A 54,009-nucleotide genomic window follows, 5' to 3' on the forward strand; every position below is an offset into this window, starting at 1 on the left:
CTGCACCTTGGGCGACAGCGCCTTGACCAGGTTCACGCCGAGTTCGGCGGTGGTGTAGCCGCGGCCGGCCGGCATCATGGTGTGGACCGCGCAGCCCAGCGCCGAGTCGAGCAGGGTGGCGAACCAGCCGCCGTGGATGGTGCCGAGCGGGTTCAGGTGCTCGGCCAGCGGCCGGCCCTGGAACACCGCGCGCCCCGGCCCGACCTCGATCAGCTGGAAGGACAGTGTCTTGGCGATCGCGGCGTAGGGGATCTCGGCCCGCAGCATGGCCTCCATCATCTCGAGCCCGGTCTTGCCGGCGATCTGCTCCGGACGCGCCACGCCGGGGCCAGGCCCCGCGTTCAGGCGTTCGGAAATCGCGTCTTCCTCGGTGATCCAGGCTGCCAGTCGATCGGTCGTTGTCATTCAAAATCTCCTTTTACAGTTGCATATGCAATGATTGTAGCTACAATCATCCGCATGACTGCCATCGCCAAACCCCAGGGTTGCACCAATTTCCGGCTCCGGCACCTGGCGCGCCAGGTCTCGCGCCACTACGACGCCGAGGTCGCCCACAGCGGCCTGAAGACCTCGCAGTACTCGCTGCTGTCGCACGTGATGCACCTCGGTCCGATCCGGCCGGGCGACCTGGCCAAGGCGATGGGGGTCGACGCCTCGACGCTGACCCGCAACCTGAAGCCGATGGTGGCGGCCGGCTGGCTCACGCAGGGCGAGGGGCCCGATGCGCGCAGCCGGCTGGTCGAGATCACCGAGGACGGCCGCCGCAAGCGCGCCGAGGCGCAGCGCCACTGGCGCACCGCGCAGGAAAAGCTCAACGCGCTGCTCGGCATCGACCGGGTGCTGGCGCTGCATGCCCTGGTCGACGAAAGCATCGCGCTGCTGAGCGGCCTGGACGAAACGACCGAGGGAGATCGCGATGAATGACCAGACCACCGCAGGCCCGGCGCCCGTCGCGCGCTACGCCGTCTGGCTGGTGCTGCTGGCCGCGGCCGGCACCTTCGCCCTGACCATGGGGGTGCGCCAGACGATGGGGCTCTTCCTGTCGTCGCTGAACACCGCCACCGGCCTGGGCATCGGCAGCATCAGCCTCGCCTTCGCCTTCGGCCAGCTCTGGTGGGGCCTCACCCAGCCTTTCGCCGGCGCGGTGGCCGACCGCATCGGCACCGGCCGCGTGATCTTCATCGGCGTGCTGCTGGTGGCGGTCGGCACCTTCCTCACGCCGCTGATGACCACCACCGGCGGGCTGATCTTCGCGATCGGCGTGCTGGCCGCGGGCGGCGCGGGCATGGCCGGTCCCTCGGTGCTGATGGCCGCAACCACGCGCCTGGTGCCGGCCCACAAGCGCGGCCTCGCGACCGGCGTGGTGAACGCGGGCGGCTCCTTCGGCCAGTTCGCGATGGCGCCGATCGCGATCGGCCTGATGGCGACCGTCGGCTGGGCCAGCGCGATGCAGTGGCTGGCGATCCTGATCCTGCTGGCGCTGCCCGCGGTGTGGGTGCTCAAGGGCAATTCACAGCTACTGGCGGCGCAATCGGCGGCCGCCAGCGGCAGCAAGCCCCTGACCGCGCGCCAGGCCATCGGCCAGGCGCTGTCGACGCCGAGCTACCGCTACCTGAGCCTGGGCTTCATGGTCTGCGGCTTCCACGTCGCCTTCCTGGCCACCCACCTGCCGGGCGTGGTCGCGGCCTGCGGCCTGCCGCCCGAGATCGGCGGCTGGGCGCTCGGCATGATCGGCCTGTTCAACATCGTCGGCAGCCTGGCGATGGGCTGGGCCGTCGGCCGCTGGCGCATGAAGTCGCTGCTGGCGCTGCTCTATGCGGTGCGCGGCCTGGCGGTGCTGGCGTTCCTGCTGGCGCCCAAGACGCCGGCCGTGATGCTGGTCTTCGCGGCCGTGATGGGCGTCACCTTCCTGTCGACCGTGCCGCCGACCGCGGGCCTGGTCGCCAAGATGTTCGGCCCGGCCAACATGGCGATGCTGTTCGGCATCGTGATGCTGGCGCACCAGGTCGGCGGCTTCCTCGGCGCCTTCCTCGGCGGCTACGTGTTCCAGGCCACCGGCAGCTACGACATCGTGTGGTACATCGACATCGCGCTGGCGGCCGGCGCGGCGCTGGTCAACCTGCCGATCCGCGAAGCGCGGCCGGTGGGGGTGGCGAAGACGGCGGCGGCATGACGGCGCTCGATCCGCGCACCCGGCGCCTGCTCGAGGCGCCAATCGTGCCGACGCTGCTGAAGCTGGCCGCGCCCAACGTGGTGGTGATGGTTGCGCAGGCTTCGGTCGGGTTGATCGAGACCTTCTTCGTCGGCAAGCTCGGCACGGACGCGCTGGCCGGCATGGCGCTGGTGTTCCCGATCGTGATGCTGATGCAGATGACTTCGGCCGGCGCGATGGGCGGCGGCATCGCCTCGGCGATCGCGCGCGCGCTCGGCGCCCGGCGGCGCGAGGATGCCGATGCGCTGGTGCTGCATGCGATCGCGATCGCGGTCGGCTTCGGGCTGCTGTTCATGATCGCGATGCTGTTCGGCGGCCGTTGGCTGTTCACGCTGATGGGCGGCACCGGCGCCTCGCTCGAGGCGGCCCTGGTCTATTCGCACGTGGCCTTCGCGGGCGCGGTGCTGGTGTGGCTGTTCAACTCGCTGGCGGCGGTGGTGCGCGGCACCGGCAACATGGCGGTGCCGGCCAACGTGACGGTGGCCGGCGTGGTGCTGCTCGTGCCGCTGTCGCCGCTGCTGGTCTTCGGCTGGGGCCCGGTGCCCGGGCTGGGCATCGCCGGCGGGGCGGTGGCGCTGCTGCTGTACTACCTGGGCGGCACGCTGGCGCTGTGGGCCTACCTGCGCTCCGGGCGCAGCCTGCTGCGGCCTTCATGGGCCGGCATGCGACTGCGCTGGCCGCTGTTTCGCGACATCCTGCGCGTCGGCCTGGTCGCGGCCGTGTCGACCGTGGCGACCAACCTGTCGATCGGCATTGCGACCGCGCTGACCGGCCATTTCGGACCCGGCGCGATCGCCGGCTACGGCACGGCCTCGCGGCTCGAGTACCTGCTGGTGCCGCTGGTGTTCGGCCTCGGCGCCCCGCTGGTGGCGATGGTCGGCACCTGCATCGGCGCCGGCCAGCGCGAGCGGGCCCTGCGCGCCACCTGGGCCGGCGCGGCGATCGCCTTCGTGCTCTCGGGCGCCATCGGGCTCGCGGCGGCCCTGTTCCCGCGCCCCTGGCTGCTGCTGTTCGGAAACGACCCCGCGATGCTCGAGGCCGGCGCCCAGTACCTGCGCGCGGTCGGCCCGTTCTATGGCTTCTTCGGCGTCGGGCTGGTGCTGTACTTCGCGTCGCAGGGAGCGGGCCGGCTGCTGTGGCCGGTGCTCGGCAACCTGGCGCGGCTGCTGGTCGCCGGCCTCGGTGGCTGGCTGGCGCTGCGCTGGGGCGGCGACCTGGTGCATGTCTTCGCGGTGCAGGGCGCCGCGCTGGTGGTCTATGGCGTGGTCATCGCCTCGGCCATCGCGGGCGGCGCCTGGTTCGGCCGGGTCGGCTGGCCGCGCACCACCCGCGGGTTGATGCGCCGGATCCAGACCTCTTAACGACCGCCCTGCGCGGGGCGCGGCGTCGGCAGCAGGCGCCGAAGGGCCTCGAAGAACAGGTCGGACTGCTCGCGCTCGCCCTGGATCTGGGCCGCGACCTGCGCCGCCAGCACCGGATCGACCGGCACCAGCGGCCGGCCGGTGGACTGCGCGATCACCTGGTGCAGGCAGGCGCGTTCGAGGTAGTACAGGTCGTCGTAGGCATGGGCGATGCGCGCGCCCGCCACCACCACGCCGTGGTTGGCGAGGAAGGCCACGTCCTTGCCGGCCATCGCGCGGGCGATCCGCTCGCCCTCGCGGTCGTCGAGCGCCAGGCCGTTGTAGTCGGCATCGACCGCGATCCGGTCCATGAAGCGCATCGCGTTCTGGCTCAGGGTCGGATCGAGCGCGCGATCGACGGTCAGCGTCAGAGCGGTCGCATACGGCATGTGGCAATGCAGCACCACCGCATGGCCCGTGAGCCGATGCACCGCGCCGTGGATGAAGAGGGCGGTCGGCTCGACCCGGTGCCGGCCGGCGAGCACCTCGCCGTGGACGTCGATCAGCACGATGTCGTCGGCGCCGATCTCGCTCCAGTGCAGGCCGCGCGGGTTGATCAGGTAGCGGTCGCCGGCGCCTGGCAGCATGACGCTGAAATGGTTGCACACGCCTTCGGACAGGCCGTGGTGCGCGGCGGCGCGCAAGGCCAGCGCGAGGTCCTGGCGCAGGGTGCGCACGGCGGGGCTGGCGTAGTCGGAGTCTGCGGTCATGGCGGCGTGGCGTTGGAGAATGTCAGGCGCGCTGCGTGCGGTTGAACGCGGCGACGAAGCGCAGGGCATCCTCGTGCACCGCGGCGGCACTCTTGCCCGGCTTGTAGAGCGCCGAACCGATGCCGAAGCCGGCCGAGCCCGCGGCGCGCCAGGCGTCCATGTTGTCGGGTGTGATGCCGCCGACCGGCATCAGCGGCGTGTCCCTGGGTAGCACGGCGAGCAGGGCCTTGACCACCGCCGGCGAGGCCAGTTCGGCCGGGAACAGCTTGAGCCCGGTGGCGCCCGCGGCCAGGGCGCCGAAGGCCTCGGTCGGGGTCATCACGCCGGGCAGGCTCACCAGGCCCAGGCGCACGGCCTCGGCGATCACCTCGGCGTTGAAGTTCGGCGCCACGATCAGTTCGCCGCCCGCGCCCTGCACCGCGCGCACCTGCTGCGGGTCGAGCACCGTCCCGGCGCCGACCAGCGCCTGCGGGAAGCGCTGGCGCAAGAGGGCGATGCTCTCGAGCGGCTGCGGCGAATTGAGCGGCACCTCGAGCAGGCGGAAGCCGGCGTCGACGATCGCGTCGCCCACCGCGGGCGCTTCGGCCGGCGTGAGCCCGCGCAGGATCGCCACCAGCGGCAGGGCCTGCATGGCGGCGGAGAATTTGGCGAGCGGAATGGTCATGGCTTTCGGTGGCTGGTGGTGTGGAGGGCGTGCAGGCCGGCCCAGGTGGCCTCGGCGCCGAGCGTGCGGGCCTGGGTGCCCGAGGCCTGCAGCGCCAGCAGATAGCGCTGGGTGAGCGCGGGGCTGCCGATCAGCACCACGTCGACCGCGGCATGGACCGACTGGGTGCGCAGCTCTTCGCCGATCAGGATGCCCGACAGGTAGCTCGCGAGCTCGCGCGTCGGCATGCGGTCGAACAGCGCCAGGGTGCGCGCGCCGAAGGCGTTGTGCAGCAGCCCCTGGCCATTGTCGGACTGGGTCACGCCTTGCAGAAAGGCGGCCTCGTCGAGCGGCGCCGAGGTGTCGAGCGTGCGCGCCAGGATCGAATGCTGGCTCAGCAGCGCATACAGCTCGCCGGTCATGAAGGTGCGAAAGCCCGTCACCATGCCGTTCTTGACGCGGGCCCATTTGTTGTGCGTGCCGGGCAGCACGAACAGGCCGTCGCGCAACCCCGTCAGGGCCATGGCGCCGAAGATCTGGACCTCCTCGCCGCGCATCACGTCGGGCACGCCGTCGTGGCTGTCGCTGAGGCCCGGCACGATCGAGATCCGCCCGGGCTCGATCTCGAGCACCTTGGCGCGCACCTCGGACAGGCCCGCGGGGCAGGGGCAGTAGGGTGCCTCGACCCAGCCCTGCTTGCTGCCGGCCATGCCCGAGATCAGGCAGCGGGTGCCCTGCGGGCGCATCCAGCCGCCGAACAGGGTCTCGAAGACCTCGGTGAAGCCGCCGGGCTTGACGCTCAGGATGCCGCGCGGATGGCTTTGCTCCTCGCGCACGCGGCCGTCGGCATCGAGCAGCGCGCCGCGCAGCGAGCTGGTGCCCCAGTCGACGGCCACCAGGGGATGGGAAGTCATCGGCGCGGGCTCCGGTTCAGCCGCGCGGCTTGTAGGCCGTGACGTCGATCTCGACCTTGGCGTCGATCATCAGCCGCGCCTCGACGGTCGAACGCGCGGGTCGGTGTTCGCCCAGGCATTCCATGTAGACCCGGTTGAAGCTGCCGAAGTCGCGGGCGTCGTCGAGCCAGACGCTGACCTTGGCGACGTCGGCCAGCGTGCAATCGGCCAGCGCCAGGGCCTGCTCGATGCGCTTAAAGACCTGGCGCGTCTGGGCCTCGATGCCGCCGGTGATGACCTGGCCCTGGTCGTCGGTGGGCACCTGGCCGGAGACGAAGACGAAGTCGCCGGCGCGGGTGGCGGGCGACAGCGGACGGGCCTGGCGATCGGAGGCGATCGGCGACTGGCCGAGCATTTCAACTTTGGACATAGCGGTGAGATGTGTAATGAAATTACAGAAAAGATACGGGTAAACCCCTGTTTGACGCGCAATTCACGGAGAAATACGATCGCCGATGTAATGTTATTACTCACGGAGCCGCGATGCAATCTTCCGCCAACACTGTAGCCACATCTGGTTTTCTCCGGTTGAAGCCAACGCGTGGATCGCCATGGCGCCATCTCGCGGGCGCGCTCGCCGCCTGCGTCGCGCTCGGCGTCGGGGCCGCCGAACTGCCCAAGGGCGGGGCCGCCAACCTCGCCATGGTCGGCGAGCCGCAGGGCCTGGACCCGATGGTCAGCACCGCCGACCTGGTCGGCACCATCATGCAGCACGTCTACGAGCCGCTCTACACCTTCGACGCCAACTGGAACGTGGCGCCGATGCTGGCCGAGGGCCTGCCGGTGGTCTCGAAGGACGGCCTGAACTACAGCTTCACGATCCGCAAGGGCGTCAAGCTGCACAACGGGCGCGAGCTCAACGCCGACGACGTGGTGGCCTCGCTGCAGCGCTGGATGGAACTGTCGCCGCGCGGCAAGTCGGTCGCCAAGGAGGTCGAATCGCTGAGCGCCAAGGGCCCGCTCGGCGTCGAGCTGAAGCTCAAGAACCCGTATGCGCCGCTCTTGGCCCAGCTCGCGCTGCCGAGCGGCATGGCCGCCATCATGGCCAAGGAGAGCATCGCGCCGCAGCTCAAGGACTTCGTCGGCACCGGCCCCTACAAGTTCAAGGAACGCCGGCCCGACCAGTTCACGGTGCTGACCCGCTTCGACGGCTACAGCGCGCGCAAGGAAGCACCGAGCGGCTATGCCGGTCGCCGCGAAGCCGTGCTCGAGGAACTTCGCTTCGTGCCGGTGCCGAACGCCAACACCCGCGTCGAAGGCTCGCTGTCGGGCCAGTTCCAGTACGCCGACCTGCTGCCGGTCGAGGCCATCGGCCGGATCGAGAAGGGCGCGCCGGCGGTGGTGCCGATCGTCACCAAGAACTTCGGCTTCCCCTACATCGTGTTCAACACCAAGGAGGGCGTGCTGACCTCGCAGCCGCTGCGCCGCGCCGTGCAGACCGCGGTCGGGCAGGGGGAGCTGATGGCGGCCGGGTTCGGCGACAACCGCTTCTTCGTGGTCGAGCCGAACTTCTTCCCCAAGGGCACGCCGTACTACGCGGCGGCCGGCAGCAACGTCTACAACACGCGCAATCCGCAGGCCGCCAAGGAGGCCGCGGCCAAGGCCGGCTACAACGGCCAGCCGATCCGCATCATGGCCAGCCGCCAGTACGAGTTCCACTACAACATGGCGCTGGTGATGTCCGAGCAGCTCAAGAAGGCCGGCTTCAAGACCGACCTGCAGGTGGTCGACTGGGCCACGCTGGTGCAGCGGCGCAACGACCCGAAGCTGTGGGATGTGTACTTCACGCATTCGGGCCTGTTCCCGGAACCGATGCTGTCGCCGCCGCAACTCGGCGACGACGCGCCGGGCTGGTGGGATTCGGCGGCCAAGAAGTCCAGCCTCAAGGCCTTCAACCAGGAAACCGACGGTGCCAAGCGCGGCGCCTTGTGGGGCACGGTGCAGCAGACGGTGTATGACGAAGTGCCGTTCATCGAAGTCGGCAAGTTCAACGGGCTGTCGGCGCGCTCGGCCAAGCTCGAGGGCTACACGCCTGCCATCTGGCCGTTCTTCTGGAACACCGGCCTGGCCAAGTAGGCCGGAACGGACACTTCATGCTGCGCTTTCTGCTGACCCGCCTGGCGGGGGCCGTGCTGGTGCTCGCCATCGTCGCGGTGCTGGTCTTCGCGCTGACCCGGCTGGCGTCGGGCGATCCGGTCGCGCTGCTGCTCGGCGACCAGGCCACGACGGCCGACATCGCCCAGGCCCGCATCCAGTACGGGCTCGACAAGCCGCTGCCGACGCAGTTCGTGCTGTGGGTCGGCGAGCTGCTGCAGGGCAACCTCGGGCAGTCGCTGTTCCTGCAGCGGCCGGTCTCGCAGGCGCTGCTCGAGCGCGCCGAGCCGACCTTGTTCCTGGCCTTGTTCGCGGTCGGCATCGCGGCCCTGATCGGCATCCCGGCCGGCATGTCGGCGGCGATCTGGCGCGGCAGCGCGGCCGACCAGGCCGTGAGCGGCGTCGCGATGCTCGGCGCCAGCATCCCGAGCTTCTGGCTCGGCCTGATCCTGATCCAGTTCTTCGCCGTCAGGCTCGGCTGGTTCCCGGCCTCGGGCTATGGCGACCCCAGCGCATCGTTCGGCGAGCGCCTGCAGCACCTGCTGCTGCCGGCGCTGGTGCTGGGCCTGCTGAATTCGGCGCTGATCATCCGCTTCACGCGGGCCTCGATGCTCGACATCCTCGGCGAGGACTATGTGCGCACGGCCCGCGCCAAGGGGCTGCCCGAGCGGGTGATCATGGTCAAGCACGTGCTGCGCAACGCGCTGGTGCCGATCGTCACGGTGCTCGGCCTCACGCTGGCGCTGATGATCGGCGGCACGGTCGTGACCGAGACGGTCTTCAACCTGCCCGGCGTCGGCAACCTGGTGGTGCGCGCGGTGCTCAGGCGCGACTACCCGGTGATCCAGGGCACGCTGCTGGTCATCGCCGCCATCTACGTCTTCATCAACCTCGGTGTCGACTTCATCTACACGCTGGTCGATCCGCGCATCCGGCTGGAGGGCAAATGAGAGCCTCGCTTCTTTCCCGCTGGCGCGCTGCGATGCCGGTGGCACGGCGCCTGTTCGGGCGCAAGATCGTGCTGGCGGCGGCCCTGGTGCTGCTGCTGGTGGCCGGTGTCGCGGTGCTCTACCCGCTGCTGTCCGATGCCGACCCCGGCGCCATCGAGATCGGCCAGCGCCTGCATGCGCCTTCGCTCGAACACTGGGCCGGCACCGACGAGCTGGGCCGCGACGTGATGCTGCGCATCGTGCACGGCGCGCGCTACTCGCTGCTGATCGGCGTCGTGACGGCCGCCGGCGCGGTGCTGTTCGGCACCTTGATGGGCATGCTCGCTGGCTTCTTCCGCCGGCTCGACGCGCCGCTGATGCGGGTGGTCGACGCGATGATGTCCTTCCCCGACATCCTGTTGGGCATCGCGCTGGTGTCGATCCTCGGCGTCTCGCTGTGGAACGTGATGCTGGCGCTGGTGATCGTCTACACGCCGCGCGTGGCCCGCGTGGTGCGCGCCACCACGCTGGTGCTGCGCGAGCTGCTGTTCGTCGACGCGGCGCGGGCGCTCGGCGTGCGCACGCCGAAGATCCTGTGGAAGCACATCCTGCCGAACCTGATGTCGCCGATCCTGGTGCAGGTCACGTTCATCTTCGCCTACGCGATCCTGGCCGAGGCGGGCCTGTCCTTCCTCGGCGTCGGCGTGCCGCCCGACATCCCGACCTGGGGCACGATGATCGCCGGCAGCCTCGACTATGCCGACCGCGCCTTCTGGACCATCTTCTGTCCCGGCCTGGCCATCGTGCTGACGGCGTTGTCGCTGCAGATGCTGGGCGACGGCGTGCGCGACCTGCTCGACCCGAAGCTGAGGAAGGCCGCATGAACACCACAGCTCCGCGTCTTGAAGTGCAGGGCCTGTCGACCTCCTTCGCCACCGAGGCCGGCCGCATCCAGAGCGTGGCCGATGTCTCGTTCGCGATCCGTCCCGGCGAGACGCTGGCGCTGGTCGGCGAATCGGGTTCCGGCAAATCCGTCACCAGCCTCACGCTGATGGGCCTGCATGCCAAGACCTCGCACGCGCGGGTCGAGGGCCAGGCCTGGTTCGTGCGGCGCGACGGCCGGCGCGTCAACCTGCTCGACCTGCCCGAGTCCGAAAAGCGGGCCCTGCGCGGCAACGAGCTCGGCATGATCTTCCAGGAGCCGATGACCAGCCTGAACCCGGTGCTGACCATCGGCGAGCAGATCGCCGAATCGGTCCGCCTGCACCTGAAGCTCGACCGCAAGGCGGCGCACGCGCATGCGCAGCGCATGCTCGAACTGGTCGAGATCCCGGCCGCGGCGCAGCGGGTCAACGAGTACCCGCACCAGCTCTCGGGCGGCATGCGCCAGCGCGTGATGATCGCGCTGGCGATGGCCTGCAACCCGACCCTGCTGATCGCCGACGAGCCGACCACCGCGCTCGACGTCACGATCCAGGCGCAGATCCTGGCCCTGATGGGCCGGCTGCAGAAGGAGACCGGCATGAGCATGCTGTTCGTCACCCACAACCTGGGCGTGGTCGCGCAGTACGCCGATGCGGTGGCCGTGATGTATGCCGGGCGCATCGTCGAGTCGGCGCCGGTGCACGACCTGTTCGCCCGGCCCGCGCATCCGTACACGCGCGGCCTGCTGGCCTGCCTGCCGGGCGTGGCGCGGCGGCGCGGTACACCGGCAGTTGCCGGCAAACGGCCGCAGCTGGTGGCCATTCCGGGGCAGGTATCGAGCCCTTTCGCGCCGCCGCCGGGTTGCGCCTTCGCACCGCGCTGCGGCTTTCGCCGCGAGGCCTGCGATGCGCGCATGCCACCGCTGGCCACCTCGGGCGGCGAGCGCATGGTGCGCTGCATCGGATTCACCGAGGAGTTGGCCGCATGACGAGCGCGACATTGGCGAGCGAGAACCTGCTCGAGATCCGCAACCTGAAGAAATACTTCGGCAAGGGCAGCCATCCGGTGCGCGCGGTGGACGACGTGAGCTTCGACATCCGCAAGGGCGAGACGCTCGGGCTGGTCGGCGAATCGGGCTCGGGCAAGAGCACCATCGGGCGCCTGCTGACGCGGCTGGTCGATCCCACCGGCGGCGCGATGGCCTACCAGGCGCAGGGCTCGGACGCGCCGCCGCAGGACCTGGCGCAGCTGTCGCAGTCGCAGTTCCGCCCGCTGCGCTCCAAGGTGCAGATCATCTTCCAGGATCCCTACGCCAGCCTCAACCCGCGCATGCGCATCCGCGAAGTGCTGGCGGAGGCGCTCGACACCCACGGGCTGGCCAAGGGGGCGGCGCGCAAGCCGCGCATCGAGCAGCTGCTCCAGCAGGTCGGCCTGCGCCCCGAACACGCCGAGCGATTTCCGCACGAGTTCTCCGGCGGCCAGCGCCAGCGCATCGGCATCGCGCGGGCACTGGCGGTCGAGCCGCAGTTCATCGTCGCCGACGAGCCGCTGTCGGCGCTGGACGTCTCGATCCAGGCCCAGGTGGTGAACCTGCTGGGCGAACTGAAGGAGCAGCTCGGCCTCACCTTGCTCTTCATCTCGCACGATCTGGACGTGGTGGAATACCTGTGCGACCGCGTGGTGGTGCTGTACCTCGGCCGGGTCATGGAGATCGCGCCGACCGAAGCGCTCTACGCCAGCCCGCAACATCCCTACACGCGCGCGCTGCTGGCGGCGGCGCCGGTCCCCGACCCGGCCCAGCGCCGTGTCGTGCCGCTGCTGCAGGGCGACCTGCCGAGCCCGGCGAATCCGCCCTCGGGCTGCGTCTTCCGCACCCGCTGCCCGCTGGCCGAGGAGCGCTGCGCCAGCGCCGACATGCAGCTGCGCGAAGTGCAGCCCGGCCACTGGCACGCCTGCTGGCGCCACGATCTTTGAGTACGCTGGCGGCTCACCAAGCACCACCGATATCGGAAACGAACATGACAGACGCGCTGATCCTCGACCACTGCAACAAGAGCTATCCCCTGGGCGCCGCGCCGTGCCGCGCCGCCGACATCGGCCAGAAGGGCTGGAACGTGCTGGCGGACGACCTGGCCTATCCGCTGGCCGTGATCCGCCGCTCGGCGCTGGCGCACAACATCGCCTGGATGCAGGACTACGCCCGGCGCAAGGGCGTGACCCTGGCGCCGCACGGCAAGACCACCATGTCGCCCGAGTTGTTCGCGCAGCAGCTGGCCGGCGGCGCCTGGGGCCTGACCTTCGCGACCGTCTTCCAGCTCGCCGTGGGCGTCGAGGCGGGCGCGCGGCGCGCCATCATCGCCAACCAGGTGCTCGCCGATGCCGATCTCGATGGCCTCGACGTGCTGCTGGCCGGGCACGGCGACCTGCGGGTCTGGTTCCTGGTCGATTCGCTGGCGCAGCTGGCGTTGATCGAGGACTGGGCGCGGCGCCGGCAAAGCGCGCGGCGCTTCGACGTGCTGCTGGAGATCGGCATTCCCGGCCAGCGCACCGGCTGCCGCACGCTCGACGAAGCGCTGGCGCTGGCAGCCGCGATCTCGCGCTCGCCGGCCGTCCAACTCGGCGGCATCGAATGCTACGAAGGCGGCCTCGCCCGTTGCGACAGCGCGCACGACGCGCGTGAAGTCACGGCGCTGGTGCAGCGCGTGCTCGAGGTCGCGCGCTGCTGCGATGCGCAGAACCTGTTCGGCAGCGACGGCCTGATGCTCACGGCCGGCGGCTCCGCGGTGTTCGACCTGGTCGTGCCGCTGCTGCGGGCGCAGGGGCTGTCGCGCCCGGTGCTCGGCGTGCTGCGTTCGGGCTGCTATGTCACCCACGACAACGGCAACTACGCCCGCTTCCTGAAGCAGGTGGAGCAGCGCGAAGGGTTGGACGATTCGCTGCGTGCGGCGCTGGAGGTCTGGGCGATGGTGCAGTCGGTGCCCGAGCCCGGGCTGGCGCTGCTGACCTGCGGCCGCCGCGACATCTCCTACGACCTGGAACTGCCGGTGCCGGTGCGGCATGCGCCGCGCGGCGCGCGCGTGGCGTCGGATGCGCCGCACGGCTGGACCATCAGCGCGCTCAACGACCAGCACGCCTACCTGCGCTTCGATGCCGCGGGAGCGGTGCCGCAGGTCGGCGATCGCGTCGCGCTGGGCATCTCGCACCCCTGCACCACCTTCGACAAGTGGCGCTGGCTGGCGCTGGTCGACGACGACCTGGCGGTCAGCGGCGCCATCAGCACGCGCTTCTGAGGGCCGACATGCACAACCCTTCCGTCCATCTCCTGCAGCGCCTGCGCGAGCGCATGGAAGGCCTGCCGGCCGCGCAGCGCAGCGTGGTCCAGTGCGTGCTGGAAGACCCGCGCGCGGCGGTGGCCGCCACGGTCGAGCAGCTGGCGCAGCAGGCCGGTGTGTCGATGCCGACCATCGTGCGGACCTGTCGCAGCTTCGGTTTCGAGTCGGTGCGCGAGTTCATGCTGGCGCTGGCGCAGGACCTGGCCGTCACCGGCTCCTACCTGCACCGCAGCGTGCTGGCCGAGGACAGCGCGGGCGACGTGACGAGCAAGATCGTCCACGCCGCCGTGTCCTCGCTGACCGAACTGGGCCGTCGCATCGACGTCGAGGTGCTCGACCAGGTCGCGAACCGGCTGGCCGAGGCCCGGCGCATCGACTGCTACTCGGTGGGCGCGGCCTCGACCTTCATGGCGAACGAGTTGCAGAGCCGGCTGTTCAGGCTGGGCTGCACCGCCAATGCGATCTTCGACGCCCACCAGCAGCTGGTCTCGGCCAGCACGCTGGGGCCCGACGGCGTGGCCTTCGTGATCTCGCACGTGGGCCGCATGCCCTACACCCTCGAAGCCGCGCGTTTCGCGCGCTCCCAGGGCGCCACCGTGGTGGCGCTGACCCAGCCGGGCACCCCGCTGGCGGAGATCGCGGACCTGGTGCTCGCGGTCTCTGTGCCGCAGGACGCGGTGATGCGGGTCGGCACCGAAGCCTACCTGGCGCACCTGGTGGTGATCGAGATCCTAATGGTGCGGCTGGCGCAGAAGCTCGGGCCGGTCGCCACCCGCGGTCTTCAGCAGTTCAAGCAGCTGCTGCACAAGCACGGCTTCGACAGCGCCGAGTACTCGGGCGCGTCGGAGACATTCGAGGACGAACGATGACGATGCCACAAACGAGCGCCACAGGACCTGGCCACGCGACGCTGCTCCGGGGCGGCACGATCGTCGACGGCAGCGACAGCCCGGGCTGGCCGGGCGACGTGCTGCTGGCCGGCGAACGCATCGCGTCGGTGGCGGCGCCTGGCCAGACGCCTCCCGAACTGCTCGCGAGCCTGCGCGCCCGAGGCCCGATCGACGAGATCGATTGCACCGGCCGGGTGGTCGCGCCCGGCTTCATCGACGTCCATACGCACGACGACTCGGCTGCGATCGAGAAGGCGGACATGCTGCCCAAGATCTCGCAGGGCGTGACCACCGTGATCGTCGGCAACTGCGGCATCTCGCTCGCGCCGATGGTGACCGACACGCCGCCGGCTCCGTTGTCGCTGCTGGGCCGGGGCCAGTTCCGCCATGCGACGATGCGCGCCTACGCCGACGCGGTGAATGCGGCACGGCCGGCGGTCAACGTCGCTGCGCTGCTGGGGCACACGGCACTGCGGATGCGCCACATGCCGGTGCTCGACCGGGCGGCCAATGCGGCCGAGCGCGCGGCCATGGCGGCCGACATGCAGGAGGCGATGGACGCCGGTGCGCTGGGGCTGTCGTCGGGCGTGTTCTACGAAGAGGCGTTCGCCGCCGACGTCGACGAACTGGTCGCGGTCGCCAGCGTGGCGGCGCGCAACGGCGGCGTCTACGCCACCCACATCCGCGACGAACTGGCCGGCATCCTGCCGGCGCTGCAGGAGGCCGCGCTGACCGCGCGCCAGTCCGGCCTGCCGCTGGTGATCTCGCACCACAAATGCGCCGGACCCGCCAACTGGGGCCGCACGCGCGAGACCCTGCCGCTGATCGAAGCGCTGGCACGGGGCCAGGAGATCGGCATGGACGTCTACCCCTACACCGCTGGCTCGACCGTGCTGCGCGAGGACCTGGTCGACGGCATCATCGACATCCTGATCACCGGCAGCCAGCCGCACCCCGAGGTCGGCGGCCGCTACCTGGCCGACATCGCGGCGCAGTGGGGCGTCACGCAGCAGGAAGCGGCGCGGCGGCTGAAGCCCGGCAATGCCTGCTACTTCCAGATGCGCGAGGACGACGTGCAGCGCGTGCTGGCGCATCCGCTGGCGATGATCGGCTCCGACGGCCTGCCGAACGACGAGCGGCCGCATCCGCGCCTGTGGGGCGCGTTTCCGCGCGTGCTGGCCAGCTACTGGCGCGAGAAGGGCCTGCTGCGGCTCGAGGAGGCGGTGCACAAGATGACCGGCCTGTCGGCGGCGCGCTTTCGCATCGACGGGCGCGGCCTGCTGAAGGCCGGCCACATGGCCGACGTGGTGGTCTTCGACCCGCTGCGCGTGAAGGACGGCGCGACCTTCGAGCAGCCGCGCGAGTTCAGCGAAGGCATCGAGCGGGTCTGGGTCAACGGCGTGTTGAGCTACACCGCCGAAGGGCGCGCCACCGGTGCGCGTGCGGGGCGTTTCGTGCGGCGTGCAGTGGCCTGCGGCTGATCGCGGGCGATCAGGGTTTCTCCTGCCGGCCGTCGAAGTCAATCATCATATGATTTGATTCGAGGGCTCCGGGAGTGGGCTCCGCAGGAGACCATCCATGGCCCATTCATCGAACGCGGGGCGCCGGCAGTTGCTGCAGGGCCTCGGAGCCGCAGCCCTGCTGCCCTGGGTCCTGCCCGCGCAGGCCGAGGACTATCCGACCAAGCCGGTCGAGCTGGTGGTGCCGGCCTCGGCCGGCGGCGGGACCGACGCGCTGGCGCGCGCCTTCGCCGAAGCCGCGAAGAAGCATTTCCCGCAGCCGCTGGTCGTCAACGACCGGCCCGGCGCGAGCGGCGTGGTCGGCATGAGCGACGTGCTCAACGGCAAGCCCGACGGCTACAAGGTCAGCGTGGTGATCGCCGAGCTGGTGATCCTGCCGCACCTCGGCCTCTCGAAGTTCACCTACGCCGACTTCCAGCCGATCGCGCGCCTCAACGCCGACCCGGCCGCCATCACGGTGCAGTCCGACGCGCCCTGGAACACGATCGAGGAATTCCTCGCCGCCGCCAAGGCCAAGCCGGGCGAGATGAAGGTCGGCAATTCCGGCAACGGCTCGATCTGGCACCTCGCGGCCGCGGGCCTCGAAGACAAGACCGGCGTCAAGTTCAACCATGTGCCCTACCAGGGCGCGGCACCCGGCGTGGTGGCGCTGCTCGGCGGCCACATCGACGCGGTGGCCGTGAGCCCCGGCGAAGTGGCGGTCCATGTGCAGGCCGGCAAGCTCAAGATGCTCACGGTGATGGCCGACCAGCGCCTGAAGGCCTTCGACAAGGTGCCGACGCTGAAGGAGCGCAAGATCGACCTCTCGATCGGCACCTGGCGCGGGCTGGCCGTGCACAAGGCCACGCCGGCCGAGATCTCGACGGTGCTGCGCACCATGGCCCGCAAGGGCGCCGAGGAGCCGCTGCTGCGCGAGCAGCTCGACAAGCTCAACCTCGGCTTCGCCTACCTCGACGCCGAGGCCTTCGGCCAGGCGATGCAGCGCGACCACGACTATTTCAAGCAGCTGGTGCAGAAGCTGGGGATCAAGGTATGACGAGCGGGACCGACCGGCCCGAGCTGCTGCTCGTCGCGCCGCTGATGCCCTTCCTGCTCGACCAGCTGCGCCAGCACTACACCCTGCACGACCGCATCCACGTCAGCGACCCGGCCGCCTTCGCCGCCGCGGCGCCGCGCATCCGCGGCGTGGTCGCCAACGGCGAGGCCAAGGTGCCGCGCGAACTGATCGCGCAACTGCCGGCGCTGGAAGTGATCTCGGTCTTCGGCGTCGGCTACGACGGCATCGACGTGCCGGCCGCGCACGCCCGGGGCGTGCCGGTCACCAACACGCCGGCGGTCCTCAACGACGACGTGGCCGACCTCGCCATCGGCCTGCTGATCGCGACGGCGCGCCGCATCCCGCAGGCCGACCGCTTCGTGCGCGCCAACGAATGGACCCACGGCCCGATCGCGTTGAGCCGCAAGGTCACGGGCGGCCGGCTCGGCCTGGTCGGCATGGGCCGCATCGGCCAGGCGATCGCCGAGCGCGCGCTGGCCTTCAAGATGGAGGTCGCCTACACCTCGCGCTCGCCGCGTGCCGGCGTCCCCTACACCTACTACCCCGACCCGGTCGCGCTGGCCGCGGCGGTCGACTTCCTGGTCGTGATCACGCCCGGCGGCGCCGCCACCAAGGGCCTGATCGATGCCCGCGTGCTGCAGGCGCTGGGCCCCGAGGGCTACCTGGTCAACGTCGCGCGCGGCAGCGTGGTCGACGAGGCCGCCCTGATCGAGGCGCTGCGCCACGGCACCATCGCCGGTGCCGGGCTCGACGTCTTCGCCAACGAGCCGAACGTGCCCGAAGCCCTGCGCGCGCTGCCCAACGTGGTGCTGACGCCGCACATCGGCAGCGGCACCAGGCAGACCCGCGAGGCGATGGGCCAGCTCACCTTCGACAACCTGCACGCCCATTTCACGGGCCGGCCCCTGTTGACGCCGGTCGACGCCTGAGCTGCCTTCCATGGCCAAGAACACCCATGGCCGCACGCTGGACCTGCTGGGCGAGGCGATCGTCTCGCGCCGCTATGCGGTCGGCACGCCGATGCCGGCCGAGCCCCAGCTGTGCGAGGCTTTCGGCGTCAGCCGCACGGTGGTGCGCGAGGCCGTGAAGTCGCTGGTGGCCAAGGGACTGATCGTCACCGGCCCCAAGGTCGGCACCCGGGTGCTGCCCGACGAGCACTGGAACTGGTTCGACCCCGACGTGATCACCTGGCAGGCGCGTGCCGGCCTCACGCCCGAGTTCCTGCGCGACCTGCAGGACCTGCGGCGCGCGGTCGAGCCGGCCGCGGTGCGGCTGGCGGCCGAGCGCGCCACGGCCGAGGACATCGAAGAGATCGAGGCCGCCTACGCCGGCATGAAGCAGGCCGTGGAGTTCGGCGGCGACTACGTCAGCTTCGACCTGCGCTTTCACAACGGCCTGCTGCGCAGCGCCCGCAACCGGATGCTGGCGCAGATGAGCAAAGCCCTGCATGCGCTGCTGCGCACCAGCTTCGAGATCTCGACCAGCAAGAAGGACGGCCCGGCGCAGTCCTTGCCGATGCACCGCGCCGTGCTCGACGCCGTGATCGCGCGCGATCCGGTGCGGGCCGAGCGCGCCATCATCCAGCTGATCGACGGCGCGCGCGAGGACATCGACGAGGTGCTGGGCTCGCGCCGACGACTGCCCCGGTTGTCGCGTCCGCCGCCGCGCCTGCGGGCGGCGGCCTGACGCGCGGCAACGTTCTTTCTTCCCACCCCCAGGCTCGTGCATCGAGCTGTTCAGCTGCAAGAAAAAGGAGACAAGCGACATGAAATTCAAAGCACTCGTGGTCCCGACGATGATGGCCCTGGGCCTCGCCGTCGCCGGCCAGGCCTCGGCCCAGGAGAAGCTCACCGTCTGGTGGGTCAAGGGCTTCTACAAGGCCGAGGACGATGCCTTGTTCGCCGCCATCAAGAAGTTCGAGGACAAGCACAAGGGCGTCAAGGTCGAACTGTCGCAGTACCCGGTGCAGGACATGATCCCCAAGACCGTCTCGGCGCTCGACTCGGGCAGCCCGCCCGACGTCGCCTATGCCGACGTCTACGACTTCCAGGTCACGGGCAAGTGGGCCTTCGACGGCAAGCTCGAGGACATCAGCAGCGTGATCGCGCCGATGCAGGCCCGTTTCGCACCCAACACGGTCGAGACCACCTTCCTCTACAACGACCAGACGAAGTCGAAGGCCTACTACGCCTTCCCGATCAAGCAGCAGACGATGCACATCAACTACTGGCTCGACATGCTGGCCGAGGCGGGCTTCAAGGAGGCGGACATCCCGACCACCTGGAAGGACTACTGGTCGTTCTGGTGCGAGAAGGTGCAGCCGGCCAGCCGCCAGAAGAGCGGCAAGCGCACCTTCGGCATGGGCATGCCGATGGGCGTCGATTCGAGCGACTCGTTCTATTCGTTCCTGACCTTCGCCGACGCCTACAACGTCAAGATGGTCAACGACAGCGGCAAGCTGCTGGTGGATGACCCGGCCGTGCGCACCGGCCTCATCAACGCCATGACCGACTACGTGGCGCCCTACCAGAAGGGCTGCACGCCGCCGTCGTCGACGAGCTGGAAAGACCCGGACAACAACGTCGCCTTCCACAACAAGACCACCGTGATGACGCACAACGCGACCATCTCGCTGCCGGCCAAGTGGCTCGACGACTCCAACAACGCGTCGCTGACGCCGGAGCAGCGCGAGGAAGCCAAGAAGAACTACTTCGAGCGCATCCGCACCGCCGGCTTCCCGGCCAAGCCCGACGGCAGCAAGATGGTCTACCGCACCGCGGTGAAGACCGGCGTGGTCTTCAAGGACGGCAAGAACAAGCAGCGCGCCAAGGAGTTCGTGACCTTCCTCATGCAGGAAGAGAACCTCACGCCGTACGTCGAGGGTTCGCTCGGGCGCTGGTTCCCGGTCACCAAGGCGGGGCAGGCGAGCCCGTTCTGGCAGGCCGATTCGCACCGCAAGTCGGTCTTCAACCAGTACGCCGCCGGCACCGTGACCTTCGAGTTCACCAAGAACTACCGGTTCACGATCCTCAACAACGAGAACGTGTGGGCCAAGGCAATGAACCGCATCGTGAGCGACAAGGTGCCGGTGGACAAGGCGGTCGACGAGATGATCGAGCGCATCAAGACGGTCGCTCGCTGAGCTGACACGGCGGCCGACCATGAGTTCCACAGCAAGCGCCGTGACCGCGGCCGGCACCGCCGCGACACCCATCAAGCTCGGACGCTGGCAGTTCTGGGGGCGGATGATGGTCATCCCCTACCTGCTGGTGTTCGCCATCTTCGTGCTCTACCCGGTGTGCTACGGCCTCTGGCTGGCGCGCCATCCGCAGAGCTACGTGCACCTGGTCGAAGACCCGATCTTCTTCCGCTCGGTGCTCAACACCATCATCTTTCTGGTGGTCGCGATCAACGTCAAGATGCTCGTGGCACTGGTGCTGTCGGGCTTCTTCGTGCAGTCGCGCTGGTGGATCAAGATCCTCGCGGGGATCTTCATCCTGCCCTGGGCGGTGCCGTCGATCCCGACCATCCTGTCGGTGCGCTTCATGCTCAATCCCGAGTGGGGCGTGATCAACACCACCATCTTCCGCCTGACCGGTCTCGACGGGCCCAACTGGCTCAATGATCCGACGCTGGCGCTTTGCTTCGCGATGCTGATGCACATCTGGAAGTCGCTGCCCTTCTGGACCCTGATCCTGGTCGCCGGGCGGCTGGCGATCCCGGGCGAGCAGTACGAGGCGGCCTCGGTCGACGGCGCGAGCTCGTGGCAGAAGTTCCGCTTCATCAGCTGGCCGGCGCTGCGCACGCTCTACGTGACCTCGCTGATCCTGTCGATGATCTGGACGCTCGGCGACTTCAACAGCGTCTACCTGCTGACCGGTGGCGGGCCGGCCGACCTCACGCACGTGCTGGCGACGTTGGGCATACGCTACCTGCGCCTCGACCAGGTCGACCTGTCGATGGCCTCCATCGTCGTCGCCATGCCGCTGGTGCTGCCGCTGGTCTATTTCATGATGAAGAGGTTGTCGAAATGAGCCGCAAGCGCTGGACCGCCAAGGCCGTCGGCAACGAGGCCAAGCTGCTGCTGATCGGCATCCCGGTGCTGCTGTGGACGCTGATCCCGATCTACCACATGGTGCTGTTCGCGATCTCGCCGCGCGGCACCGCGACCAGCGGCCGCCTGTGGCCGACCTCGCCGACCTTCGACAACTTCGCCACCGTCTTCCATCAGAAGCACTTCTACCTCGACCATTTCTGGGTCCAGCTCGGCAACTCGCTGTTCATCGCGGTGGCGGTCGGCGTGATCACGCTGTTCGTCGCCACCACCGCGGCCTTCGCGATCAGCCGGCTGCGGGTGCGCGGCGGCCGCACGGTGATGAACATGGCGCTCTTCACCTACTTCATCCCGGCCGCGTTCCTGGCCGTGCCGATGTACAAGACCATGGGCAACTACGGCCTGCTCAACAGCCAGTGGGCGCTGATCCTCGCGATGGTCACCATCGCCTCGCCTTACTGCATCTGGGTGCTCAAGCAGGCCTCCGACAAGCTGCCCTACGAGCTCGACGAAGCGGCGCGCATGGACGGCGCCTCGCCGCTGCAGTTGTTCCGCCTGGTGTACCTGCCGCTGATGGTGCCCTCGCTGGTGGCGGTCGGCACCTATGCGCTGCTGCTGGCCTGGAACGAATACCTGTACGCCTTCCTGCTGCTGTCGAACGACCGCAGCGTGACGCTGGCCGTGGCGCTCGGCAATTTCCTCGCGGCCGACGATTCGCCCTGGGAGCTGCTGATGGCGACCGGCCTCATCTATGCGCTGCCGCCGGCGGCCATCTACTACACGTTCAAGCGCTACATGGTCGGCGGAATTACGGCTGGCGCGGTCAAGAGCTGATCCAGAAGGGAACAACACAACATGGCTTCAGTCACTTTTCGGGACGTCCAGAAGTCCTACGGCAAGACCCGGATCATCGAGCGCCTGGGCTTCGAGATCGAGGACGGGGAGTTCGTCGTGCTGGTCGGGCCCTCGGGCTGCGGCAAGTCGACGCTGCTGCGCATGCTGGCCGGCCTGGAGGACATCAGCGGCGGCCAGATCATGATCGACGGCCGGGTCGTCAACGAGCTCGAATCGAAAGATCGCGACATCGCGATGGTGTTCCAGAGCTATGCGCTGTATCCGCACATGACGGTCGGCGAGAACATGGGCTTCAGCCTGCGCCTGCGCAAGGCCGAGAAGGCGCTGACCGATCGCCGCGTGGCCGATGCCGCGAAGATCCTCAATCTCGACAAGCTGCTCGAACGCTATCCGCGCGAGCTGTCGGGCGGCCAGCGGCAGCGGGTCGCGATGGGCCGCGCGATCGTGCGCGACCCGAAGGTCTTCCTGTTCGACGAGCCGCTGTCCAACCTGGACGCCAAGCTGCGCGTCGCGATGCGGGCCGAGATCAAGGCGCTGCACCAGCGGCTCAAGACCACGACCGTCTACGTCACCCATGACCAGATCGAGGCCATGACGATGGCTGACCGCATCGTCGTCATGCACGACGGCGCGGTCGAGCAGATCGGCACGCCGCTCGAGCTCTACGACCGGCCCGACAACCTGTTCGTCGCCCAGTTCATCGGCTCGCCCTCGATGAACGTGCTGGAGGGCACGGTGCGGCGCGCCAACGGGCAGTGCAGGGTCGAGGCGCAGGGCGCCTCGTGGCCGGCACCGGCTGCCACCGTGGCGGTCGACGGGCAGGCCGTGCACTATGGCGTGCGGCCGGGCGACATCACGCTGGCGGAGCCCTCGCGCGGCGTGCCGGCGCGGGTGATCGTGGTCGAGCCGACCGGTGCCGAGACCGAATTGCTGGTCGACGTCGGGGGCGCCCAGCTGACGCTCGCGGTCCACGGCCGGGTCGACGCCCAGCCGGACCAGATGGTCGGGCTGCTGATCGGCAGCGAGAGCGTGCACCTGTTCGATCGCCAGACCGCCCAGCGGCTGGGCTGATACGGCTTTGCAGGGCGCGCGCCCCCCGCGCTTACTTTTCCGCCTTGAGGACCGTTCCGAGTTGCAGTTGCTTGACTTGGTACTTGCCTTGAACCTCGTCGATCTTGCTCACGCTGTTGCGCGCCATGATCACGCCCATCGAGGGCTCCTGCTGGATGTAGATGATGTCGCCGGGCTTGGCGCTGATCTCGGTGTCGGCCCAGTTCTCGGCCTTGGAATAGATCTTGTGCGTCCCGGGCTTGACGTTGAAATAGATGTACTGGCTCGACCGGGTGTAGCCCATCTCGGACGCGGCTTCCTGGTCGTCGACGAAGACGTTGAATCGGACCAGTCCGCCCACGCCGGATGGGCGCACGACGTAGACGATCGCCTTGCCGGACTCCGGCAGCTTGGGCAGTTGGAAGGAAGCGGTTTCGCTCTCCATGACCTCTGGCGAGGGCAGGCTCGCGCACCCGGCGAGCACGGCAAAGGCTGTTGCGAGAAAGACGGCGGAGATCGAACGGTCGAGTTTCATGGATGAAGGGAATCTTTGAGTTGGCTCAGTCGGTTATCGGCAGGCTTTGCGCAACCTGAAGGGTGGCCATCACGAAACAATGAAAAAGGGCGCCGAAGCGCCCTTTTTGGATGACTGGTCGAACTCTCAGCGACCGAAGGAGCGGCCACCGCCGCCACCGCCGTAGCCACCGCCGCTGCCGCCATAGCCGCCGCCCGAGCGGCCACCGCCACCCGAACGGCCACCGCCGCCGGAGCGGTTGCCGCCGTAGCCGCCACCGCCGGCACGACGGCCGCGGCCGCCCAGGCTGTCGACGCTGGTGCGCAACGGATCGGGCTGGCCGGCCGCGCCTGCCACCGCTTCGGCGCGCAGGTGCGCCACGGCGTCGGCTTGCGTCGGGCTGTGGCTGTTGCCGTGATGGCGCGGCTGGCGCTCTTCATGCGGCAGATGGTTCTGATGGTGCGTCGGGGCATGGTGCGGCGCGCGCGCCGGTCCCTGCGGTCCGCGTGCCGGGCCTTGGCCGCGGCCGGCCGGGCCGCGGGGGCCCTGGCCGCCACCGGCGTTGGCGCTGCGGCCGGCCGGGGCACCCTGGCCCTGGCCGTTGCCGCCGCCGCGACGCTGGCCACCGCCGTTGCCGCCGCCGCCACTGCGCTCGCCCTGGCCCGCCTTGTTGTCGCGGATGCGCTGCATCATCTCGGTGCGAGCCGCCTTGGCGGCGGCTTGCATCACCTCGCGGCTCGGCGGCCGGCCGGCGCCGCCCCAGATGGTCTGGCGGCCCATCGCGATGGGCTCGGCGCGTTCGCCGTCCTCGGGGCCGAAGCCGTCGATGACCTGGACCGGAATCGTCTGCTTGGTGAAGCGCTCGATCTCCTGCATGAAGCCTTCTTCATCCAGGCAGACGAAGCTCACGGCCTCGCCGCTCGAGCCGGCACGGCCGGTGCGGCCGATGCGGTGCACGTAGTCTTCGCTGACGTTCGGGATCTCGTAGTTGACGACGTGCGGCAGCTCGTCGATGTCGATGCCGCGGGCCGCGATGTCGGTCGCCACCAGGGCACGGATGTCGCCGCTCTTGAAGCCGGCCAGCGCCTGGGTGCGGGCGCTCTGGCTCTTGTTGCCGTGCAGCGCCATCGCCTCGATGCCGTTCTTGGTCAGGAACTCGGCCACGCTGTTGGCGCCGAACTTGGTGCGCGTGAAGACCAGCACCTGGCTCCACTTGTGCTCGTTGATGATGTGGGCGAGCAGCGCCTTCTTCTTGCCGCGGCCCACGGGGTGGATCACCTGCGTGATGCGCTGGACGGTGGTGTTGCGCGGCGTGACCTGGATGCTCTGCGGGTTCTTGAGCAGGGTGGCGGCGAGGTCGCGGATCTCGTCGCTGAAAGTGGCCGAGAACAGCAGGCTCTGCTTTTCCTTCGGCACCAGCGCGAGGATCTTCTTGACGTCGTGGATGAAGCCCATGTCGAGCATGCGGTCGGCTTCGTCGAGCACCAGCATCTGCACGGTCGACAGGTCGAGCATGCCCTGCTGCTGCAGGTCGAGCAGGCGGCCGGGCGTGGCGACCAGGATGTCGACGCCGCTCTTGAGCTTGCTGATCTGCGGGTTCATGCCGACGCCGCCGAAGATGACGGTGGAGGTCAGCTGGAGGTACTTGCCGTAGGTGCGGACCGATTCCTCGACCTGGGCCGCGAGTTCGCGCGTGGGGGTCAGCACCAGGGCACGGATGCCGGTGCCGCCGAACTTGTTGGTGGCGCTGCGGCTCATCGTGAGCTTGTGCAGCAGGGGGAGGGTGAAGGCAGCGGTCTTGCCGGTGCCGGTCTGGGCGCCGCCCAGAAGATCGTGGCCGTCGAGCACGGCCGGAATGGCCTGGGCCTGGATCGGCGTCGGCGTTTCGTAGCCCTGCTCATGCACGGCCTTCAAGATGGCCGGGGCCAGCTTCAGTTCATCAAAGTTCATTGAGTTCAACAAGCGCCCTACACGGCGCAGTGGTATCCACCCGCTCGGGCGTCTTGTTGACGTCGAGCCAGTAAGGGCAGATGAAGGTCAGAGGTGGGAGCCCGAAAGCCTGCAAAAGGCCGTCTTCGTCCCCGGCAGAGAGCCGGCGTTGCGGGCAACTGGACCCGGCAACAGGCGCTATTGTCTCATGAACCGCGTCGAAGCGCCTTTTCTCTGAAAACCGGCCATTGCCTCGGGACCGATGGACCTCAGCGACCGTCGCCGGTTCGCTGCAGATAGACGAACATGCCCTGGATCGCCTCGCGCTGGTCTTCGCGGATCGGTGCGTGGACCAACTGGACCAGATCGAAGCCGTGCCGCGCGGCCAGCCCGCGCAGGTAGCGCTCCGAGTGGGCGTAGCGCAGGCTGCTCAGCAGCTCGAAATCGACGCTCTCGGCGCCGCTGCGTTCGGCCGAGAAACAGAAGAGGCCGCCGGCCTCCAGCCGCTGCGCCAGCGCGGCGAAGACCGGCTCCAGGTCGCCCACGTAGATGAAGACGTCGGCGGCGCTGACCAGGTCGTAGCGGGCGTCGGTGCCGCGCAGGTAGGCCACGATGTCGGCATGCGCGAGATCGTCGTAGAGCCCGAGCGCCCGGGCCTTGTCCAGCATCTGGCTCGACAGGTCGACGCCCGTGAGCCGGTCCGCCATCGGCTTGAGCAGCGGCGCGCACAGGCCGGTTCCGCAGCCGAGGTCGAGGGCCGAGCGGAAGCGGCCCCGGCCCAGCGCAGCGAGGTGCCGGGCCAGGGTGCTGTGCGCCTGGTAGCCGAGCAGGCCCACCAGGTGGGCATCGAATTCGTCGGCGTAGTCGTCGAACAGGGTCTCGACGTAGTGGCCGGGCGCGGTCGCCGGCGCAGGGCCGTCGGAGACCGCAGCGAGGTAGTACCGGTGCAGCGCCGGATCGGCGCCGTGCGCCAGGGCCTGCTCGAAGGCGTGGGCGGCTTCCGGATGGCGCTTCGATTCCCGCAGGATGCTGCCGCGATTGCTCCAGGCCTGGGCGATCCCGGGATCGGCGGCCAGCGCACGGTCGTAGGAGGCGAGCGCCTCCCCGGGCCGGCCCAGCGCCTGCAGGGTCTGGCCATGGCGAAGCCACAGCTCGCCGGCGGGAAGCACGCCCAGCGACAGCAGCTTCTCGAAGGCCGCCAGGGCTTCCGGGTGCCGGTTCAGCTGCCCGAGGGCGCTGGCCTTGTGGAACCAGGCATCCGGGTCGTCGGCCTCGGCCTCCAGGGCCTGCTCGGCGGCCGCCAGGGCGGCCTGCGGGCGCGACAGCTTCAACTGCGTCGCGGCCAGATTGACCAGCGTCGAGACCCGGCCCGGCAGCAGTGCGAGCGACGACAGGAACAGCTGCTCCGCGGCCTCGAAGCGGGCTGCCTCGAGGGCCTTCAGCCCGTCGAGGAAGAACTGCCGGGCCTGGGCGAAGGCATCGGGGGCGGGGGTGGGATGCATGGGCGGGAGGGGGCAGCGGGCGGCGTCCGCAGAGCTCGGATGGGCCGGAGAATAGCAGCGGTGCGCGCGCATCTTCGGGGAATTCAAAGGGCCTGGGTTAGACTTGGCCCCAAACCCCGGTCGGAAAACGCGCTGCAGCAGCAAGCGCCTGCCACAAGGCAGATTCGCCATCGATCCTCGCGCAAGATCGTTGTCGGGTTGCCCGGCCACCCCGAACAGTCCCCATCACCGAACAGAGATAGACATGGCCCAGTACGTCTACACCATGAACAAGGTCAGCAAGACCGTGCCGCCCAAACGGCAGATCTTGAAGGACATTTCGCTCTCGTTTTTCCCCGGCGCCAAGATCGGCGTGCTCGGCCTGAACGGCTCGGGCAAATCGTCGTTGTTGAAGATCATGGCCGGCATCGACAAGGAGATCGAGGGCGAGGCGCTGCCGATGCCCGGTCTCACGATCGGCTACCTCGAGCAGGAGCCCAAGCTGAACGCCGCCCACTCGGTGCGCGAATCGGTCGAGGAAGCCATGGGCGCGGTCTACGCGGCCAAGGCGCGGCTGGAGGAGGTCTACGTGGCCTACGGCGCCGAAGACGCCGACTTCGACGCGCTGGCGGCCGAGCAGGCCGAGCTCGAAGCCATCATCGCCACCGCCGGCACCGACTCCGAGCATCAGCTCGAGATCGCCGCCGACGCCCTGCGCCTGCCGCCGTGGGACGCCAACATCGGCGTGCTGTCGGGCGGCGAGAAGCGCCGCGTCGCGCTGTGCCGCCTGCTGCTGAGCAAGCCCGACATGCTGCTGCTCGACGAACCGACCAACCACCTGGACGCCGAGTCGGTCGAGTGGCTCGAAGTGTTCCTGCAGCGCTTCCCCGGCACCGTGGTCGCCATCACCCACGATCGCTACTTCCTCGACAACGCGGCCGAGTGGATTCTCGAACTCGACCGCGGCCGTGGCATTCCCTGGAAGGGCAACTACAGCACCTGGCTCGAGCAGAAGGGCGAACGCCTGGCGCAGGAGCAGAAGAGCGAGGAAGCCCACGCCAAGGCCCTGAAGAAGGAACTCGAATGGTCGCGCCAGAACCCGAAGGCGCGCCAGGCCAAGAGCAAGTCGCGCCTGGCCCGCTTCGAGGAGCTGAGCGACTTCGAATACCAGAAGCGCAACGAGACGCAGGAAATCTTCATCCCCGTGGCCGAGCGCCTGGGCAACCAGGTGATCGAGTTCAAGAACGTCACCAAGTCCTTCGGCGACCGGGTGCTGATCGACAACCTGAGCTTCGAGATCCCGGCCGGCGCGATCGTCGGCATCATCGGCCCGAACGGCGCCGGCAAGTCGACCCTGTTCAAGCTGATCGCCGGCAAGGAAACGCCGGACTCCGGCGAGGTGGTGATCGGCCAGACGGTCAAGATGGCCTTCGTCGACCAGAACCGCGACGCGCTCGGCAACGAGAAGACGGTCTGGGAAGACATCTCCAACGGCCTCGACATCATCAACGTCGGCAAGTTCCAGATGGCCAGCCGGGCCTACGCCGGGCGCTTCAACTTCAACGGCGCCGACCAGCAGAAGAAGGTCGGCACCCTGTCGGGCGGTGAGCGCGGCCGGCTGCACCTGGCCAAGACGCTGATCGCGGGCGGCAACGTGCTGATGCTCGACGAACCGTCGAACGACCTCGACGTCGAAACCCTGCGGGCGCTGGAAGACGCGCTGCTCGAGTTCGCGGGCTCGGTGCTGGTCATCAGCCACGACCGCTGGTTCCTCGACCGGATCGCGACCCACATCCTGGCGGCCGAAGGCGACAGCCAGTGGACCTTCTTCAACGGCAACTACCAGGAGTACGAGGCCGACAAGAAGAAGCGCCTGGGCGAAGAAGGTGCCAAGCCGCACCGGATGCGCTTCAAGGCGCTGAAGTAACGACGGCAGGGCGGGGGACGAACCCGGGCGCCTCGCGGCGCCCTTTCCGAAGGAGCATGCCATGGCAGCAGCGACTCGGTATCTTCTGGCGACGGCGCTGGCCGCTGTGGCCGGTTGCGGCGGTGGCGGGGGCAGCGGCGTCGCCGTCTCCGCGTTCGGCGTCAACGCCGTGTCGACGCCGGCGGCGCCGGCCCCGGCCGGCAGCGGCGCCGCCGCACCCCCTGCGGGCACCGCACCGCCCGCGCCATCGTTCAAGGTCACCGAACTGGCGGCCGGCCTCGACAGCCCCTGGGCCCTGGCCTTCCTGCCCGACGGCCGGATGCTGATCACCCAGCGCGGCGGCCAGCTGCGGCTGCGCAATGCCGATGGCTCGGCCGTCAATGGCGGTGCCGACCAGGTCGCCGGCGTGCCCGCGGTCGCGGCGGCAGGGCAGGGCGGGCTGCTCGACGTCGCGGTGGACCCGGGCTTCGCCAGCAATCGCCGCATCTACCTCAGCTTCGCGGAGCGCGACGGCGCCGCTCCGAACCTCAACGGCACGGCGGTGGCCCGGGCCGAACTCGATGCGGCCAACCGCACGCTCGGCAACCTGACGGTGATCTACCGGCAAAGCCCCAAGGTCGACAGCACGGCGCACTTCGGTTCGCGGCTGGTGTTCGACCGCAACGGCTATCTGTTCGTGACCCTGGGCGAGCGCCTGCTCGACACCCAGCGCGGCTTCGCGCAAGACCTCTCGCGCGGCAACGGCAAGGTGGTGCGGATCACCACCGACGGCGCCCCCGCGCCCGGCAACCCGTTCGCCGCGACCGCCGGCGCGCAGCCCCACATCTGGAGTTACGGCCATCGCAATCCGCAGGGCGCGGCGCTGCATCCCGCAACCGGCGATCTCTGGACCCACGAGCATGGTCCGCAGGGCGGCGACGAGGTCAACCTGACGCTGGCGGGGCGCAACTACGGCTGGCCCGTCATCAGCTACGGGCAGGAATACGGCACGCTCACGCAGGTGGGCGAAGGCAGCGCCAAGGCGGGCCTCGAGCAGCCGCTGACCTACTGGGAAAAGATCGACGGCTCGGCCTGGACGCCGGGCACGCAGAAGTCGTCGATCGCGCCGAGCGGCATGGCCTTCTACACCGGCGATGCGCTGGCCGAATGGAAGGGCAACCTCTTCGTCGGCGCGCTGGCCGGCACCGCGCTCTGGCGGCTCAGGCTCGACGGCAACACGTTGGTCGGGCGCGAGCGATTGCTGGCCGAGCGCGGCGAGCGCATCCGCGACGTCCGGCAGGGCCCCGACGGCTGGCTCTACCTGTTGACCGACAGCAGCAACGGCAAGTTGCTGCGGGTGGAGCGCCAGTGAGTTGACGGCCAGGCTGTCGCGTCAGTGCGCCGCCTCGGCCGCGGCGAACACCTCGCGGGCCGCCCCGAGCCCGTTCAGCGCGGCCGGAAAGCCGGCGTACACCGCCATCTGCATGATGGTCTCGACGATCTCGGTCCGGCTCACGCCCACGTTCAACGCGCCCTGGATGTGCACCTTGAGCTGGGGCGCCGCATTGCCCAGGGCGGTGAGCGCGGCCACCACGGCGATCTCGCGCGAACGCAGGTCCAGGCCGGGCCGCGAATAGATGTCGCCGAATGGAAATTCGATCAGCAGCCGGGCGAAGTCGGGTGCGATGTCCGCGAGGCTCTCGACGACGCGCACGCCGCCTTCACCGTCGATCTCCTGCAGCTTGGCGAGTCCGCGCTGGTAGCGGGTGGTTTCCATGGTTTTCCTTTTCCGGGCCTGGGCCCTGTGAAAGGGAACGCTCGATGCCGGCGTAGTGCGCGATCTTCTGCGTGAGCGCATCGGCCGATTGCGCGAGCGACTGCATCTGCAGCCGCAATCCGGCCAGATGTGCTTCGAGCATCTCGCGACGCTCGCCGACGCTGGCGTTCCCCTGACTTCGAAGCCTGGCGAAGGCCTGCATGCCCTGGATGGACATGCCGGTCGTGCGCAGGCGCAGCAGGAAAGCGAGCCAGTCCATGTCGCTGTCCGCATAGCGGCGCTGGCCGCCCGGCGCGCGCGGCACGGCGGCGATCAGGCCGATGCGCTCGTAGTAGCGCAGCGTATGGGCCGTGAGGCCGGTGCGTCGCGCCACCTGGGCGATGGTCAGAAGTGGGGTCGGGCTCGTTTCCATGTCGGGCATTCTGGAAGTTCGAGCGCGCTCCAAGTCAAGCGGGTCCGGTGGAAAATTTCTGCCCGGCACCCGCTGCGGGCGGCGTACCCGCGAGCACGCGCCTGCGCACCGCCTCGATGTTGTTGCGCAGCGCATAGAGCTCGTCGGCGTAGGACAGCGGCACCGCCACCTTGTTGACCACGCGGTCGAGGTCGCCGAGCTCCTTCAGCAGCGCCTCGGGGTCGCCCGTCTGCGCCTCCAGCTTGTGCTCGACCTCGCGCAGCCTGGCATACCAGCGGAACACGCGGCGCCGCACCCGGAACTGGTAGAGCGGCGGCACGATGCGGCTCAGCGGCAGCATCAGCACCAGCAGGCCACCCAGCACCAGCCACATCCGTTCGACCAGGTTGCTGGCCCAGAACGGCAGGTAGCGCTGCCAGAACGGCGGCGTGCCGTTGATGGCGCGGTCGCCTTCGGGGCTGACCGGCAGCTCGCTGGTGCGCGTGTTCGGGAAGTCGCGCGCGCGGTTGAACCAGCCGGCGCCGCCATGCAGGCTCTGCGCGGTCTGCGCGAACAGCTGGCGCAGCGCGGGATGGGTCTCCTCGCGCGAGAGCAGCGAGGTGGTGGCGGCCAGCAGCGACACGTCGTGCGACGGCAGGTCGGCCGCCAGGTCGACCACGCCGCGCGGCAGGTCCACCGGCTGCAGGAAGGCGAAACGCCGCGAATAGGCGTCGCTCTGCTGGAAGTCCATCAACTGGATGTCGGGCGCGCGCAGCAGCCGCTGCACCAGCGGCGATTGCGGGGCCGAGGCCAGCACGATCACGTCGATCAGCCCGGCCTCCAGGGCCTCGGTCGCGGGCGACTGTTCGAGGTTCGACAGGTTCAGCGTGGCCGGGTCCATGTGGTTGGCGTGGAACATCCGCTCCATGATGTCGGGCACGCCGCTGCCCGGCTTGTCGACATTGATGCGCAGGTCCTTGAGCTGCGTCAGCGAGGTCAGGGTGCCGGCCTTGCGGTCGACCCGCTTCGCCGCATCGGTCCGGTAGAAGAACCACAAGGGCTCGAAGAACAGGCTGCCCAGCGAGGTCAGGCCGGCTTGCTCGTCCTTCACCGGGTCGGCGCTGCCGCCGCGCACGAAGGCCACGTCGGCCCCCCCGCTGCGCAGCAGCTGCAGGTTGTCGAGCGAGCCATCGGTGGGCTTGAGTTCGACCTCGATGCCGTTGGCCTTGAGCGCCGCGGCGTAGCGCTTGCCGAACTCGGCATAGGCGCTGCCGGCCGGCCCGGTGGCCAGCGTCACGCGCTTGGGCGGCTGCGGCTGCAGCCACCAGTAGGCGGCGACCAGCAGTGCGATGACGAGGAAGATGACGGGCCCGGCGGAAGCGATCAGGTCGCGGATCGACAGCAGGAACAGGCGGATGGCTTGGGGCATGCGGAAAGTTGGAACGAGGCTCGGGGACACCGCGGTCGCGGCAGCGCATTTTCTGTGCTTTCCGCCCCCGGCTGGTTACAAAGCGCGTGTCGGGTGTCCGCGCCCGCCGTGCTCAGCCCAGGTCGGCGGCGGCCGGGAAGTAGCTGTCGCCGATGCGCACCGCGCGCGCCGCGCGCACCGCGCGCACGGTCGCCAGCGCCACCACCTCGGCGGCCATGGTGCCGAGCACCGTCATGCCGGGGGCGTCGCCGTCGAGCGGCACGTGGCCGGTGGCGAGCGCGAAGAGGGTGTCGCCGTCGCTCATCGTGTGCACCGGGTTGATCGCGCGCGCCAGGCCGTCGTGGGCCACGCTGGCCAGGCGGTTGGCCTGCACCTTGGTCAGCACGGCGTCGGTCGCGACCACGCCGAGGGTGGTGTTGGTGCCGGCCAGCAGCGGTTTCGGCAGCTCGCCGCGCAGCAGCGCGCGGCGGGTGTCGAGCAGGGCGCGGCCGTCTTCGGTGCGCGCCCCCGCCACGACCTGTGCGGTATCGGGATCGATCACGTCGCCGAGCGCATTGCAGGCGATCAGCGCGCCGACGGTCACACCCTTGACCGTGATCGACGCCGTGCCGATACCGCCCTTCATGGCCCGATCGATGCCGAACAGCTTGCCCACCAATGCGCCGCTGCCGGCGCCGACATTGCCTTCGGCCGGTGCCGCCTGCGATGCGGCTTCGCAGGCCGCATAGCCTGCATCGGCATCGGGCCGGATGCGGGCGTCGCCGACCGGCAGGTCGAACAGCACGGCCGCCGGAATGATCGGCAGGGTGCCGAAACGGACGTCGAAACCGACGCCGCGCTCCTCGAGCCAGCGCATCGCGCCGTCGGCGGCGGCCAGGCCCCAGGCGCTGCCGCCGGCGAGCATCACGGCGTGGACCTGCTGCACCAGGTTGCCCGGCGCCAGCAGGTCGGTCTCGCGGGTGCCGGGCGCGGCGCCGCGCACGTCGACGCCGGCCACCGCGCCGTCGCGCACGATGATCACGGTGCAGCCGGTGGGTCGGCGGGGGTCGCTGTAGTGGCCGACTTCGATGCCCGCGACATCGGTGATGGCGCCGGCGCGGGCGGAAGGGGAGGAGGCGTGTTCAGGCATCGGCGGCGATTATCGGGCGCGCTTCAGCGCCGGCGCGCGACGGGCAGGGCGACACCCCGCTCGGCGAGCAGGTCGCGCAGGATCGCCGGGTCGTCCGTGATGATGCCGTCCACGCCCCAATCCAGCAGCCGCGCCATGTCGGCGCGCTGGTTGACGGTCCAGGGCAGCACGGCCAGGCCGAGCGCATGCGCCTCCTGCACCAGGGCCGGGCTCAGGTCGTTGTGGGCCGGCGACCAGGTCACCGGCGCCGGGCCGTCGCCTGCGGCCGCCTTCACGAGCCGCGGCGCGCTGCCGAAATCCGCGAGCTTCAGGCCCGCGGTCCAGCGGCTGTCCTGCAGCGTGCGGCTGCTCGTGAGGTAGGCGCGCGGCAGCTGCGGCGCCGATTGGCCGACCAGCGCCAGCGTGCGCCAGTCGAAGCTCTGCACCGTCACGCGTCGGGCCATGCCGGCCTTGTCGATCTCGGCCAGCAGCGCGCGCACCATCTGCTCGGGCGATGCCGTTTCATCCGGCCGGCCGGGGTCCAGCTTGGTCTCGATATTGAAGCGGACCTCGGTCGCGCCGATGTCGTTGGCCCGCGCGAACAGCGCCGCGAGCGTCGGAATGCGCTCGCCGTCGTGCCACAGCTGCTTGGGGAAGGGCTTGCCGTAGCTGCTCGCGGGATCGATCCGGCCGACATCGTAGGTCTGCAGCTGCGCCAGCGACAGCGAGCGGATCGGAGGGCCCTTGGCGATCAGGAAGTTGCCCCGGGCGTCGCGCGTGTGGTCCGGGTTGAGCACCGTGTCGTGCGAGATCACGACCACGTCGTCGGCCGTGAGGCCGATGTCGAGCTCGAGCGTGGTGACGCCGATGGCGATCGCATGGGTGAAGGCGCTGAGCGTGTTCTCGGGCGCCAGGGCGCGCCCGCCGCGATGGGCCTGCAGGTCGACGGCAGGCGGGGTCTTCGGGCCCGGGGCCGCACAGCCGGCCAGCAGCACGGCCGAGGCGAGCCAAAGGGCCGGGCGGCTCATTTCAGCGCGACGGTGATGCCGTCGTCCTGAACGGTGATGTCGCCGATCTCGTAGGTCTTGCGGCCGACCGTGAGTTCCTCCGGCTTGAAGGTGCGCAGCGGCTGGTCGCGCAGCAGCTCCTGCGCGACCACGGCGCCGATCTGCTGCAGCCGCTCGGCGTCGCGGCCGCCCAGGCCCTGGAGCTCGATCCGGTCGGCCTGTGGCCGGTCGAGCCGGACCGCACGCGCCGCGGCGTCGTACTTGAGCGCGCTGCTCACCGTCACGATGCCCTCCACCTGCGAGGGCCGCAGCAGCGGGCTGGCGATCGAGAGCACCGCGGTGATCGCCGCCCGGTTGTTGCGGGCGTCGAGGCTCAGCTGGGGATCGCGCAGGGCGACCGTGAAGATCTCGGCGTAGCGCTGCTGCACCGGGAAGCGCTTGGCGACCTGCGCCTGCAGCTCCTCGCGGCTGGCGGTGTATTCGCTGGTGAAGAAGTTGAAGCCGGCCAGCGCGGCCAGCGGCGCGGCCAGGGCGGTGGCGCCCCACAGGGCGCGCAGCAGCTGTCGACGGGAATGGTGTGGCATACCGTTCCGAGCTTGCCACAGGCCGGGGGTTCCCGGCCGCGCCCCTCGATCAATCGTGCAACGATGAAAGAAACTGTTGCAGCTCCGGCGTCTTCGGGCTGCCGAACAGCGCCGCCGGCGGCCCCATCTCGTGCACCCGGCCCTGGTGCATGAAGATCACGCGGTCGCTGACCTTGCGCGCGAAGCTCATCTCGTGCGTCACCATCAGCAGGGTCATGCCCTCGACCGCCAGCGACTCCACCACCCGCAGCACCTCGCCCACCAGCTCGGGGTCGAGCGCCGAGGTGATCTCGTCGCACAGCAGCACCGCGGGCTCCATCGCCAGCGCGCGGGCGATCGCCACGCGCTGCTGCTGGCCGCCCGAGAGCTGGTCGGGCATGGCGTCGAATTTCTCGGCCAGGCCGACCCGCGCGAGCAGCTTGCGCGCCTGCGAGGCGGCCTCGATGGCGCTGCGCTTCTTGACCAGGGTCGGCGCCAGCATCACGTTCTTGCCGACCGTCAGGTGCGGGAACAGGTTGAAGCTCTGGAAGATCATGCCGACGCGCTGGCGCAGCTCGCGCATCGCCATCGCGCTCTCGTGCAGCAGCGGCTTGCCGTCGACCGTGAGCGAGCCTTCCTGGAACACCTCGAGGCCGTTGATGCAGCGCAGGAGCGTGCTCTTGCCGGAGCCGCTCTTGCCGATGATCGCGATCACCTCGCCGCGCCGGACTTCCAGGTCGATGCCCTTGAGCACTTCGTTGCTGCCGTAGGACTTGCGCAGCGCCGTGACGCGCACGATCGGCGCGGCGGAGACCCGCGCGGCGGCAGCGGCTTCGGATGCGGGGGCTTCAGCGACGAGCGACATTGATTTTCCTCTCGAGGTTCTTGGCGTACAGGCTCACGGGAAAGCACAGCACGAAATAAAGCAGGGCGACGCAGCTGAACACCACGAAGGGCTTGAAGGTGGCGTTCGAGATCATGCTGCCGGCCTTGGTGAGCTCGATGAAGCCGATCACCGAGGCCAGCGCGGTGCCTTTGATCACCTGCACCAGGAAGCCGACCGTGGGCGCGACCGCGATGCGCGTGGCCTGCGGCAGGATCACGTGGCGCATCTGCTCGCCGAAGCCGAGCGCCAGGCTGCCCGAGGCCTCCCACTGGCCCTTCGGGATGGAGGCCACGCAGCCGCGCCAGATCTCGGTCAGGAAGGCACTGGTGTAGAGCGTGAGCGCGACCGAGGCCGCGGTCCAGGCCGAGACGTCGATGCCGAACAGGGCGATGCCGAAGTAGGCCAGGAACAGCTGCATCAGCAGCGGCGTGCCCTGGAACACCTGCACGTAGAGGCCGATGAGCCGGTCGACGACCGGACCCCCGGACAGCCGCGCGAACAGCAGCAGGCCGCCGACCACGCCGCCGCCGACGAAGGCGATCAGCGACAGCACCACCGTCCAGCGCAGCGCCAGCAGCAGGTTGCGCAGGATGTCCCAGAGGGAGAAATCGGTCATGGGCGTTTCACCTGCCGAAGAAGTACTTGGGGCCGGCCCAGTTGAGCAGGCGGCGGGCGGCGACCGACAACGCGAGGTAGATCACGGTGGCGATGATGAAGGCCTCGAAGGCGCGGAAGTTGCGGCTCTGGATCAGGTTGGCCGCGTAGCTCAGCTCCTCGGTCGAGATCTGGCTGCACACCGCCGAGCCCAGCATCACGATGATGATCTGGCTCACCATCGCCGGCCAGACCTTCTTCATCGCCGGCGGCAGCACCACGCGCAGGAACACCTGCAGCTTGTTGAGCGCCAGGCTCACGGCGGCCTCGATCTGGCCGCGCGGCGTGGCTTCGATGCCGGCGCGGATGATCTCCGTTGCATAGGCGCCGAGGTTCAGCACCATCGCGATCACCGACGCCACTTCGGGCGACAGCTTGAAGCCGGCGGCGGGCAGGCCGAAGAAGATGAAGAACAGCTGCACGATGAACGGCGTGTTGCGGATCAGCTCGACGTAGCTGCCGACCACCCAGCGCAGCCACGTCGGGCCGCTGGCGCGCGACCAGGCGCAGGCGACGCCGACCCCCATGCCGATCACGGTCGCGATGGCCGTGAGCCCCAGCGTCCAGACCACGCCCCGCACGAGCAGGGGCCATTGGCCGAGGACGGCGCCGAAGTCGAAGTCGATGCCCATGGCGGGTGGCCGATCAGACCGGCAGGTCGCCGGCGGCGCGGCCGAGCCACTTCTTCGCCATGGCGTCGAGGGTGCCGTCCTTCTTGGCGTTGGCGATGATCTCGTTGACCTTGGCCTTCAGCGGCTCCTCGCCCTTGGCGATGCCGATGAAGCAGGGGCTGTCCTTGAGCAGCAGCTTGTACTCGGCGCCGAGCTGCGGGTTCTTCTGCATCATGTCGCCGGCGACCGCGGCGCTGGTGGCCAGGGTCTGGGTCTGGCCGGCCACGAAGGCGGCGATGGTGGCGTTGTTGTCCTCGAAGCGCTTGTATGCGAGGCTGGCCGGCGCGACCTTGGCGAGCTCCTGGTCTTCCATCGCGCCGCGGGTCACGGCGACGGTCTTGCCGCCCATGTCGGCGAAGCTCTTGATGTTGAGGTTCTTGCCGGCGTAGACCGCCTGGAAGAAGGGCGCGTAGGCCGACGAGAAGTCGATCACCTTTTCGCGCTCGGCATTCTTGCCCAGCGTGGAGATCACCAGGTCGGCCTTGCGCGTCTGCAGGTAGGGGATGCGGTTGGCGCTGGTCACGGGCACCAGTTCGACCTTGACGCCCAGCTTGCCCGCGATCAGCTGCGCCATCTCGACGTCCAGGCCCTGCGGCGTCATGGTCTTGTCGACCGAGCCGTAGGGCGGGTAGTCGGTCGGCACGGCGATCTTGATGAGCTTGGCCTTTATCACGTTGTCGAGTGCGCTCTGGGCCTGCGCGAGGCCGGTGGCGAACAAGGTGACGGCGGCGAGTGCGAGCGCGAAGCTGCGCTTGGATGGCTTCATGACAGGGCTCCTAGGTAGGTCGATGAATCGTCGGGTGAAGGTTCGGCTGCGGCCGCCTTGCGTCCCCGCCTGGCGGGGGTGGTACGCAAGAGCTGTGCCTCGCCGCGGGCGTCGGCAGCGGTGCCCTGCATCGGTGCCAGCGCGTCGCGCAGCTGGGCCAGCGGGTCGGTCGGTGTCGGCACGCGCAGGGCGGACTGCACGCTGCCGATGTGTTCGCTCATCAGCGCCTCGGCGGCGGCGCTGTCGCCGCGCTCGAGCGCAGCGACGATGCGCACATGGTCATCGCAGGACTGCGCGGCGTCGTGCGAGGACTGGTAGCGCATCGCGATCAGCGTGGTGCGGGCCGTGAAGTCGCGCAGCGTGTCGGCCAGCAGCGAGTTGCCCAGGCATTCGGCCAGGCAGACGTGGAAGTCGCCCAGCAGGTAGCTGCGCTGGCCGATGTCGCTGTCCTTCAGGGCCGCCTTCTCGCGCTTGAGATGCGCCTTGAGCGCGCGCAGCGCGTCGCGGTCGATGGCGCCGGCGCTGCGGATCAGGCCGGACTCGATCACGCGCCGCGCCTCGAAGGCCTCGCGCGCCTCGTCCTGCGACGGTTCGATCACGAACCAGCCGCGGCGCGCGCTCACGGTCACGATGCCGCGTGCCGCCAGCCGGGTCAGCGCCTCGCGCACGATGGTGCGGCTGCAGTCGAACAGCATCGCGAGCTGCTGCTCGCCGAGGCGGGCGCCGGGTGCGAGCTTCTGCGCCATCACCGCTTCGATGATGCGTGCACTGATGTCGGGAGCGCTGATGGACATGCCTGCCCATCAGCAGCTTTCATGCCTGCTTGTATGCAAGAAGCTGGTGCATGCGCGGGGGACGAAAAAAAGGCCCGCACGAGGCGGGCCTAACCTTGATTGCACTTGCAGCAATGACTAACACCCCGATTTTCGCGCTGTTGGGCGCTTTTGGGTGTGAAAAATTCGACAGTCGCTGACTGTTACCTGACCCTCACTACAAGCCCATGAACTCCGAAATGCGCCGGACGACGGATTTCGGGGGCGGGGCGGCGAACAGCGTTTCCACCGGCGGTGGCGCGCGCCGGGCGGCCAGGGTTTCCAGCGCCTGGGCGACCAGGATCGACGACCCGTCGGCCCGCCGCCGCCACGCCCGGGCCACCTGGGCCAGCTCGGCCGGGGTCAGCGGCTGGGGCGGACTGTCCGCGGCGCGCGGCCGATCCGGCTTCTCGGGCGCCAGCCGGGGGCGCCGGCCGCCGAACAGGCCGTCGGGTGCGGGGTCGGGGCGGCGAGAAAAGCAAAGATGATCCATGTAAGGCATTGTGACTACATGACTGGGGCGTTTGAAGCGTCCGAAAGTTGTAGGCAGCCGCCTCCGCCCCGGCCCGGCGTCAATCCATCTTCGCGCCCGACGCCTTCACCGCCTTGTCCCAGCGCGGGGTTTCCGCGGCCAGGAACCTGGCGAAGTCCTCGCTGCCCAGGAAGGCCGGATCGGCGCCCTGGCTTACCATGCGCTCGCGCACCTCGGGGCTGGTCAGCACCTGCCTGAAGGCGTCGCTGAGCCGGGCGACGACGTCCTTGGGCGTGCCCGCGGGCGCCAGGAAGCCATAGAAGCCGACCACCTCGAAGCCCTTGATGCCGGCCTCGATCACGGTCGGCACCTCGGGCAGGGCCGGATTGCGGGCGGCGCTGGTGACGGCCAGCGCGCGCACCTTGCCCTGTCTGTGGTAGTTGGCCGCCTGCGGGATCGACTCGGCCATGAACTGCACCTGCCCGCCCATCAGGTCGGTGAAGGCGGGCGCACTGCCGCGGTAGGGGATATGGACCATGAAGATGCCGGTCGCGCTCTTGAACATCTCGGGCACCAGGTGGCTGATGCCGCCGTTGCCGGCCGAGCCGTAGTTGAGCTGGCCGGGCCGGGCGCGGGCGTAGTCGACGAACTGGCGCAGGTTCTGGACCGGCAGCTTGGGCGTCACCAGCAGCGCGAGCGGCTGCATCGCGGTGCGCGCGATCGGCGTGAAGTCGCGCAGCGTGTCGTACGGCAGCTTGGCGTAGAGGGCGCCGTTGATCACCGCGACGCCGGTGTTGGCGAGCATCAGGGTGTAGCCGTCGGGCGCGCTCTTGGCGACCGCCTCGGCGCCGACCGAGCCGCCGGCGCCGGGCTTGTAGTCGACGATCAGGGGTTGGCCCAGCACGGCTTGCAGCTTGTCGGTGAGCAGGCGAGCGTGCTGGTCGAGCGGGCCGCCGGCCGGGAAGCCGATGACGATCTTGATCGGCTTGTCGGGGAAGGCGGCCAGGGCGGCCGTCGAAACCGTCAGCCACAGCAGTGCGGCGATGCCTTTGCGGGCCATGTTCATGCGTGTCTCCTCGTTGTGAGGCGATCATAAACAGCGGCCCGCAGCGGGCGTCGACCTCAGGACTTGAGCGTCGCCTTCAGGGTGATCTCCGGCACGCTGGCCAGCGCCTTCGACAACGGGCAGCCGGCCTTGGCGCCGGCCGCCAGTTCCTGGAACTTGGCCTCGTCGATGCCCGGCACCACGGCTTCGAGTTCGAGCTGGATGCGATCGATCTTGAAGCCCGGACCGTCCTTGGCCAGCCGCACCGCCGCCTTGGTGTCGATCGAGGTGGCCGTGAGCCCGGCGCCCTCGAGCGCGAAGGCGAAGGCCATCGTCAGGCAGCCGGCGTGCGCCGCGCCCAGGATCTCTTCGGGGTTGGTGCCGCGCTTGTCGTCCTCGAAGCGGCTGGCGAAGCCGTAGGGGTAGTCCTTGAGCGCACCGGTCTCGGTGCTGATCAGGCCTTTGCCGGTCTTGCCGGCGCCTTCCCAGTGAACGCTCGCGTGCTTGTCTGCAGCCATGGAAACTCCTCGTGGAATGGGTTGAGAGGCTGCTCTTTTACGGCAGATCGGGCGCCGCGTCTGTCGGTCGATGGAGGTAGCCACGATTTTCCCTGGCGGGCGAGGGAGTCGCCCAGGTGACGTCTGTCGGGGCTTCCCCGATGCGGCGGCGCGGCCGGGCATCGTAGGCTCTCACGCTCTCTGGAGACTGTATGGATCGACCGCACTACAAGTTCTGGCCCCAGCGCCTGCCCCATTCGATCACCGTGCCCGCGACCTCGCTCTGGCACAACCTGGCGGTCAACGCCGCGCGCTATCCGCGCAAGCCCGCGCTGGTCTTTTTCGGCAGCGAGATCAGCTATGCCGAGTTCGCGGCCCAGGCCGAGCGGCTGGCCGGCACCCTGCATGCGCTGGGCGTGCGGCGCGGCGACCGCGTCATTCTGGACATGCAGAACTGTCCGCAGCTGGTGATCGCGCATTTCGCGATCCTGCGGGCCAATGCGGTGGTGGTGCCGGTCAACCCGATGAACCGGGCCGAGGAGCTCAAGCACTACATCACCGACCCGGACGCCAAGTTCGCCATCACCACCGGCGACCTGGCACCCGAGCTGGCCAAGGCCAGCAATGCGCTCGACGCCAAGGACCGGCTGGCGCACATGATCGTCACCCAGTTCACCGACACCTTCGACCCCGAAGTGACCGGCGACGAGGCCCCGGCACCGGCCTGGCGCGACTGGCTGCTGACGCAGCATCCGCTGCCGGCGCTCGAAGGCGGCGCCGTGATGCATTGGACCGAGGCGCTCGCCGCCGGCCATGCGCCGCCCGAGCACGTGGTGGGTGCCGACGACATGGCGCTGCTGCCCTACACCAGCGGCACCACCGGCCTGCCCAAGGGCTGCGTCCACCACCATTCGAGCCTGATGCACAACGCCTGCGCCGGCCAGATCTGGGGCCTGGGATCGCCCGAGATGGTGGTGCTGGCCGTGGTGCCGATGTTCCACATCACCGGCGTGGTCAGCATGATGCACACGACGGTGCTGATCGGCGGCACGCTGGTCATCATGCCGCGTTGGGACCGCGACGTCGCCGGCCGCCTGATCTCGCGCCGCAAGGTCACGAGCTGGACCAACATCCCGACCATGGTCATCGACCTGATGGCCAGCCCGAATTTCGCCAGCTACGACCTGAGCAGCATGGTCTACATCGGCGGCGGCGGCGCCGCCATGCCGCAGGCCGTGGCCCAGCGCCTGTTCGAGCAGTTCGGCCTCAAGTACCAGGAAGGCTACGGCCTCACCGAGACCGCCGCGCCCTCGCATGCCAACCCGTTCGAGAACCCGAAGCAGCAGTGCCTGGGCATCCCCTACATGGGCACCGACGCGCGGGTCGTCGACCCCGACACCCTGGTCGAGATGCCGGTCGGCGAATCGGGCGAGATCATCATGCGCGGCCCGGGCGTGTTCGAGGGCTACTGGAAGCGGCCCGACGCCACGGCCGCGGCCTTCATCGAGTTCGAGGGCCAGCGCTTCTTCCGCTCGGGCGACATGGGGCGCATGGACGAGGACGGCTACTTCTTCATCACCGACCGCCTCAAGCGAATGATCAACGCCAGCGGCTTCAAGGTCTGGCCGGCCGAAGTCGAGCTGCTGATGTTCCGCCACCCGGCCATCCAGGAAGCCTGCGTGATCGGCACCAAGGATGCCTACCGCGGCGAGTCGGTCAAGGCGGTGGTGGTGCTGCGCCCGACCCACAAGGACACGACCGAGCAGCAGATCATCGACTGGTGCCGCGAGAACATGGCGGTGTACAAGATCCCGCGCGCGGTGCAGTTCGTCGACGCGCTGCCCAAGAGCGGCAGCGGCAAGGTGATGTGGCGGCTGCTGCAGGAAGCCGAGAGCGGCAGCGCCTGAGCCCGGCGCTGCCTGCCGCCGCGGGCCGGGGCGCGCAGCGCCGCCGGCCCATGCGCCTCAGGACTTGCCGCCGAAGTCCAGCGCGGCCGTCAGGTCGCCCATCGGATGGGCGCCGTTCTTCACCAGCGCCGCATCGCGCTCGAGCAGGCCCGGCAGCGGCGGCAGCGACCAGCGGTGGGTGATGAAGCGCAGGGTCGAGGCGGTGTCGTACGGGGTCTTGTCGACGTAGCCCTTCTTCGAGAAGGGCGAGACGATCAGCGCCGGGATGCGCGTCCCCGGGCCCCAGCGATCGCCCTTGGGCACCGCGGCGTGGTCGTAGAAGCCGCCGTTCTCGTCGTAGGTGACGACGACCAGCATGTGGCCCCATTGCGGGCTGGCCTTGAGCCTGGCGACCGCGCCACCGCGGGCTGGCGGCCAATGCCGATCCGGTCTTCCACGACCTCGGCCTGTGCGGGCCGATCCGCACCGACCTGCAGGACCACCCCGAATATTGCGGCCTGTTCCGCACGCCGAGCCTGCGCAACGTCGCGGTGCGCCAGGCGTTCTTCCACAACGGCGTGTTCCATTCGCTCGAAGAGGCGGTGCGCTTCTATGCGCAGCGCGACAGCGCCCCGGGGCGCTGGTACGCGCGCGACGCCAGGGGCCGGACGGTGCTGTTCGACGACCTGCCCGCGCGCTACCGCGGGAACATCAACGCCGAGCCGCCCTTCGGCCAGCATCGCGGCGACCGGCCGGCCTTGAGCGAAGCGGAGATCCGCGACGTGGTCGCGTTCCTGAAGACGCTGACGGACGCCGATCAGCTGCCGCCGTCGAACTCGACTTCGGCCTCGATCTCGACCGGGATGTCGAAGGGCAGTTCGGCCAGCCCGACCGCGCTGCGGGCGTGGGCCCCGACCTCGGGGCCGTAGAGGTCGAGGATCAGGTCCGAGAAGCCGTTGATCACGGCCGGCATGCGGTTGAAGCCGGCGGCGGCGTTGACCATGCCGAACACCCGCACCCAGGCGCTGACGCGGTCCAGGTCGCCGAGGGCGCGCTGCAGGCTGGCGAGGATGCCGAGCGCTGTCAGGCGCGCCGCTTCATAGCCCTGCTCGACGCTGAGTTCGCGCCCGACCTTGCCGAGGGGCAGGGCGAGTCCGCCGTCGCTCGCGGTCGGGCCGTGGCCAGAAACGAGCGCCCGCCGGCCGACCAGCCGGACCCACGGAAAGGGCAGCACGACCCCGGGCGGCAGCCGGGCGGGCGGCGGCAGCGACAGGCCGAGCTCCTGCAGTTTCTGTTCGATGCGAGCCATCAGTCTTTCCCCTTGGCGCGGACGTCCGCCACCACCCGCGCATAACGCTGGAAGCTCCAGTAGGCGCTGGCCCAGTCCATCAGCACCACGAAGCGGTTGCGGAAACCGATCAGGAAGTAGATGTGGGCGAACAGCCAGAACAGCCACGCCAGCTTGCCCGAAAAGCGCAGCGGCCCGAACGGGCTGCCGAGGTCGACCACGGCCGAATTGCGGCCGATGGTGGCGAGGTTGCCGTAGTCGCTGTAGCGGAAGGGTTCGGTGGGCTGGCCCGCGATCCGGCGCAGGATGTTCGAGGCCGCGGCGCGGCCCATCTGCTTGGCACCGGGCGAGACGCCCGGGACCGGCGTCGGTTCCTTGCCGGGCGCATGGCTCATCGCGGCGGCCAGGTCGCCGACCACGCTGATGTCCGGGCGGCCCGGCAGGCTCAGGTCGGGCAGGACCTGGACCCGGCCGGCGCGGTCGGTCTCGGCGCCGGTGGCCGCGGCCAGCATGCGGCCGAGCGGCGAGGCGGCGACGCCGGCGGCCCAGATCACGCAGCCGCAGTCGATGCGGTGGCTGCCGAGGCCGGCGCCGCCATCGCTGAACGGGGAGGCGATCTGCAGCCCGGTGCCGTCGATCGAGGTGACGCGGGCGTTGAGGCGGACCTGGACGCCGAGCTTCTGCAACTGCTCCAGCGCGCGCTGGCTCAGCGCCTCGGGCATCGCCTGCAGCACCCGGGCGCCACCTTCGATCAGCAGCACCTCGGCGCTGCTCGGGTCGATGTGGCGGAACTCGCCTTCGAGCGTGTGGCGCGCGATCTCGGCCAGCGTGCCGGCCATCTCGACGCCGGTCGGGCCGGCGCCGATGACCGCGAAGGTCAGCAGCGCGCGCCGCCGCACCGGGTCGGTCTCCACCTCGGCCGCTTCGAAGCTCACCAGCACGCGGCGGCGGATCTCGAAGGCGTCGGCCAGGGTCTTGAGTCCCGGTGCCATCGGCTCCCAGGCGTCGTTGCCGAAATAGCTGTGGGTGGAGCCGGCGGCGACGATCAGGTGGTCCCAGCCGAGCTGGCTGCCGTCGGCCAGCTGCACCGTGCGGGCCGCGGGATCGATCTGCGTCACCTCGCCGAGCAGCGTCGTCACGTTGGGCTGGCCGCGGAACAGCACCCGGATCGGCGCCGCGATGGATGGCGCGGCGAGGCCCGCGGTGGCCACCTGGTAGAGCAGCGGCTGGAACAGATGGTGGTTGGTCTTGTCGACGATCGTGATGTCCACGTCGGCCTTCTGCAGCTTGCGTGCCGCCTCCAGGCCGCCGAAGCCGCAGCCGACGATGAGGACATGGGGGCGGCCGGAAGCCGGGGCCGTCGGCGGGGGGGTGCTCATCCGGCGGATGATACGCAGGCCGGCGCCCGGGGGCCGCGGCTGGCAGGCCGGAGCGAGTTGTGCCAAAGTGGCGCGTTCCGGTCGGCGCGCGGGTGCGACCTTGTCCTACGGCGGCGCCCCGCCTGCATCGGATAGAACACTCAATTCAAACTGGAGAGTCCATGAACCTGATCCGGCCGAAGCTGCCGGCGGCAGAGGCGTTGCGCGAACTTTTCCAGGCCGTGCGCGCGCACAGCCTCGAACTGGCCGCGCCCCTGTCGGCCGAGGACCAGTGCATCCAGTCGATGCCCGACGCCAGCCCGACCAAGTGGCACCTGGCACACACCACCTGGTTCTTCGAGACCGTGCTGCTGCAGCCGCACGCGAGCGGCTACCGGGCGTTCGATGCGCGCTTCCACTATCTCTTCAATTCCTACTACGAGGCGCTCGGGCCGCGCCACCCACGGCCCCAGCGCGGCCTCCTGACGCGGCCCTCGCTCGACGAGGTGCATCAATACCGGCGCCATGTCGACCGCGCGGTGCTGGACCTGCTGGGGGGCGCCGGGGAAGCCGTCTGGGCCACCATCGAGCCGATCCTCACGCTCGGGCTGCACCACGAGCAGCAGCACCAGGAACTGATCGTCACCGACATCCTGCATGCGCTGTGGTGCAACCCGCTGCTGCCGGCCTACCGACCACCGGGCGGACCGGGGCTGCGGCTGGCATCGGCCACGCCGCCGCTGCACTGGCTGCCGCACCCGGGCGGCGTCGCCGAAGTCGGCCACGCCCAGGCCGGATTCGCCTTCGACAACGAGCTGCCGCGCCACCCCGTGCTGCTGCGCCCGCATGCGATCGCCGACCGGCTGGTGAATTGCGGCGACTTCGTCCAGTTCATCGCCGACGGCGGCTACCAGCGTCCCGAGCTCTGGCTGTCCGACGGCTGGGCCGCGGTGCAGGCGCAGGGTTGGCGCGCACCGGCCTACTGGCTGGCGGCCGACGACCCGCGGCTGGCGCACGAAGGCGTGCCGGGCGGCTGGCAGGTGTTCGGACTGCACGGGGTGCGGCCGCTCGAGCCCGAGGCGCCGGTGGCGCAGCTGAGTTTCTTCGAGGCCGCGGCCTACGCCGAATGGGCCGGCGCGCGGCTGCCGACCGAGTTCGAATGGGAGGCCGCGCACGACGCGCCCGGCATCAGCCAGATGAGCGGCCAGGTCTGGCAGTGGACCCGCTCTTCCTACGATCCCTACCCGGGGTTCCGGCCGCTGGCCGGCGTCGCGGCCGAATACAACGGCAAGTTCATGGTCGGCCAGCTGGTGCTTCGCGGCGGCAGCATCGCAACGCCGCCGGGGCACACGCGGGCCAGCTACCGGAACTTCTTCCCGCCGGCCGCACGCTGGCAGTTCTCCGGGCTGCGGCTCGCGAAAGACCTCTGATGGGCACTCCCGCTTTCAACCTCCATGCGTTTCGCGCCGCACAGCGCGCAGCGCCGCTGTCCGACTTCGCGCGCGAGCTGTACGCCGGCCTGAGCCTCGACACCCGCAGGATCTCGCCCAAGTTCTTCTACGACGTCGCGGGCTCGGCCCTGTTCGACCGCATCTGCGAGCTGCCGGAGTACTACCCGACGCGGACCGAACTGCGCATCCTCACCGAGAGCGCCTCGGAGATCGCCGCCCAGATCGGACCGGATGCCGAGATCATCGAGTTCGGCGCCGGTTCGCTCACGAAGGTGCGGCTGCTGCTCGACGCGCTCGAGTCGCCGCGGCGCTACGTGCCGATCGACATCTCCGGCGCCCATCTCGAGGCCGCGGCCGCGCGGCTGCGCGCCGACTATCCGCGGCTGGCAGTGCAGCCGGTGGTGGCCGACTACACCATGCCGCTGGTGTTGCCACCGGGGCGCGGGCAGAGCGCCGGCCAGCGGGTCGGATTCTTTCCGGGCTCGACCCTGGGCAATTTCTCGCCCGACGAGGCGCTGGCCTTCCTGCAGCTCGCGCACCGGCTGCTGCGCGGCGGCGGCCTGCTGCTGGGCGTCGACCTGGTCAAGGATCCGGCGCTGCTGCATGCCGCCTACAACGACGCCCAGGGCGTGACGGCGGCCTTCAACCTCAACCTGCTGCGGCGCGCCAACGCCGAGCTCGGCTGCGACTTCGATCTCGACGGCTTCACGCATGCGGCCTTCTACAACTCGCCGCTGCGGCGCATCGAGATGCACCTAGTGAGCCGCCGGGCGCAGGCGGTGTCGCTCGACGGCCAGCGATTCCAGTTCGACGAGGGCGAGACGCTGCACACCGAGAACTCGCACAAGTTCACGGTCGAGGGCCTGCGCGCGCTGGCCGTCAAGGCCGGCTTCCGGCCGGCGGCGGTGTGGACCGATCCCGAGCGCCTGTTCAGCGTCCACTGGCTGGAGGCGCCCGCGGCACAATAGGGCGCTGCCCCCGTTGTGGCGGGCACCGGAGAACCTGATGAAAGCAGTTTGGAACGGCGTCACCGTGGCGCAGAGCGACGACACGGTGCTGGTCGAAGGCAATCACTATTTCCCCATGCATTCGCTCAACCGCGACCATGTGACCTTCAGCAATCACAAGACCACCTGCGCCTGGAAGGGCACGGCGAGCTATTTCTCGCTGCTGGTCAACGGCGAGCTGCATGCGGACGCGGCCTGGTACTACGCCGATCCGAAGCCCGAGGCCGAGATGGTCAAGAACCGCGTCGCCTTCTGGAAGGACGTGAAGGTGACGGAGTGAGCCTTGCGTTCAGTCCCCCCTTCACACCGCCCGACCGCCTCGTTCCCACCCTGCGCCAGGACGGCTATGCGGTGCTGAGCCCGCAGGGGGTGGCCGACTGGCTGGGCACGCCGCTGGCGCAGCTCGAAGCCCTGCACGGCGACTGGTCCCATCTGCCGCCCGACGACTACCTGAAGGACGGCGGGCGCTATCGCACGCGGCGCCATGCCTGCTTCACGGTCGATGGCGCGACCCTCGAACAGGCGCCGCACCGCGCGCACTGGCAGCCGGTCGAATACAACGCGCTGCACGGCGGCATGCAGCGCTGGTTCGCGCCGATGGAGGCCGCGACCGTGGCGCAGCCGGCCTGGCAGCAGCTGATGCGCAGCCTCGGCGAGGTGGCCAGCGGCGTGCGCGGCGCGCAGCGCTGGTACGTCGAGGCGCACCAGTTCCGCATCGATACCGCCGACGGCATCGGCCGCCCGACGCCCGAGGGCGCCCACCGCGACGGCGTCGACCTGGTGGCGGTGGCGCTGGTCGGACGCCACAACATCAAGGGCGGCGAGACCCGCGTGTTCGAAGCCAGCGGCCGCCGCGGCGAACGCTTCACGCTGACCGAGCCGTGGACGCTGCTGCTGCTCGACGATGCCCGCATGATCCACGAGTCGACGCCGATCCAGCCCCTGATCGAGGGCGAGGCCGGCTGGCGCGACACGCTGGTCGTCACCTGCCGCAGCGGCGGCTTCCAGGGCGATTGACGCCGGCCTCCCCGCGCCGCAGTCGTCCTACAACCGATGGCCGTGCCTTGGATGTAAATTCGAGGCCCGGTTCGCGCGAACGAGCCCTGTAGAGAACCAAAGAGGTCCGCCATGTTCAATCACATCCTGGTCCCGATCGACGGGTCCGACACCTCGATGCTCGCGGTCAGCAAGGCCAGCGGGCTGGCGCTGGCGTTCGGCAGTCGCATCACGCTCATCCATGTGGTGGACAACTACCCCTTCATCGGCGTCGGCGCGGACTATGCGCTGGGCCAGAACGAATACCTCGCGGCGGCCACCAGCAGCGCCAACGCGGCGCTGGCGCGCGGCGTCGCGGCGCTGGCGGCCGAAGGCCTGCACAGCGACCAGCGCGTGATCGACGGCCACGTGGTGCACGAAGGCATCGTCGACACCGCGATCGCGATCGGCGCCGACCTGATCGTCATGGGCTCGCACGGGCGAACCGGCATCGAGAAGCTCCTGCTGGGCAGCGTCACGCAGCGCGTGCTGCAGGACGCCAAGTGCCCGGTGCTGGTGGTCCGCGGCGACCTCCACTGAAGCCCCTCAGGCGAACGGCAGCGGACTTTCGAAGCGCAGCGCCCGGCCGTCGGCCGGGTGGAGGAGGGCGAGCGCGGCCGCGTGCAGCAGCAGGCGGGGCGCACGCTGGCGGACCGCCTCGCTGCCGTAGAGCGCGTCGCCGAGGATCGGATGCCCGATCGACAGCAAATGCACGCGCAGCTGGTGGCTGCGCCCGGTCAGGGGCTCCAGCCACAGGTGGCTGGCATGGCGCGCGGGCAGCAGCCGCTTCACGCGCCAGCGCGTCTGGCTCGGCTTGCCGGCGGGATCGATCTTCTGCAGCGGCCGGCGCGGCCAGTCGGCTGCCAGCGGCGCGTCGATCAGCGACCAGTCCGTCGACACCGGCAGCAGGCCGTCGACGATCGCCTCATAGCCCTTGTGCACCTGCCGGGCCGCGAACGCATCGCCGAGCAGGCGCTGCATCTGGGCACTGCGCGCCATCAGCACCAGGCCGCTGGTCGCCATGTCGAGCCGGTGGACCACGAGCGCATCGGGCCATTGGCGCTGGGCCCGGGCACTGAGGCAGTCCTGCTTGTCCTCGCCGCGGCCGGGCACGCACAGCAGGCCGGCGGGTTTGTCGAGCACCAGCAGGTGCGGGTCTTCGTGGATCGGCTGCAGTTCGGTCATGAAGGGACCGAGTCTAGGCTCGGCTATCCTCGACGCCGATGTCTGCCGCCTCCGAACCCGCCCGCGCCCCGCGTTTTTCCGACCTGACGAGCGAGCGGCCCTTCATGCGGCTGTGGTCGGCGCGGCTGTTCGGCACGGCCGCCAGCCAGATGCTGCTGGTGGCGATCGGCTGGCACATGTACGAGCTCACCGGCAGTGCCTGGGATCTCGGGCTGGTCGGCCTCTACCAATTCGTTCCGGCCCTGCTGCTGGCGCTGCTGGCCGGCCACGTGGTCGACCGGCACCATCGCGGCCGCATCGTGGCGGCCTGCTTCGGGGTCCAGGGCGCGGTGGCGCTGGTGCTGCTGCTCGCGGTGCAGGCCCGGCACGACACCCGGGGCCTGCTGCTCGCCCTGTCGCTGGTGCTGGGCGCCGTGCGCGCCTTCCAGATGCCGGCGCAGCAGGCGCTGACGCCCCTGCTGGTGTCGCCGATGATGCTGCCGCGCGCGATGGCCTTCAGCTCGGCCGGCATGCAGGGCGCCATCATCGGCGGGCCGGCCCTGGGCGGGCTGCTGTTCGTGGCCGGCATGGCCGTCGTCTATGGGGTCGCGCTGGCCTTCTTCGCGCTGGCCGCCGCCCTGGTGCTGCGGCTGCGCTATGCGCACCTGCCGCCGGCGCGCGAGCCCGTCACCCTGCGCACGGTGCTGGCCGGCGTCGACTTCATCTGGAAGCGCAAGCCGGTGCTCGGGGCGGTCTCGCTCGACCTTTTCGCGGTGCTGCTCGGCGGCGCGGTGGCGCTGCTGCCGATCTATGCCAAGGACATCCTTCACACCGGGCCCTGGGGCCTCGGGCTGCTGCGCGGGGCGCCGGCGGTGGGCGCGCTGGCCACCTCGATCCTGCTGACGCGGCGGCCGGTCGAGCGGCAGGTGGGCCGCACGCTGCTGCTGGCGGTGGGGCTGTTCGGCGTCTGCATGGTGGTGTTCGGCATCTCGCGCAGCTTCACGGTGTCGCTGATCGCGCTGGCGGTCTCGGGCGGCGCCGACATGGTCAACGTCGTGATCCGGCAGACCCTGGTGCAGCTCGAGACGCCCGATGCCATGCGTGGCCGCGTGAGCGCGGTCAACTCGATCTTCATCGGCGCCAGCAACCAGCTCGGCGAATTCGAATCGGGCGCCACGGCGGCCTTGCTGGGGCCCGTGGGCTCGGTGGTGGCGGGCGGCGTCGGCACCGTGCTGGTGGCGCTGGCCTGGTTCCGGCTCTTTCCGTCGCTGGCGCAGCGCGACCGCCTGGTGCGCCCGAGGCCCTAGACGGCGGAGAACGCGTACGGCACGTCGAGCACGACGTCGCCCAGCGGCTCGGCCACGCACGGCAGGATCCAGCCCTCGGCCTTCTCGTCGACGCTGACGCCGGGCCACTCGATGCGATAGCGGATCCGGCCGCTCGCCAGCCGGCACAGGCAGGTGCGGCAGGTGCCGTTGCGGCACGAACTCGGCAGCTCGATGCCGGCGGCATCGGCGGCCTGCAGCAGCGTCTGGCCGGGGCCGCAGTCGAAGCGGAAGCCGCCCGGCCGGATCTCGGCCTTCATTCGGGGGGCTGGGCCGCCGATTGCTGGCGGCGCTGGTCGCGCAGCATGAAGAGGTACAGGCTCTCGACTTTCTCGCGCGCCCACGGCGTCTTGCGCAGGAACTTCAGGCTCGAGGCCACGCTCGGGTCGCTGGTGAAGCAGCGCAGCGGAATGCGCTCGCCGAGGCCGGCCCAGCCGTAGTGCGCCGCCAGCGCGGTCACGATGGCTTCCAGCGTGAGGCCGTGCAGGGGGTTGCGCGGCTGCTTCGGCGCGGCCGCGCCCGGATCGGGCGCGTCGCTCACTTGTTCTTGAGCTTGCCGCGCGGAATCACGGCGGTGGTGATGGTGCGCACCGGCTCGATGGCGGCGCCCGGCGGCTTCGGCGGCGAAGTGTCCTTCTTCGGTTTCTTGGCTTCCTTGCTGCTGCGCTGCTGACTCTTTGCCATGGTTTTCTCTCCGGAATAAATGCGAATGCGACGGTCAGTTTAGCGGGGCGGCGACAATAGGCCGCTTTACCGTTCCGTTTCCCGCATCCATGTCCGACTACGAAGTTCGCCCCGCCACCCTGCGCGATGCCAAAGCCATCGCCGAAGTCCACGCCGCCGCCGCCCGGGCCGCCTACGAAGGCATCCTGCCCGAGGACGAATTGCGCACGCTGGCGCCTGCCAGCCGCGAAGCCAAGTGGCGCGAGGCCATCGAATTCAGCGAGCCGCAGGTGCAGGTCGCGGTGCTCGACGGCGAAGTGGTCGGCTTCGTCGGCTTCGACCGTTCGCGCGATGCCAAGACGCCGTCGACCACCGGCGAGATCTGGGCCATCTATGTCCTGCCCGCGCACTGGGACAAGGGTGTGGGCGTCGCTCTCTGGGATGCCGCGCGCGACGGCCTCGAGGAAGAGGGCTGCACCGTGGTCACGGTCTGGGTGCCGCTGCGCAACGACCGCGCGATGCGCTTCCACGAACTCGCCGGCTTCAAGCGCGAGATGAAGACCGCCAAGACCACGGCCATCGGCAGCGTGAAGATCGAGGAAATCCGCCTCAAGCGCAGCGTCTAGCCGAACGCCACGCCATGGCCTCCAGCCTGCTGCTGCTGCTCGACGACATCGCGACGGTGCTCGACGATGTCTCGGTCCTGACCAAGGTCGCGGCCAAGAAGACCGCCGGCGTGCTCGGCGACGACCTGGCGCTGAATGCGCAGCAGGTGTCGGGCGTCAAGGCCAACCGGGAACTGCCGGTGGTGTGGGCGGTCTGCAAGGGCTCCTTCGTCAACAAGGCGATCCTGGTGCCGGCGGCCCTGGCCATCGGCAGCTGGCTGCCGTGGCTGGTGACGCCGCTGCTCATGGTCGGCGGCGCCTTCCTGTGCTTCGAGGGCTGCGAGAAGCTGGCCCACAAGTTCCTGCACAAGGAAGAGCACGCGCAGGACACGGCCCGGCACGAGCAGGCCGTGGCCGACGAGCGCGTCGACATCGCCGCGGTCGAGAAGCAGAAGGTCAAGGGCGCGGTGCGCACCGATTTCATCCTGTCGGCCGAGATCATCGCGATCACGCTGGGGACCGTGCAGGGCCAGCCCTTCCTGACCCAGCTCACGGTGCTGGTGGGCATCGCCCTGATCATGACCGTCGGGGTCTACGGCCTGGTCGCCGGCATCGTCAAGCTCGACGATGCCGGCCTCTACCTGAGCCAGCGCCAGGGCGCGGGCTCGCGCGCCATCGGCCGCGCCATCCTGGCCGCGGCCCCCTGGCTCATGAAGGGGCTCTCGATCGCCGGCACCGCGGCGATGTTCCTGGTCGGCGGCGGCATCCTGGTGCACGGCGTGCCGGCGCTGGCCCATGCGCTCGAGGCCTGGGCGGCGCCCCTCGGCGGTTTGCTGGGCGCCCTGGCCTCGATGGGCGCCAACGCCGCGGTCGGGATCGTCGCCGGCAGCATCGTGCTGGCCGGGGTCGAACTCGTGAAGCGGGCGCGCCGCACCCGCTAGAGCCAGGCCGGCGCCGGGCGTTTTTTCAGCGGTCCTGGCCCCGGGCCCGCTGCACCAGGGCCACGACCACCAGCGCGATGCCCAGCACCAGCGCGAACCAGCCCACCACGGAAGCCCCGCCCACCGTCTCGCGCCAGCCGGGCGAGCTCAGGAAGTGGGGTGTGATCAGCACCGCAGCGCCAATGAGGATGCACAGCACGCCGCGCTCGATCATGCGCGGGTTGCGGGAGGGTCGTCTAAAAGCCATCGTGCGAGTGTAGGGCGCCGGCCGGCTGTCACGGGCATGTGACAACGGAGCGCCCCGCGCGGGCGCGGCCCCGATGGGGTGCGAGATCGCCGATCGGCACGGTGACTGCTGGGGTCGCTGCTATCTGAATCATAGCGTTGTTAATCGAAAAGTGCACCATTTGTGCGCAATTCGTGAACTTGTTCCGTCGAAAAAGAGTACCTAACTACTACAGTCGTAAGTATTAGTTTTGGCCTCAGGGCCTCTCATTTTCGGAAGAGCAACTGCATGAACCGCGTTTTCAGTGTCGTCTGGAATTCCTCCCTTCAGGCCTGGGCCGTGGCTTCCGAACTGGCGCCGCGCGCCGGCAAGACGGCGACCCGCAGCGTCGCGGCAGGCGGGATTGCCGCCGCCCTGCTGGGCTTCGCCGGGGCCGCGGCGGCGGCCTGCACGACCAGCGCCGACGTGATCACCTGCGACACCAGCAGCACGCAGGCCACGACGGTGGGCGCGGGGCCCGGCACGCCGC

The 54,009-nt window shown here is 69.7% G+C and carries 59 protein-coding genes and 2 pseudogenes (2 of these 61 running past the window's edge); 31 read left to right on the top strand and 30 right to left on the bottom strand.

Annotation, left to right across the window (positions count from 1 at the left end; all coding sequences use genetic code 11):
• On the bottom strand, positions 1–405 hold the 5' portion of the coding sequence (locus tag QTI33_RS01095; protein WP_286503848.1) for a PaaI family thioesterase. It extends 138 nt beyond the left edge of the window; 405 of the gene's 543 nt are visible here — the first part of the coding sequence; its start codon is at positions 403–405; the stop codon falls past the left edge of the window.
• A gap of 54 nt (positions 406–459) precedes the next feature.
• On the opposite strand from QTI33_RS01095, the gene QTI33_RS01100 reads away from it, so the two are divergent.
• From QTI33_RS01100 to QTI33_RS01110, 3 genes are read left to right on the top strand one after another with little or no spacing between them, the layout of a single operon-like run.
• Positions 460–924, top strand: coding sequence for a MarR family winged helix-turn-helix transcriptional regulator (locus tag QTI33_RS01100; RefSeq protein WP_286503850.1), 465 nt, complete (start codon positions 460–462; stop codon positions 922–924).
• Positions 917–2,173, top strand: coding sequence for an MFS transporter (locus QTI33_RS01105; protein ID WP_286503851.1), 1,257 nt, complete (start codon positions 917–919; stop codon positions 2,171–2,173). The genes QTI33_RS01100 and QTI33_RS01105 overlap by 8 nt, the downstream gene beginning before the upstream one ends.
• Entirely contained in the window at positions 2,170–3,573 is a 1,404-nt protein-coding gene (locus tag QTI33_RS01110; RefSeq protein WP_286503852.1) for an MATE family efflux transporter, read from the top strand. The genes QTI33_RS01105 and QTI33_RS01110 overlap by 4 nt, the downstream gene beginning before the upstream one ends.
• On the opposite strand, the gene QTI33_RS01115 is transcribed toward QTI33_RS01110, so the two are convergent.
• From QTI33_RS01115 to QTI33_RS01130, 4 genes are read right to left on the bottom strand one after another with little or no spacing between them, the layout of a single operon-like run.
• The gene (locus QTI33_RS01115; RefSeq protein ID WP_286503853.1) at positions 3,570–4,322 is read right to left on the bottom strand and encodes an aldolase; all 753 of its coding nucleotides are present in this window, start codon (positions 4,320–4,322) and stop codon (positions 3,570–3,572) included. The two genes, QTI33_RS01110 and QTI33_RS01115, sit on opposite strands and share 4 nt — an antisense overlap.
• A 22-nt stretch (positions 4,323–4,344) precedes the next feature.
• Entirely contained in the window at positions 4,345–4,986 is a 642-nt protein-coding gene (locus tag QTI33_RS01120; RefSeq protein ID WP_286503854.1) for a 2-dehydro-3-deoxy-6-phosphogalactonate aldolase, read from the bottom strand.
• Positions 4,983–5,879, bottom strand: coding sequence for a 2-dehydro-3-deoxygalactonokinase (locus tag QTI33_RS01125; RefSeq protein WP_286503855.1), 897 nt, complete (start codon positions 5,877–5,879; stop codon positions 4,983–4,985). Before QTI33_RS01125 ends, QTI33_RS01120 begins: the two co-directional genes overlap by 4 nt.
• Positions 5,880–5,895: 16 nt before the next feature.
• The gene (locus QTI33_RS01130; RefSeq protein WP_286503856.1) at positions 5,896–6,288 is read right to left on the bottom strand and encodes a RidA family protein; all 393 of its coding nucleotides are present in this window, start codon (positions 6,286–6,288) and stop codon (positions 5,896–5,898) included.
• 158 nt (positions 6,289–6,446) lie between these two features.
• Between QTI33_RS01130 and QTI33_RS01135 the strand changes: the two genes are divergently transcribed.
• The 15 genes from QTI33_RS01135 to QTI33_RS01205 all read left to right on the top strand — a co-directional run bounded on the left by QTI33_RS01135 (position 6,447) and on the right by QTI33_RS01205 (position 22,644).
• The gene (locus QTI33_RS01135; protein WP_286503857.1) at positions 6,447–7,994 is read left to right on the top strand and encodes an ABC transporter substrate-binding protein; all 1,548 of its coding nucleotides are present in this window, start codon (positions 6,447–6,449) and stop codon (positions 7,992–7,994) included.
• A gap of 17 nt (positions 7,995–8,011) precedes the next feature.
• Positions 8,012–8,962, top strand: a complete 951-nt coding sequence (locus QTI33_RS01140) for an ABC transporter permease (protein WP_286503859.1) — start codon at positions 8,012–8,014, stop codon at positions 8,960–8,962.
• Positions 8,959–9,825 carry an ABC transporter permease gene (locus QTI33_RS01145; RefSeq protein ID WP_286503860.1) on the top strand — a complete coding sequence of 289 codons (867 nt, stop codon included), beginning with the start codon at positions 8,959–8,961 and terminating at the stop codon, positions 9,823–9,825. Before QTI33_RS01140 ends, QTI33_RS01145 begins: the two co-directional genes overlap by 4 nt.
• Positions 9,822–10,853 carry an ABC transporter ATP-binding protein gene (locus QTI33_RS01150; RefSeq protein ID WP_286503861.1) on the top strand — a complete coding sequence of 344 codons (1,032 nt, stop codon included), beginning with the start codon at positions 9,822–9,824 and terminating at the stop codon, positions 10,851–10,853. Before QTI33_RS01145 ends, QTI33_RS01150 begins: the two co-directional genes overlap by 4 nt.
• Positions 10,850–11,839, top strand: a complete 990-nt coding sequence (locus QTI33_RS01155) for an ABC transporter ATP-binding protein (protein WP_286503864.1) — start codon at positions 10,850–10,852, stop codon at positions 11,837–11,839. The genes QTI33_RS01150 and QTI33_RS01155 overlap by 4 nt, the downstream gene beginning before the upstream one ends.
• Before the next feature lie 44 nt (positions 11,840–11,883).
• Positions 11,884–13,155 (top strand): amino acid deaminase, encoded by a 1,272-nt coding sequence (locus QTI33_RS01160; protein WP_286503866.1) that lies wholly within the window; start codon positions 11,884–11,886, stop codon positions 13,153–13,155.
• An 8-nt stretch (positions 13,156–13,163) separates the two neighbouring features.
• Positions 13,164–14,066 (top strand): MurR/RpiR family transcriptional regulator, encoded by a 903-nt coding sequence (locus QTI33_RS01165; protein ID WP_286503867.1) that lies wholly within the window; start codon positions 13,164–13,166, stop codon positions 14,064–14,066.
• Positions 14,063–15,568, top strand: coding sequence for an N-acyl-D-amino-acid deacylase family protein (locus tag QTI33_RS01170; protein WP_286503869.1), 1,506 nt, complete (start codon positions 14,063–14,065; stop codon positions 15,566–15,568). The genes QTI33_RS01165 and QTI33_RS01170 overlap by 4 nt, the downstream gene beginning before the upstream one ends.
• Before the next feature lie 97 nt (positions 15,569–15,665).
• Positions 15,666–16,643: a Bug family tripartite tricarboxylate transporter substrate binding protein gene (locus tag QTI33_RS01175; protein ID WP_286503871.1), complete on the top strand. Its 978-nt coding sequence runs from the start codon at positions 15,666–15,668 to the stop codon at positions 16,641–16,643.
• Entirely contained in the window at positions 16,640–17,593 is a 954-nt protein-coding gene (locus QTI33_RS01180; RefSeq protein ID WP_286503873.1) for a 2-hydroxyacid dehydrogenase, read from the top strand. Before QTI33_RS01175 ends, QTI33_RS01180 begins: the two co-directional genes overlap by 4 nt.
• A gap of 10 nt (positions 17,594–17,603) precedes the next feature.
• The gene (locus QTI33_RS01185) at positions 17,604–18,350 is read left to right on the top strand and encodes a FadR/GntR family transcriptional regulator (RefSeq protein ID WP_286503874.1); all 747 of its coding nucleotides are present in this window, start codon (positions 17,604–17,606) and stop codon (positions 18,348–18,350) included.
• Positions 18,351–18,429: 79 nt separating this feature from the next.
• Positions 18,430–19,806, top strand: a complete 1,377-nt coding sequence (locus QTI33_RS01190; protein WP_286503877.1) for an ABC transporter substrate-binding protein — start codon at positions 18,430–18,432, stop codon at positions 19,804–19,806.
• Positions 19,807–19,825: 19 nt separating this feature from the next.
• Positions 19,826–20,698, top strand: coding sequence for a carbohydrate ABC transporter permease (locus tag QTI33_RS01195; RefSeq protein WP_286503879.1), 873 nt, complete (start codon positions 19,826–19,828; stop codon positions 20,696–20,698).
• Entirely contained in the window at positions 20,695–21,552 is an 858-nt protein-coding gene (locus QTI33_RS01200; protein WP_286503881.1) for a carbohydrate ABC transporter permease, read from the top strand. Before QTI33_RS01195 ends, QTI33_RS01200 begins: the two co-directional genes overlap by 4 nt.
• Positions 21,553–21,573: 21 nt before the next feature.
• Complete coding sequence (locus tag QTI33_RS01205) at positions 21,574–22,644, top strand: ABC transporter ATP-binding protein (RefSeq protein ID WP_286503882.1); 1,071 nt, start codon at positions 21,574–21,576, stop codon at positions 22,642–22,644.
• Between the two features lie 31 nt (positions 22,645–22,675).
• On the opposite strand, the gene QTI33_RS01210 is transcribed toward QTI33_RS01205, so the two are convergent.
• From QTI33_RS01210 to QTI33_RS01220, 3 genes are all read right to left on the bottom strand, one after another.
• Positions 22,676–23,158, bottom strand: coding sequence for a DUF2846 domain-containing protein (locus QTI33_RS01210; protein ID WP_286503884.1), 483 nt, complete (start codon positions 23,156–23,158; stop codon positions 22,676–22,678).
• 126 nt (positions 23,159–23,284) lie between these two features.
• Entirely contained in the window at positions 23,285–25,087 is a 1,803-nt protein-coding gene (locus QTI33_RS01215; protein WP_286503886.1) for a DEAD/DEAH box helicase, read from the bottom strand.
• A gap of 248 nt (positions 25,088–25,335) precedes the next feature.
• On the bottom strand, positions 25,336–26,568 hold the full coding sequence (locus QTI33_RS01220; RefSeq protein WP_286503888.1) for a tetratricopeptide repeat protein: 1,233 nt from the start codon (positions 26,566–26,568) through the stop codon (positions 25,336–25,338).
• Between the two features lie 244 nt (positions 26,569–26,812).
• Here QTI33_RS01220 and ettA point away from each other — a divergent pair, with 244 nt between their 5' ends.
• Entirely contained in the window at positions 26,813–28,474 is a 1,662-nt protein-coding gene (gene ettA, locus QTI33_RS01225) for an energy-dependent translational throttle protein EttA (protein WP_286503890.1), read from the top strand.
• 61 nt (positions 28,475–28,535) lie between these two features.
• Positions 28,536–29,825 (top strand): PQQ-dependent sugar dehydrogenase, encoded by a 1,290-nt coding sequence (locus QTI33_RS01230; RefSeq protein ID WP_286503892.1) that lies wholly within the window; start codon positions 28,536–28,538, stop codon positions 29,823–29,825.
• A gap of 21 nt (positions 29,826–29,846) precedes the next feature.
• Here the strand turns inward: QTI33_RS01230 and QTI33_RS01235 are convergent, their stop codons facing one another.
• From QTI33_RS01235 to QTI33_RS01300, 14 genes are all read right to left on the bottom strand, one after another.
• A complete protein-coding gene (locus QTI33_RS01235) occupies positions 29,847–30,230 on the bottom strand; it encodes a carboxymuconolactone decarboxylase family protein (RefSeq protein WP_286503894.1) in 384 nt (127 codons plus the stop codon).
• On the bottom strand, positions 30,175–30,642 hold the full coding sequence (locus QTI33_RS01240; RefSeq protein ID WP_286503896.1) for a MerR family transcriptional regulator: 468 nt from the start codon (positions 30,640–30,642) through the stop codon (positions 30,175–30,177). Before QTI33_RS01240 ends, QTI33_RS01235 begins: the two co-directional genes overlap by 56 nt.
• A gap of 34 nt (positions 30,643–30,676) precedes the next feature.
• Positions 30,677–32,050 (bottom strand): TAXI family TRAP transporter solute-binding subunit, encoded by a 1,374-nt coding sequence (locus tag QTI33_RS01245; RefSeq protein WP_286503898.1) that lies wholly within the window; start codon positions 32,048–32,050, stop codon positions 30,677–30,679.
• Between the two features lie 112 nt (positions 32,051–32,162).
• The gene (locus tag QTI33_RS01250) at positions 32,163–33,179 is read right to left on the bottom strand and encodes a P1 family peptidase (protein ID WP_286503900.1); all 1,017 of its coding nucleotides are present in this window, start codon (positions 33,177–33,179) and stop codon (positions 32,163–32,165) included.
• 23 nt (positions 33,180–33,202) lie between these two features.
• Positions 33,203–34,186, bottom strand: a complete 984-nt coding sequence (locus QTI33_RS01255; protein ID WP_286503901.1) for a glycerophosphodiester phosphodiesterase — start codon at positions 34,184–34,186, stop codon at positions 33,203–33,205.
• Positions 34,183–34,749 (bottom strand): YceB family lipoprotein, encoded by a 567-nt coding sequence (locus tag QTI33_RS01260; RefSeq protein WP_286503903.1) that lies wholly within the window; start codon positions 34,747–34,749, stop codon positions 34,183–34,185. The genes QTI33_RS01255 and QTI33_RS01260 overlap by 4 nt, the downstream gene beginning before the upstream one ends.
• 49 nt (positions 34,750–34,798) lie before the next feature.
• Positions 34,799–35,593 (bottom strand): amino acid ABC transporter ATP-binding protein, encoded by a 795-nt coding sequence (locus QTI33_RS01265; protein WP_286503904.1) that lies wholly within the window; start codon positions 35,591–35,593, stop codon positions 34,799–34,801.
• Positions 35,577–36,230: an amino acid ABC transporter permease gene (locus QTI33_RS01270; RefSeq protein WP_286503906.1), complete on the bottom strand. Its 654-nt coding sequence runs from the start codon at positions 36,228–36,230 to the stop codon at positions 35,577–35,579. The genes QTI33_RS01265 and QTI33_RS01270 overlap by 17 nt, the downstream gene beginning before the upstream one ends.
• A 7-nt stretch (positions 36,231–36,237) precedes the next feature.
• Entirely contained in the window at positions 36,238–36,900 is a 663-nt protein-coding gene (locus QTI33_RS01275; RefSeq protein ID WP_286503908.1) for an amino acid ABC transporter permease, read from the bottom strand.
• Positions 36,901–36,913: 13 nt separating this feature from the next.
• Complete coding sequence (locus QTI33_RS01280; protein ID WP_286503911.1) at positions 36,914–37,705, bottom strand: transporter substrate-binding domain-containing protein; 792 nt, start codon at positions 37,703–37,705, stop codon at positions 36,914–36,916.
• Positions 37,702–38,499: a GntR family transcriptional regulator gene (locus QTI33_RS01285; protein WP_286503912.1), complete on the bottom strand. Its 798-nt coding sequence runs from the start codon at positions 38,497–38,499 to the stop codon at positions 37,702–37,704. The genes QTI33_RS01280 and QTI33_RS01285 overlap by 4 nt, the downstream gene beginning before the upstream one ends.
• A 196-nt stretch (positions 38,500–38,695) precedes the next feature.
• The gene (locus QTI33_RS01290; protein WP_286503913.1) at positions 38,696–39,010 is read right to left on the bottom strand and encodes a hypothetical protein; all 315 of its coding nucleotides are present in this window, start codon (positions 39,008–39,010) and stop codon (positions 38,696–38,698) included.
• A gap of 79 nt (positions 39,011–39,089) precedes the next feature.
• Complete coding sequence (locus QTI33_RS01295; RefSeq protein WP_286503914.1) at positions 39,090–40,055, bottom strand: Bug family tripartite tricarboxylate transporter substrate binding protein; 966 nt, start codon at positions 40,053–40,055, stop codon at positions 39,090–39,092.
• A gap of 56 nt (positions 40,056–40,111) precedes the next feature.
• A complete protein-coding gene (locus QTI33_RS01300) occupies positions 40,112–40,552 on the bottom strand; it encodes an OsmC family protein (protein ID WP_286503915.1) in 441 nt (146 codons plus the stop codon).
• Positions 40,553–40,743: 191 nt separating this feature from the next.
• Between QTI33_RS01300 and QTI33_RS01305 the strand changes: the two genes are divergently transcribed.
• Positions 40,744–42,438, top strand: a complete 1,695-nt coding sequence (locus tag QTI33_RS01305) for a long-chain fatty acid--CoA ligase (RefSeq protein ID WP_286503916.1) — start codon at positions 40,744–40,746, stop codon at positions 42,436–42,438.
• A gap of 57 nt (positions 42,439–42,495) precedes the next feature.
• Here the strand turns inward: QTI33_RS01305 and QTI33_RS01310 are convergent.
• Positions 42,496–42,822: pseudogene (locus QTI33_RS01310) on the bottom strand (alkaline phosphatase family protein); the annotation flags it as partial.
• A gap of 8 nt (positions 42,823–42,830) precedes the next feature.
• Here QTI33_RS01310 and QTI33_RS01315 point away from each other — a divergent pair.
• Positions 42,831–43,346: pseudogene (locus QTI33_RS01315) on the top strand (hypothetical protein); the annotation flags it as partial.
• Here the strand turns inward: QTI33_RS01315 and QTI33_RS01320 are convergent.
• Entirely contained in the window at positions 43,235–43,726 is a 492-nt protein-coding gene (locus QTI33_RS01320) for a RidA family protein (protein ID WP_286503918.1), read from the bottom strand. The pseudogene QTI33_RS01315 and the gene QTI33_RS01320 overlap by 112 nt on opposite strands.
• On the bottom strand, positions 43,726–45,084 hold the full coding sequence (locus tag QTI33_RS01325; protein WP_286503920.1) for an NAD(P)/FAD-dependent oxidoreductase: 1,359 nt from the start codon (positions 45,082–45,084) through the stop codon (positions 43,726–43,728). The genes QTI33_RS01320 and QTI33_RS01325 overlap by 1 nt, the downstream gene beginning before the upstream one ends.
• A gap of 161 nt (positions 45,085–45,245) precedes the next feature.
• On the opposite strand from QTI33_RS01325, the gene egtB reads away from it, so the two are divergent.
• The 5 genes from egtB (at position 45,246) to QTI33_RS01350 (ending at position 49,096) form a co-directional block, all read left to right on the top strand.
• Positions 45,246–46,493, top strand: coding sequence for an ergothioneine biosynthesis protein EgtB (egtB, locus tag QTI33_RS01330; protein ID WP_286503921.1), 1,248 nt, complete (start codon positions 45,246–45,248; stop codon positions 46,491–46,493).
• Positions 46,493–47,482: an L-histidine N(alpha)-methyltransferase gene (egtD, locus tag QTI33_RS01335; protein ID WP_286503922.1), complete on the top strand. Its 990-nt coding sequence runs from the start codon at positions 46,493–46,495 to the stop codon at positions 47,480–47,482. The genes egtB and egtD overlap by 1 nt, the downstream gene beginning before the upstream one ends.
• 37 nt (positions 47,483–47,519) lie before the next feature.
• Complete coding sequence (locus QTI33_RS01340) at positions 47,520–47,801, top strand: DUF427 domain-containing protein (protein WP_286503923.1); 282 nt, start codon at positions 47,520–47,522, stop codon at positions 47,799–47,801.
• On the top strand, positions 47,798–48,538 hold the full coding sequence (locus tag QTI33_RS01345; protein ID WP_286503924.1) for a 2OG-Fe dioxygenase family protein: 741 nt from the start codon (positions 47,798–47,800) through the stop codon (positions 48,536–48,538). The genes QTI33_RS01340 and QTI33_RS01345 overlap by 4 nt, the downstream gene beginning before the upstream one ends.
• A 111-nt stretch (positions 48,539–48,649) precedes the next feature.
• Complete coding sequence (locus QTI33_RS01350; protein WP_286503925.1) at positions 48,650–49,096, top strand: universal stress protein; 447 nt, start codon at positions 48,650–48,652, stop codon at positions 49,094–49,096.
• A gap of 6 nt (positions 49,097–49,102) precedes the next feature.
• On the opposite strand, the gene QTI33_RS01355 is transcribed toward QTI33_RS01350, so the two are convergent.
• Positions 49,103–49,741, bottom strand: a complete 639-nt coding sequence (locus QTI33_RS01355) for an RluA family pseudouridine synthase (protein WP_286503926.1) — start codon at positions 49,739–49,741, stop codon at positions 49,103–49,105.
• A 104-nt stretch (positions 49,742–49,845) separates the two neighbouring features.
• On the opposite strand from QTI33_RS01355, the gene QTI33_RS01360 reads away from it, so the two are divergent.
• Entirely contained in the window at positions 49,846–51,027 is a 1,182-nt protein-coding gene (locus QTI33_RS01360; RefSeq protein ID WP_286504526.1) for an MFS transporter, read from the top strand.
• Here the strand turns inward: QTI33_RS01360 and QTI33_RS01365 are convergent.
• From QTI33_RS01365 to QTI33_RS01375, 3 genes are read right to left on the bottom strand one after another with little or no spacing between them, the layout of a single operon-like run.
• Positions 51,024–51,305: a 2Fe-2S iron-sulfur cluster-binding protein gene (locus tag QTI33_RS01365; RefSeq protein WP_286503927.1), complete on the bottom strand. Its 282-nt coding sequence runs from the start codon at positions 51,303–51,305 to the stop codon at positions 51,024–51,026. The two genes, QTI33_RS01360 and QTI33_RS01365, sit on opposite strands and share 4 nt — an antisense overlap.
• Positions 51,302–51,586 carry a VF530 family protein gene (locus QTI33_RS01370; RefSeq protein WP_286503928.1) on the bottom strand — a complete coding sequence of 95 codons (285 nt, stop codon included), beginning with the start codon at positions 51,584–51,586 and terminating at the stop codon, positions 51,302–51,304. The genes QTI33_RS01365 and QTI33_RS01370 overlap by 4 nt, the downstream gene beginning before the upstream one ends.
• The gene (locus QTI33_RS01375; RefSeq protein ID WP_286503929.1) at positions 51,583–51,729 is read right to left on the bottom strand and encodes a hypothetical protein; all 147 of its coding nucleotides are present in this window, start codon (positions 51,727–51,729) and stop codon (positions 51,583–51,585) included. The genes QTI33_RS01370 and QTI33_RS01375 overlap by 4 nt, the downstream gene beginning before the upstream one ends.
• Positions 51,730–51,818: 89 nt before the next feature.
• Between QTI33_RS01375 and QTI33_RS01380 the strand changes: the two genes are divergently transcribed.
• Positions 51,819–52,334 (top strand): GNAT family N-acetyltransferase, encoded by a 516-nt coding sequence (locus QTI33_RS01380; protein WP_286503930.1) that lies wholly within the window; start codon positions 51,819–51,821, stop codon positions 52,332–52,334.
• Positions 52,335–52,348: 14 nt separating this feature from the next.
• Positions 52,349–53,254, top strand: coding sequence for a DUF808 domain-containing protein (locus QTI33_RS01385; RefSeq protein WP_286503932.1), 906 nt, complete (start codon positions 52,349–52,351; stop codon positions 53,252–53,254).
• Positions 53,255–53,279: 25 nt separating this feature from the next.
• Here QTI33_RS01385 and QTI33_RS01390 read toward each other — a convergent pair whose 3' ends face one another.
• Complete coding sequence (locus QTI33_RS01390) at positions 53,280–53,501, bottom strand: hypothetical protein (protein ID WP_286503933.1); 222 nt, start codon at positions 53,499–53,501, stop codon at positions 53,280–53,282.
• 267 nt (positions 53,502–53,768) lie between these two features.
• Here QTI33_RS01390 and QTI33_RS01395 point away from each other — a divergent pair, with 267 nt between their 5' ends.
• On the top strand, positions 53,769–54,009 hold the start of the coding sequence (locus QTI33_RS01395; RefSeq protein WP_286503935.1) for an autotransporter outer membrane beta-barrel domain-containing protein. Its footprint extends 3,131 nt past the window's final position; only the first 241 of its 3,372 coding nucleotides appear in the window; it begins with the start codon at positions 53,769–53,771; its stop codon lies beyond the right edge, outside the window.

The sequence above is a fragment of the Variovorax davisae genome (assembly GCF_030316845.1).
In the GTDB taxonomy this organism is placed as follows: domain Bacteria; phylum Pseudomonadota; class Gammaproteobacteria; order Burkholderiales; family Burkholderiaceae_C; genus Variovorax; species Variovorax davisae.

Bases quoted from the DNA above. Each gene is read 5' to 3' on its own strand.
- QTI33_RS01140 (WP_286503859.1), top strand. From the start codon at position 8,012: ATGCTGCGCTTTCTGCTGACCCGCCTGGCGGGGGCCGTGCTGGTGCTC.
- QTI33_RS01160 (WP_286503866.1), top strand. From the start codon at position 11,884: ATGACAGACGCGCTGATCCTCGACCACTGCAACAAGAGCTATCCCCTG.
- QTI33_RS01390 (WP_286503933.1), bottom strand. From the start codon at position 53,501: ATGGCTTTTAGACGACCCTCCCGCAACCCGCGCATGATCGAGCGCGGC.
- QTI33_RS01200 (WP_286503881.1), top strand. From the start codon at position 20,695: ATGAGCCGCAAGCGCTGGACCGCCAAGGCCGTCGGCAACGAGGCCAAG.
- QTI33_RS01380 (WP_286503930.1), top strand. From the start codon at position 51,819: ATGTCCGACTACGAAGTTCGCCCCGCCACCCTGCGCGATGCCAAAGCC.
- QTI33_RS01115 (WP_286503853.1), bottom strand. From the start codon at position 4,322: ATGACCGCAGACTCCGACTACGCCAGCCCCGCCGTGCGCACCCTGCGC.
- QTI33_RS01230 (WP_286503892.1), top strand. From the start codon at position 28,536: ATGGCAGCAGCGACTCGGTATCTTCTGGCGACGGCGCTGGCCGCTGTG.
- QTI33_RS01265 (WP_286503904.1), bottom strand. From the start codon at position 35,593: ATGTCGCTCGTCGCTGAAGCCCCCGCATCCGAAGCCGCTGCCGCCGCG.
- QTI33_RS01360 (WP_286504526.1), top strand. From the start codon at position 49,846: ATGCGGCTGTGGTCGGCGCGGCTGTTCGGCACGGCCGCCAGCCAGATG.
- QTI33_RS01190 (WP_286503877.1), top strand. From the start codon at position 18,430: ATGAAATTCAAAGCACTCGTGGTCCCGACGATGATGGCCCTGGGCCTC.
- QTI33_RS01235 (WP_286503894.1), bottom strand. From the start codon at position 30,230: ATGGAAACCACCCGCTACCAGCGCGGACTCGCCAAGCTGCAGGAGATC.
- QTI33_RS01240 (WP_286503896.1), bottom strand. From the start codon at position 30,642: ATGGAAACGAGCCCGACCCCACTTCTGACCATCGCCCAGGTGGCGCGA.
- QTI33_RS01260 (WP_286503903.1), bottom strand. From the start codon at position 34,749: ATGCCACACCATTCCCGTCGACAGCTGCTGCGCGCCCTGTGGGGCGCC.
- QTI33_RS01175 (WP_286503871.1), top strand. From the start codon at position 15,666: ATGGCCCATTCATCGAACGCGGGGCGCCGGCAGTTGCTGCAGGGCCTC.
- QTI33_RS01350 (WP_286503925.1), top strand. From the start codon at position 48,650: ATGTTCAATCACATCCTGGTCCCGATCGACGGGTCCGACACCTCGATG.
- QTI33_RS01105 (WP_286503851.1), top strand. From the start codon at position 917: ATGAATGACCAGACCACCGCAGGCCCGGCGCCCGTCGCGCGCTACGCC.
- QTI33_RS01285 (WP_286503912.1), bottom strand. From the start codon at position 38,499: ATGTCCATCAGCGCTCCCGACATCAGTGCACGCATCATCGAAGCGGTG.
- QTI33_RS01340 (WP_286503923.1), top strand. From the start codon at position 47,520: ATGAAAGCAGTTTGGAACGGCGTCACCGTGGCGCAGAGCGACGACACG.
- QTI33_RS01150 (WP_286503861.1), top strand. From the start codon at position 9,822: ATGAACACCACAGCTCCGCGTCTTGAAGTGCAGGGCCTGTCGACCTCC.
- QTI33_RS01245 (WP_286503898.1), bottom strand. From the start codon at position 32,050: ATGCCCCAAGCCATCCGCCTGTTCCTGCTGTCGATCCGCGACCTGATC.
- QTI33_RS01205 (WP_286503882.1), top strand. From the start codon at position 21,574: ATGGCTTCAGTCACTTTTCGGGACGTCCAGAAGTCCTACGGCAAGACC.
- QTI33_RS01375 (WP_286503929.1), bottom strand. From the start codon at position 51,729: ATGGCAAAGAGTCAGCAGCGCAGCAGCAAGGAAGCCAAGAAACCGAAG.
- QTI33_RS01195 (WP_286503879.1), top strand. From the start codon at position 19,826: ATGAGTTCCACAGCAAGCGCCGTGACCGCGGCCGGCACCGCCGCGACA.
- QTI33_RS01165 (WP_286503867.1), top strand. From the start codon at position 13,164: ATGCACAACCCTTCCGTCCATCTCCTGCAGCGCCTGCGCGAGCGCATG.
- QTI33_RS01180 (WP_286503873.1), top strand. From the start codon at position 16,640: ATGACGAGCGGGACCGACCGGCCCGAGCTGCTGCTCGTCGCGCCGCTG.
- QTI33_RS01275 (WP_286503908.1), bottom strand. From the start codon at position 36,900: ATGGGCATCGACTTCGACTTCGGCGCCGTCCTCGGCCAATGGCCCCTG.
- QTI33_RS01215 (WP_286503886.1), bottom strand. From the start codon at position 25,087: ATGAACTTTGATGAACTGAAGCTGGCCCCGGCCATCTTGAAGGCCGTG.
- QTI33_RS01255 (WP_286503901.1), bottom strand. From the start codon at position 34,186: ATGAGCCGCCCGGCCCTTTGGCTCGCCTCGGCCGTGCTGCTGGCCGGC.
- QTI33_RS01295 (WP_286503914.1), bottom strand. From the start codon at position 40,055: ATGAACATGGCCCGCAAAGGCATCGCCGCACTGCTGTGGCTGACGGTT.
- QTI33_RS01170 (WP_286503869.1), top strand. From the start codon at position 14,063: ATGACGATGCCACAAACGAGCGCCACAGGACCTGGCCACGCGACGCTG.
- QTI33_RS01120 (WP_286503854.1), bottom strand. From the start codon at position 4,986: ATGACCATTCCGCTCGCCAAATTCTCCGCCGCCATGCAGGCCCTGCCG.
- QTI33_RS01250 (WP_286503900.1), bottom strand. From the start codon at position 33,179: ATGCCTGAACACGCCTCCTCCCCTTCCGCCCGCGCCGGCGCCATCACC.
- egtB (WP_286503921.1), top strand. From the start codon at position 45,246: ATGAACCTGATCCGGCCGAAGCTGCCGGCGGCAGAGGCGTTGCGCGAA.
- QTI33_RS01185 (WP_286503874.1), top strand. From the start codon at position 17,604: ATGGCCAAGAACACCCATGGCCGCACGCTGGACCTGCTGGGCGAGGCG.
- QTI33_RS01125 (WP_286503855.1), bottom strand. From the start codon at position 5,879: ATGACTTCCCATCCCCTGGTGGCCGTCGACTGGGGCACCAGCTCGCTG.
- QTI33_RS01210 (WP_286503884.1), bottom strand. From the start codon at position 23,158: ATGAAACTCGACCGTTCGATCTCCGCCGTCTTTCTCGCAACAGCCTTT.
- QTI33_RS01220 (WP_286503888.1), bottom strand. From the start codon at position 26,568: ATGCATCCCACCCCCGCCCCCGATGCCTTCGCCCAGGCCCGGCAGTTC.
- QTI33_RS01320 (WP_286503918.1), bottom strand. From the start codon at position 43,726: ATGGCTCGCATCGAACAGAAACTGCAGGAGCTCGGCCTGTCGCTGCCG.
- ettA (WP_286503890.1), top strand. From the start codon at position 26,813: ATGGCCCAGTACGTCTACACCATGAACAAGGTCAGCAAGACCGTGCCG.
- QTI33_RS01365 (WP_286503927.1), bottom strand. From the start codon at position 51,305: ATGAAGGCCGAGATCCGGCCGGGCGGCTTCCGCTTCGACTGCGGCCCC.
- QTI33_RS01110 (WP_286503852.1), top strand. From the start codon at position 2,170: ATGACGGCGCTCGATCCGCGCACCCGGCGCCTGCTCGAGGCGCCAATC.
- QTI33_RS01100 (WP_286503850.1), top strand. From the start codon at position 460: ATGACTGCCATCGCCAAACCCCAGGGTTGCACCAATTTCCGGCTCCGG.
- QTI33_RS01325 (WP_286503920.1), bottom strand. From the start codon at position 45,084: ATGAGCACCCCCCCGCCGACGGCCCCGGCTTCCGGCCGCCCCCATGTC.
- QTI33_RS01290 (WP_286503913.1), bottom strand. From the start codon at position 39,010: ATGGATCATCTTTGCTTTTCTCGCCGCCCCGACCCCGCACCCGACGGC.
- QTI33_RS01145 (WP_286503860.1), top strand. From the start codon at position 8,959: ATGAGAGCCTCGCTTCTTTCCCGCTGGCGCGCTGCGATGCCGGTGGCA.
- QTI33_RS01385 (WP_286503932.1), top strand. From the start codon at position 52,349: ATGGCCTCCAGCCTGCTGCTGCTGCTCGACGACATCGCGACGGTGCTC.
- egtD (WP_286503922.1), top strand. From the start codon at position 46,493: ATGGGCACTCCCGCTTTCAACCTCCATGCGTTTCGCGCCGCACAGCGC.
- QTI33_RS01355 (WP_286503926.1), bottom strand. From the start codon at position 49,741: ATGACCGAACTGCAGCCGATCCACGAAGACCCGCACCTGCTGGTGCTC.
- QTI33_RS01305 (WP_286503916.1), top strand. From the start codon at position 40,744: ATGGATCGACCGCACTACAAGTTCTGGCCCCAGCGCCTGCCCCATTCG.
- QTI33_RS01270 (WP_286503906.1), bottom strand. From the start codon at position 36,230: ATGACCGATTTCTCCCTCTGGGACATCCTGCGCAACCTGCTGCTGGCG.
- QTI33_RS01300 (WP_286503915.1), bottom strand. From the start codon at position 40,552: ATGGCTGCAGACAAGCACGCGAGCGTTCACTGGGAAGGCGCCGGCAAG.
- QTI33_RS01155 (WP_286503864.1), top strand. From the start codon at position 10,850: ATGACGAGCGCGACATTGGCGAGCGAGAACCTGCTCGAGATCCGCAAC.
- QTI33_RS01130 (WP_286503856.1), bottom strand. From the start codon at position 6,288: ATGTCCAAAGTTGAAATGCTCGGCCAGTCGCCGATCGCCTCCGATCGC.
- QTI33_RS01280 (WP_286503911.1), bottom strand. From the start codon at position 37,705: ATGAAGCCATCCAAGCGCAGCTTCGCGCTCGCACTCGCCGCCGTCACC.